A 57,671-nucleotide genomic window follows, 5' to 3' on the forward strand; every position below is an offset into this window, starting at 1 on the left:
AAGACTATATAAATCCATAAAATATTCATAGTTAATGTAAGTGTTTCGTATATACAGGAGAGCATTAAACGTGATTTCTTTTCGTGAACGGCAGTCGAGCAGCCGCTTTTTGAACCTCACCTTTTCGCTTATTTCTGATCATGAGATTCACTTATGCCAATGTCCGCAATACGTACTCAGCAGATCCTGATTTTCATCAGGATGACAGGCTGACAAAAGTACACAGCAGATCCTGATTTCTATCAGGATGACGGACTGAAGGACGTAAATAGAAGACCAAATGTTTGGTCGGGCTCTCTTATTATTTTGTCAGAAGCCACTCCAAGCGAGAAACTATTGGAGTGGCTATAACGTTCTTATTCTTGACGCCTTATTTATCTGCGCGACTCTGGAATTTGCGCTCTTCGGTATTAATTTTCACCTTCTCACCGGTCGAGATATATTCAGGCACTTGCACTACTAATCCAGTAGATAGGGTCGCAGGTTTTGTACGAGATGTGGCAGAAGCACCTTTTATCGAAGGGTCAGTTTCAACTACTTCCAGCTCTACACTCATGGGTAAATCCAAAGCGACGGGCTGATCAGAAACTACTAACACCTGCATTCCCTCAGTGCCCTCATTAAAGAACAACGCTTCATCAGCGAGAGTGTCTTTGTGCAAATGATATGGCGTATAGTCTTCGTTATCTAAGAACACATACTCATCACCATCCATGTAAGAGAACATAACCGGGCGACGGGTTAAATCGGCCATCTCTAACATATCGGAGTCTTTAAACGTCTCGTCAAACTTAGCGCCGCTCACCACATCATACATACGCATACGATAGATGCTGCCCCCAGCTCTGCCCTGCGGCACGGAGCGTTCGATGTCTCTAACGATACAAGTCTTACCGTTAAATACTATGGTGTTGTTCTTTTTAATCTCACTTGCCTTAGGCATTTTTCGTTCCTGTTGTTCTGGCTCTGATGCCATTTCAAAAGGAGCTATTTTGTCTCAGATGCACGGATAATAAAAGAGCAACCTATTGACTGCCCGCTCAACTAAGATCTTACGTTTTCTGCGAAACGGCATACACATGTTTTGGTTCTGCATGCTCAATAGATAGGCTAATAATTCCTCATACGGGCAATCTTTCAGTAAAACAGTGTTGAAATTCAACTAAAAACAGAATCGCTTTTAGTTGGACGGTTTATTGATCAGCGCCCAAACTCAAACAAATGTCTTTTATGTTCCTTTTGTTATGTTGCCGAGCACGCGATTTTTATTAGCTGTTGGTATTGAATACAAATACTCGTTTTAGTTAAACGGGTCACTCCATTTCTCTTCTTCTGCAATACTGTCGTCGGTCAGTGTTTTAAGAAAAGCCACTAATGCAGATTTTTCCTCTGCAGTAAAATTGAGACGCACTGGATCGCCGTTGGCGTCGGTCAAGGCGGGTGAAAGTGTTGGATGTGACTGAATGCCGCTGTTGTAGTGCTCTACCACCTCTTCGAGAGTGCCAAACCGACCATCATGCATGTAGGGGGCGGTGAGCTCGATATTTCTTAGCGTTGTGGTTTTAAAGCGTCCCTCAAAAATTGGGTTGTTGAACACCGCACCGGCACCTTCATCAGTGGTTGCAATATCGAGCCCATTGTTTTGTGGCCCAGGGTTTGCGCTAACGAATGCCTCGGTGGTATGACACCCAAAGCATGCGCCTCCGCCATTTGGAATCGTTCTAAAGAACAAATTTTTGCCTAAGTTTTCTTCAGCTGTGAAATTGACGAAGTTGTCGCCTGGCGCATTGGCCAAAGCTCTGCCCTCATCATACCTGCTCGAGTAACTCACAATGCTGCGCACGAATTGTGCTAGCGCTTGCGATATTCTCGTGCTGCTTACATCGCTTGAGCCAAAGGCATTGGTAAAGAGTTCGGGATAGTATTCCTGCGCTTCTACGACTGCGACCAGTTGGTCTAGAGTCATGCCCATTTCGGTAGGATCTTGAAAGGGCATGAGTACCTGCTCTTCTAAGGTTGCGGCGCGTTCGTCCCAGAAGAATCGGCCACGTTGATAATAGCGCGCATTAATTAACGTCATTGAGTGACGTGCAGTGGTGCCCCCTTCGAACCCAAGACTAAACGTCGCATCATCTGAAAACCCTAACTCCTGAATGTGGCAGGATGCACAAGCGACAGAGCCGTTCGCACTGAGTTTTTTATCGTAAAACAGTACGCGCCCAAGTGTAGCTCCATCGTTGGTAACGGGATTGTTTGCAGGAGTATTGTCTAAACCATTAACGGCGGTGGGTAACGGTTGACCCGGCACGTTCATCGTAAAGTGAGCAGGCAAATTTAGCGAGGAGTAATCGAATGGGTTGCTTGGTAAATTTAATTCACTGACCGGCTCTGGAGTGACTTGAACAGGTTCACTTTGCGGCGCAGTGACTAACGCGCTCTCGCTCTCGCTGCCGCTACCATCACAAGCAACCAAACTTATGGTTGCCACTATCGCTAAAAAATAATTCTGCCCGTATTGCATGCGTTTATACCACCACTGCTTGTGTTCAATTCTGGCTGCACATCGTGCCGTTCACTGAATGTGCCTTATGGGGATGAAGTGTAACCACTGGGATGTAAAGTAACGTCGGGCTAGTGTAAAGATTGTGTAAAGTCAGTCATTTACTATTGCTGCTCAGGGACTATCTGCGGCGCTACAAACAAAGCCTTTAGTGGCCACAATATATTTACAAATCGCGATTTCGGCGTATGGTATTTGCGCATAATAATCTCGTTAAAGGATTAACCCTTGAAACACCTAACCTCGTTGTCTTTATTTTCGGTTGTATTACTCGCACTTGCTGCTTGTAGTAAAGCCCCTGAGCCTGTGACTCAAACTGAGAGTGCAGATGCGTCTGCGCAGCCAAGTTTTGAAATTCCCTATGAAAAGTTTGTGTTAGAGAACGGGCTCGAAGTAGTCATGCACCGCGATACTTCAGACCCCGTAGTTGCGGTTTCGTTGACGGTGCATGTGGGTAGTTCACGGGAGGTTGAAAATCGTACGGGATTTGCCCATCTGTTTGAGCATCTGTTGTTTCTTGAGTCCGAAAACTTAGGTAAAGGCGGGCTAGACCAAATGAGTGCGAGAATTGGAGGTTCGGGTGCCAATGGTTCAACAAGTCGAGATTGGACTAACTATTTTCAAACCGTGCCCAAAGATGCTTTAGAGAAAATGATATGGGCAGAAGCGGATAAGCTCGGATGGTTCATCAATACTGTAACTGAGCCGGTGTTGGCCAAAGAAAAGCAAGTAGTTAAAAACGAGAAGCGCTTGCGTGTTGATAACCAGCCCTACGGGCATACTTCTTATGTTATCGATAAACTCTTGTATCCTAGCGAACACCCCTACAGTTGGCAGGTGATCGGCTCACTTGAAGACCTACAGGCAGCAACGTTGGATGACGTTAAAGCCTTCTTCAATCAATGGTACGTGCCCAACAATTCAACGCTAGTCATTGCCGGTGACTTTGAGTTTGACCAAGCCAAAGCATGGGTACACAAGTATTTTGACGAAATCCCACGCGGTCAAACCATTGAGCAGCGCGATGCAATTCCGGTTACGTTAACTGAATCCAAGCGTGCTTATCATGAAGATAATTTTGCTAACTTACCGGTCTTAACCAAAGTGTGGCCGACGGTTGAGGCGTATCACCCCGACGAGTACGCACTAACGATGCTTGCCACATACTTAGCCGACGGGAAGCAAGCGCCGCTCTACCAGCTATTGGTTGATGAACTCAAGTTAACGGCGAATGTGCAAATGCGCCAGCGCGGCTCTGAGTTAGCGGGGCAAATGTACCTCACCGTGCGCGCATTCGAGAATACGCCATTAGATAAAGTTGACGCCGCGCTCACTGAAGCCTTCAAACGGTTTGAAGAAAACGGCATCTCAGAAGCCGATTTAGCGCGCATTAAAGCGGGGCAGGAAACGCGTTTTTATCAACAGTTAAGCAGTGTTTTAGGTAAAAGCATTAGTTTGGCGCAATACAATATTTTAGCTGATGATCCGAGTTATGCCGAGCAAGTGATCGCGCAAATTATGGGAGTTACAACAGCAGATATTGAGCGCGTGTACCAAACATACATTAAAGATAAGTCGTTTGTAGCGACCAGTTTCGTTCCGAAAGGGCAGCGAGAGCTCGCCCTAACTGGCTCCAGTCAAGCCGATGTGGTAGAGGAGCAAATTATCGCTGGCGCAGAAGAAACTTTTGATGCCAGTGTGCAGGCCGAGTATGAGCCAACGCCGTCAAGCTTTGATCGCAGTCAAGAGCCCGCTTATGGTGAAAGTTATGTGATTGAGCCGCCGCAAATTTGGCAGAGCCAATTGTCCAATCAGTTAGCTGTTATCGGTATTGACAACGCAGAAGTTCCGTTAGTAAATGCTCACTTAACTATGACTGGCGGTAAGTTGCTAGATCCTGACACAAAGCCGGGGGTTGCTAGTCTGCTTGCAGGCATGCTTACGCGTGGCACAAAAACACTCACAGCCGCCGAGTTTGAAGCGCAAGTGGAGCAACTTGGCTCAACGGTAACAGCAACTGTTAACGGCAGTAAAACTGATATTTATGTTAGTGCTTTAGCGCGCAACTTTGCTCCCACGCTTGAGTTAGTCAGTGATATGCTACTCAATCCGCGTTGGGATGCTGCTGAGTTTGCTCTGCTTAAGCAGCGCACACTGGATAGCTTGCAACAGCAAGAAGCCAACCCGAATGCGATTGCAGCTAACCAGTTTAACCAGTTGCTGTATCCAGACGATAAACGCGGGATTAACTCGCAGGGTACAATGGCCGCGGTAACAGATATAACAATTGCAGACTTGCAAGCCTACTACGAAGCCTACTATTCACCCTCTGTAGCGACATTAATGATCGTCGGAGATGTTGCGCAATCAACAGCGGTTGAAACCGCTCAGAAGACTTTGCAACGTTGGGAGCATAAGCCAGTCACGTTACCAACCTATGAATTACCTGCGTCTCCGCAAACGGCACGCGCTTACTTTTATGACGTGCCGGATGCTAAGCAGTCAGTCTTAATCATTGGCAGTCCAGCGCTCAAAGCCACAGACGATGACTATTATCTGGCGAGTATCATGAACTATAAATTAGGTGGCGGCAGCTTTGCGTCACGTTTAACCCAAGAGCTGCGAGAAGGCAAAGGCTACACGTACGGGATATTTTCTCAGTTCGATGGTGATCAGTTTAGCGGTGAGTTTTCTATCAATAGCAGTGTGCGCACTAACGCAACGCTCGAGTCGATGGCGTTAATTCGGCAAATCATGGCTGATTATCCAACAACATTTACTGCAGAAGACTTAGCAACCACGCAAAGTTTTATGTTACGCAGTCAATCAAGAGCATTTGAAACTGCGCGGTCTAAATTGAGCATGCTACTGAACATCAGCCAGTACAATTACCCGCTTGATTATGTGCAAAAGCGCCAAGCAGCGATAGAAAATACTACTGTTGAGGATATCAGCGCACTGGCGAATCAATATGCCGATCCGAACCGAATGTTCTGGTTAGTGGTTGGTGATGCGAAAACCCAATTACCAAGGCTGACCGATTTTGTGCAAAGCGCGCCAGTATTGCTTAATAATCAAGGGCAAACAGTAATCGATTAGGGTGATTGAATAAAACTAGCACTTTTAACTTAACTTTGGTGTAATTGAATCAACTAACGCAACAATAACCACAATAATGCGAATTGGTTGGCGACAATATATTCGATCTAAACTGCAGCGAAAGTCCGCTTTTGCTGCCGTCGGAATTTCGTTGTCCGAAGACACCGCATGTTTTTCAGCATTAAAAGCCACTGCTGATGGTTTTGAAGTCAAGCTCTACCATGAAACGCCGATAGGTAAGTGGCAAGAAGCACTTAATCGCTGGGCGACTGAGAACAGTGTTGGCGCTGCTCGGTGCGCGGTTTCAGTGTCTGCCCACCTTTATGAAATTTTTCAATTAGAAAAGCCCAACGTGCCTGAAGACGAATTACGCCAGGCGTTAACCTGGTCAGTCAAAGAACTGACGAAAGACAGTTTTAAAGCGCCGGTATTTGATTACTTTGATTCACCTGCAAAATCGGCAGGAAATCAACAGGTTAATGTGGCTGTGATTGAGCATCAGCATGTTGAATCGATCATCGGTGCAACGGTAAATGCAGGTTTAACATTAGAGTCGATATCGGTTGAAGAGTTATCAATTTGTAACCTGGTTACTGTTAGTGATGAACCTGTGTTGACTTTGTTGCAAAAAGCCGGCGAGGAAATTCATCTTTCGATTGTTAAGCAAGGCCAATTGTTCTTCTCTCGTAGCCTCAAAGGGTTTGAAAACCTAGGTAGCTTTTCGGTTGATGAGCTGCAAATGGGCGTAATGGATTCACTTACAGTCCAAATTCAGCGTTCAATGGATTACTTTGAAAGCCAGCTGAGACAAGCACCGGTACGCAAGGTGTTATTCAATATCGAAGCCGCTAACAGTCAGGCTATTGGCGCTCAAATTGCAGAGATATTGCGCGTCGATGCGCAGCCATTTGATATGCCTGCAGGCCTCGCTAATGCAACTGAGCAAACGCTGACTTACCAGTGTGTAGGCTGCGCATTAGCATTGCTGCATTTGCCACGCGCACAGAGTGAGCGAGCCGCATGAAGAATCGCGTAAATCTGTACCTTGATGAATATCGGCCAACTCTCGACCTGCTGAGTTTAGGTACGTTGATCACTGTATTTACTTGTTTATTCTTACTCGTGATTGCCGCCCGTATTGGATTATCATTCGCTGGTAGTAAAGAAGCTAACAAGCTTGAGCGTTTGTCGGCAGAAGTCACGCGCAGTAATAGCTTGGCGAAAGAGCTGACTAACGCGTTACAGGAACGCAAAGAAGATCCTCAGTTGTTGGCGATTTTCGCAGGATTGCAAACGTCTTTAGATTCCAAAGAGCGCCTCAAACAAGCGCTTAGTGAACGGGAAGTGATGAAATCAGCCGGGTTTTCTGCACTATTACACGAGCTTTCTCAGTATCATCATCAAGAACTTTGGCTTACTCGGATCAATGTATCAGGCAACAATATGGTGCTTGATGGGCAGGCGCTGACGCCAACTGCTTTGCCGCAATGGCTAGGTAAGCTCGGGCAAGGTGATTATTTTTCTGGTAAAGAGTTTGACCAAGCACAACTCTTGCGCGAAGAGCGTGGTTTGCTATTTAGTCTTTCTGCCGAGCGTGAAGCATTGCAACTGCATGGCGGTGCCGGAGGGCAGCAATAATGTTTGAGCAGCTCGAAACGCGCTATAACGAATTATCCAGTCGTGAAAAGAATTTAGTTTTGTTGACCGGTATTGTGCTGATCTTGTTTGTTGGTTTTACTTTCGTAGTCGAGCCGCAATACATCAAAAATCAGCAGGTTAAAAAGCAGATAGCCACTTCACAAATCGAGCTGTCCAGTGCACAACAGCAAATCTCATTGCTGCAAGAAGCGTTAACCGAAGATCCAAACACAGAATTACAGCAGCGAATAAGCAGTCTAGAGCAGCGGATTGGCGCACTTGATAACGCGTTTGCTACACAAATGCGGGAGTTGGTGCAACCACAGCAAATGCCGATGGTCATCGAACAGATGTTGACCGAAGCCAGACAATTGCAGCTGTTGGAACTAACTTCCATTAAACCGATAAACGTATTTGCGGATAGCGTTGAAAATGCTGACCTGCGCTTGTATCAGCATGGCGTGAAGTTTGTGTTCGCTGGGCAATATCAAGAGGTGGTGGCGTACTTAGAAGCGGTAGAGACAATGCCCTGGAAAGTATATTGGCATGAATTGGACTATCAAGTTGGGGATTATCCTAATGCGCAAGTAACGCTGGAAATATTCACTTTGAGTACCAGCTCAGCCTTCATTGGAGTGCAGTAACATGCGCGCATTGCTTGGCTTCTATTTTTTCAGTGCGCTGCTCGTTGCGCAGACGGCACCAACAGCGGATCCAACCAAACCCGCTAATTTGATGTTGCCTACCGCAGAACTCGGCGCGCCGACTGACGAGAGTGGTTTGCGGGTAACGGCTATAATGCAAAAAGCTGAAACCTTTTTTGCGATTGTTAATGGTAAAGTGATGCGGGTCGGTGACGAAGGCTTTGGGGCAACGGTAAAGTCGATTGATAAAGATAGTGTTGTATTAGAAATTGTAACCAATGGCATAATGGAAGAGCGCCGTTTACGAGTGGTCTCAGCGGAAAATTTAAAGAAAAATGCGACAGAGAACTTCTAAAATCATGCAAATTATTATTCGAAAGACGCGCGGTGATTTTGCCTTGCTAATGGTGCTCCCAATGTTCCTATTTGGGTGTCAAAGTGCACCACCTAGTCATGTGGAGACTTCTCTCCAGCAGCAGTTGGAGCAACAAGTAGCGAACGAGCGTTTAGCTGAAACCGAGCGGCGCAAACAGCTGAACACTCTGCCTCCAGCAGTTAGTGCTGCGTTACAAACTGTGCCAGGACAAGAGCAATCCGGTTTATTTAGCAGTGAAAAATACGATATCAATGCACAGGGCGTAGAGGCGGCAGCATTTTTTTCCGGGCTGGTCACAGATACTCCGTTCAGTGTCGCGATTCATCCAGAGGTTAGCGGGAGCATTTCACTGAATTTGAAGCAGGTCTCGTTGGAGCAAGTATTCGATTTAGTCGGTGAGCTGTATGGTTTTGACATTAACCGACAAGGATCCATTTACCGTGTCCGCCCGGCAGGCATGCGTACTGAAACGTTTAGTATCAACTATTTGTTAATGCAGCGTGATGGGGCGACACAAACCAGCATTATTTCTGGTGGAGTTTCACAGGCGCAAGGCAACAATAGCAGTAACGGCAACAGCAACTTTAATAACTTTAGTGGTAATTCGCAGAACAGTAATAACTTGGGCTCGGGATTAAACAACAATACCAACGGCACGGTTATCAGCACCCGCACTGAAACTAATTTCTGGGAAGATCTGGCTACCAGTCTGCAGACTATGATTGGCAATGAAGGCGGGCGCACAGTATTTGTTACCCCACAAGCCGGATTAGTGACAGTTCGCGCTATGCCTGATGAACTTAAAGCTGTGCGCGAGTACCTGCAAGTGTCAGAAACCAATTTACAACGCCAGGTTGTGCTAGAAGCTCGGATCTTGGAAGTGTCGCTAAATGACGAGTATCAACAGGGAATTAACTGGAATCAGGTGTTGGCGCATGCCGGCAGTACCGATTTTCAGTTTTCGACATCAGCGGGCACGATTGGCAATGAAATATCAGCAGCCTTGGGCGGCATCACCAGTTTATCGTTCCTGAATCAGGATTTTTCCGGTGTACTTAACCTGTTATCTACACAAGGTAATGTGCAGGTACTTTCGAGCCCACGTGTAACCGCAACGAATAATCAAAAGGCAGTCATTAAAGTCGGAGATGATGAATATTTCGTGACGGATGTGTCGAGCCAAAACACGATTACTTCAACCACTACATCAGTGGTTCCCGACATTGAGCTAACTCCTTTCTTCTCAGGCATTGCGTTGGATGTAACGCCGCAGATCGATGATAAAGGCAGTGTTTTATTGCACATCCATCCGTCAGTGATTGAAACTCAAGAGCAAGAAAAAGTAGTCACCTTGAATCAAGAGCAAATCGTGTTGCCGTTAGCACAGAGCACGATCCGTGAGTCTGATACCATTATTCGGGCAAATTCTGGCGAAATTGTCGTGATTGGTGGTTTGATGCAATCGAGTATTACTGAAGTGAACTCGAAAACACCCTTGTTAGGCGATATTCCGTTGCTAGGTAATTTGTTCAAGAACCGTCAGGATAAAGAAGTTAAGAGTGAGCTGATCATTCTACTTAAACCCACAGTGGTTGGCGTTGGCACTTGGTCCGAACAACTGCAAATGAGCCAAGAACAAATGGCTGATTGGTTGTACGTGGATTAAACATGTATTTGTATCACTTTGGGATAAAAGAACTGCCGTTTACGCTAACGCCGAATACGCAGTACTTTTTTGGATTACCTAGCCATCAAGAGGCGCTTCAGGTGTTAACCACTGCGCTAAAAACGGGTGAGGGTTTCATCAAAGTGACCGGCGAGGTGGGTACTGGGAAAACCTTAATTTGCCGCAAATTGCTCAATGAAATGCCCGATCATTTCGTCTCTGCTTATATTCCTAATCCCATGTTATCGCCAGCCGAGTTGCGCAGAGCGGTAGCCGCTGAGCTTGGCGTTACCTTGGCGGACAACTCTGATCAACAAGACTTTACCCAACGGATCCAAGAGCGACTGATAGAGATCCATCAGCAAAATCGCAGTGCCGTGTTGATTATCGATGAAGCACAAGCGTTACCCATGGAGTCTATTGAAGCACTGCGTTTGATGACTAACCTTGAAACTGAGTCGCGCAAATTGCTGCAGGTTATTTTGTTTGGCCAACCTGAATTAGATGAAAAGCTATCATTGCCTGAGTTACGCCAGTTAAAACAGCGTATCACCTTTGCTTACACCCTACGTTTAATGGATGCTGATCAGGTTTATCAGTATGTAAAGCATCGGATGCGGGTAGCTGGGCATTCCGGCGCTGAGGTCTTTGACCGTCGCTGTGCCGAGTGGTTGTTTAAAACCAGTAAGGGCACGCCGCGTATTGTCAATGTTGTGTGTCATAAAGCGTTGATGTTGGCCTATGGGCAAGGTCGCCATAAAATCGAAATTGCTGACCTAAAAGCTGCAATTAAAGACACCGAGGCCGCGCATCCGGTGTCGCAGTCCTATTGGCTGATCTGGACGTTAGCGTTATTGGCGTGTTTTGCTTTTACTTTGTTGGTGTATTTCGCGCCATGGAGTAGGCAATGAGTGTTGTGAATCAAATGCTGAAAGACTTAGAGCAGCGCAATGCAGACGAGCAGTCTCAATCTGCTGTATATCAGGCGCCAGAAAAAAAGGGGGCGAATGGTAAGTTGCTCATTCTGATAGCGGCCTTGTTATGCGTGGTTATTCTGCTTATGGCGGCAATGTGGTTAGGTAAAACGTCAGATACGCCTGCAACTGTAGTGGACGCGTCAGAAACAATCGAGCCAAGGAATGTACAGAATAATGCTGCTGATAGCGTTTCTGGGGTATCCAAAGCAGTAATGGAGCAGCCAACTGCACTAGCGGCTAAGGAGCAATCGCTTACGTTGCAGGAGGAAAGTGCCACGGCAAATACTCAGGCTCAAAACGCGGCTATGCGCACTGAGAATCAGCCAGAAAGGGAGCTTCAAACAGCTAACGCTACAGTCTCACCAGTACCAACTACCAGAGCTTCAGCAGCTAGTACTACTGAGCAAACCCTCAGGTTGCCGCAAGAAGAAGATGATATCGCCGCGGCAGAAGCGCTAGTTGATAAGAGCAGTAGCACTAGTCAGATGCTGGATGCTGCACAGAGTGCACCAGTATTTAAAAAGTCCTCTAACTCCCAATCATCAGACTTAAGCCTGCGTGACAGAGCGCTGGCTGCGGTGCGCGCGGGGCAAGACGAGCAAGCAATAACGCTGCTACAACAGTTAATTGCGGTTGAGCCAGAAAACATTGCTGCACGCAAAAAATTGGCGGCGATTCATTATGCGCGTAACGAATTAGTCAATGCCCAAGTGGTGCTTGAGCGGGGCATTCAAGGGTTTCCCGAGGATGCAGGTATGCGCCTCATGTTAGCCCGTTTGCTGGAACAGCAACAGCAAATTGAACTGGCATTTAGCGTCGTCAACCCAGAGCAGCCGTTAAATGAGCTAAGCACTGAATTTCTCGGTTATCGTGCTGCTTTAGCAGATCAACTGCAAAACGTAACAACAGCATACAATGATTACCAACTACTCACTCAACGCGAACCTACACAAGCGCGTTGGTGGTTGGGGCTGGCTATCGCGAGCGAACGTCAAGGTGGTGTAGAACAGGCGCTTGTTGCTTATCGACAAGCTTTGGCTTTGCGGCAACTAGGGCCGGATGTGGTGCGCTTTGTGCAGCAACGTATGGCAATTCTGGTGGAGCCATCATGAATCAACCAAAGCGTATTCGTCTCGGTGACTTGCTGGTTCAAAATGAGCTTATCAGTGAAGAGCAGCTGATGCAGGCGCTGGCAGAACAGCGCAAAACTGGGCGTAAGCTCGGGGCAACACTGATCGAAATGCAGTTGGTTAGCGAACTGCAACTATTACAATTGCTGTCTGAGCACTTAAAAGTGCCGTTAATCGACATTGACCAATTTAAAGTGTCACCAGAGGCGGTGCGCTTACTACCTGAGATGCAAGCACGTCGGTATCGGGCTTTAGTGCTAGAAGATAGTGGCGATAGCTTATTGGTAGCGATGAGCGATCCCGCTGATTTGGCGGCTATCGATAGTCTATCTGACCTGTTGCCAAAGCCGATAAAGGTCGCAGTGGTTAGTGAAGGGCAATTGTTCGGCGCATACGATAACTTTTATCGCAAAACCGAAGAAATTGCCTCCTTTGCGCAAGAGTTAGCCGAAGAATATCAAACTGAAGATGAGTTTGATTTGGCGGCTGATTTGGATGACGGTAGCGATACAGCAGTTGCCAAATTACTTCAGTCAATTTTTGAAGATGCGGTGCAAGCTAAAGCATCCGATATCCATATCGAACCTGATGAACAGCAATTACGTATCCGTCAACGGATTGATGGCGTATTGCAAGAAACCGTTATTAAAGAGCGTAACATTGCAGCCGCATTGGTTCTACGTTTGAAGCTGATGGCCGGTTTGGATATTTCTGAAAAACGACTACCTCAAGACGGCCGCACGCAAGTGCGAGTCAAAGGGCACCGCGTCGATGTGCGTTTATCTACCATGCCGATCCAAGCTGGAGAATCGGTGGTAATGCGTCTACTCGATCAGTCTGCGGGTGTGCTAACCCTAGACCAAACCGGGATGCCGAATAATTTACTTGCGCGTTTCAGAACCTTGCTCAAACGGCCACATGGAATGGTGTTGGTTACCGGACCAACCGGATCAGGTAAAACCACCACGTTATATGGTGCCTTGAGTGAACTCAACCAGGCAGCCAAGAAGATTATTACCGTAGAAGACCCGGTGGAATATCGCCTGCCGCGGATCAATCAGGTACAAGTTAACAATAAGATTGACCTGACTTTCAGCAGCATTCTTAGAACGACCTTGCGGCAAGACCCTGACATTATCATGGTGGGCGAGATGCGTGACCATGAAACCGTCGAGATTGGTTTGCGTGGTGCACTAACAGGTCACCTTGTATTATCTACCCTGCACACCAATGACGCGATCAGTAGCGCGATTCGTTTGATTGATATGGGGGCGCCTGGCTATTTGGTTGCTACTTCTTTGCGGGCGATTATTGCGCAGCGCTTGGTGCGTCGGATATGTGATAATTGCGCGGTGGATTACACTCCGAATGACGACGAAGTCTTTTGGCTAAGCCACATCGATGAAACCGCGAGCAGCGTAACTTTCAAGCGTGGTATGGGTTGTCAAAAGTGTAATCAAACCGGCTATCGCGGCCGGGTGGGCGTGTTCGAACTGTTGGAAATGAACGAACAGATGATGACTGCACTTAAAGTGAACGACACTGAAGCCTTTAGCCAAGCTGCACTAGAAAGCAAGGGGTATCGACCGTTATCGCATACAGCATTGACGTACGCGAAAATGGGTGTAACCACTGTCGAAGAAGTCTTGAAGTTAGTTGAAATGGTCGCCGAACGAGAGGTTGATTATAGCGGTGATGATACCGAGCATTTACAACAGCTGGAAACACCCGATGAGGTTAAACCTTCTACATTAGCTCAGAAAACTGAAAATAAGTCAGCCGGTTCAGGCGGCTTGAGTCTGGAGGATCTGCCAGATGGCTAAGTTCAGTTATACCGGTCGACAAAGTGATGGAGAGCTAACCCGCGGAGTGATTGATGCTGTCGATGAAGCGACGGCAGCTAAAATGCTGAGTTCGCGTGCCATTATTCCTATCGAGATCAGCGCAGGAGCCAACGCATCGAGCCAGCAACCTGAAAAAGTGTCGATTTTGACCCCGCCGGTACGGTTGGATGATTTGGTTATTTTTGCCCGCCAAATGTATTCATTAACCCGCGCGGGGATACCCATTCTGCGTTCAGTGGCAGGTTTGGCGGATACCACTACGTCATTACGCATGCGCATTGCGCTAACCGACGTCATCGAACAACTGGAGCGCGGGCGTAATTTATCCTCTGCGCTCAACCAGCATAGCAGCGTTTTTCCACAGTTATTTGTCAGCGTTGTTCACGTGGGTGAAAACACTGGTCAATTGGATTTAGCGTTTATGCAATTGGCTGAATATCTTGAGCGCGAACAAGAGACTCGAAAGCAGATTAAATCGGCTACACGCTACCCCATGTTTGTAGTAATTGCCTTAGTTATCGCTTTAGTGATCATGAATATTTGGGTGATCCCGATATTCGCTGGAATGTTCAGTAAGTTTAATGCCGAATTGCCATTAATGACGCGCTTTTTGATGGGCATGTCTGACTTTTTCCTCACCCAATGGCATTACATGTTGCTGAGTATTTGCGCGTTGGTATTCAGTGTACACCAGTATGTCAAAACAGCAGTGGGTCGTTTGAAATGGGACAGTCTTAAATTAAAGCTACCGATTGTGGGCAGTATTATTGAGCGTTCATTATTAGGCCGCTTCGCGAGGAGCTTTGCAATGATGCTAAAAGCCGGTGTACCGTTAACCAGCGCGCTCAATCTAGTCGCCGATGCAGTGAGTAATGCATACATGGCCAACAAGATAATCGAAATGCGAAGAGCCATTGAGCGCGGTGAGAACCTTACCCGGGTAGCCAATGCTAGCGGTTTATTCACGCCTCTGGTGATGCAAATGATCAGTGTGGGCGAAGAGACGGGCCGAGTGGATGAGCTATTGGGTGAGACGGCGAGTTATTATGAGCGAGAAGTGGATTACGACTTAAAAAGCCTAACGTCGAAAATTGAACCTATTTTGATCGTTATCGTGGCAGGTATGGTGCTAGTGCTGGCATTGGGTATTTTTACCCCAATGTGGGACATGATGGGTGCTATCAAAGGAGGCGGCTGATGAAAAATCGTGACGCGGCTAATGAAGATACCCAAGGTTTATACCGTAACATTGTCATAGCAATGGGTTTCTTAGCCATGATGGCTGGCACGATTGTTTATTTGAATGAAAGCGAGCCAGACATGCATGCCGAAATGATGGATACGCTTTCGCGCCAATTTAGTAGCAGTGTCATAAACTCGCACTGGCAGTGGCAGGCGGAAGGGAGACCGCGCATGATCATGCTGGTCCATTATGATCGCAGCGGCAAGGAAACCGGGCGCCGCCCATTGCGCATGTCGACTAAGGGGTGGCCTTATGTTGACGGTACAGGTGAAAGCTGCGAACGGGTTTGGGAAGGTGTATTGGATATGCCAACGCGAGTGGATAGCTTTCGTGTGATACCTGAATACTTTGATGATGGCGTCTCTGATACAGGTGAGCCTTTGCAGTGGTGTCGCTTCAGGCTATCCACAGGGCCTTATTTTGACTATTATGTGAATAACGGTAGAGTGATAACAGATGATTAACAGGGTTATAGAACGGAATATGCAACATCCGCAGAAGGGCTTTACCTTAATAGAACTAGTGATTGTTGTGGTAATGCTTGGACTCTTAGCTGCAGTGGCAATACCGCGTTTTCTAGACGTGACTAAAGAAGCGGAAGATGCAACGGTAGAAGGCGTTGCCGGTGGTTTTGCGACCGCTGTTGGTCTGGTGCGCGCGCAATGGGAACTTGAGGCGCGCCCACAAGATAATGATGGGGTGAACCAAACGTTCGTCACTATTGATGGGATCCGCGTAGGTATTGATAAAGATACTGGCTATCCTACCGGGCAATTGAACAACGATAGTAGTTCAGAGGATGATGCATTATCGACTCTCGATTGCGAGAGTGTTTTTAATCTGATCATGCAAAGTGCGCCGACTATATCGTCAAATTGGGCGCAGCGGCCGTTTGATGATTTTCGCTACTTTACAAATTTAAGCGAGGGTACGGGTTCAGGTAACAATGATGTGTGTTACTACTATCTTACGCAGACGATTAAGAACCGTACACAAGAGCCAACTGACAATACCGTTGGTAATGGTTTTATCTACGACCCGCGCATCGGGCAGGTTATCGTGTTTAGCAATAACAATACGAATCAAGGTACTAACTAGGACGTTGGTACCCCACTTTACGGATAATAATAATTTTAAAACAAGCTTTTACCTTTGAGGAAAGAAACATGCAACAACGTGGTTTTACATTAATAGAGTTGATCATTGTCATTGTTATTTTGGGTATCTTAGCCGTTACCGCTGCACCGCGTTTTATCGATTTGCAAGGTGATGCGCGTGCATCTACGTTGCAAGGCGTTAAAGCTGCCTTACAAGGTGGTTCACAGCTGGTTTATGCTAAAGCCGCAATTGCCGGTTTGCAGTCAAATGCGTCCGCGGGTGATGCCACCAGCCAAGTTAGTATTAACGGAGCGACGATTGAGACTGATTTTGGTTATCCCGCCGCTGATGCAGCGTTAACGATTGCCAATGTGGGTGCTTGGGCGACTTTGGACGATAACGAGTGGACGTTAACTAACAGTGGTGATGCAAACGTAAATGTTGGTACCTTTGTGATCACCCCAGAAGGTACGGCTGCATCACTCAATGCAGCGGATCAGTGTCAAGTGGTCTACACTGAAGCTGCTAATGCAAATGCGGCTCCTTCGGTTACCGTGCAGGATGGTGGCTGCTAATTAAGCGTAATTTGCGAAATAGGCTATGCCGCGCACAGCGTTAATCAGACGGCCGGACCCCCGGCCGTTTTTGATCCGACAGAAGGGATTCAGCTTTGTTGAGCTGATCACAGTCGTGCTATTGATCGGCATTTTAAGTGTCGTCGCAGTTGCACGCTTCACCGGCTCTGACGGCTTCGCTGAGTACACCTTTCAGAATCGTTTTATCAGCGCTTTGCGGAATATGCAGCAGCGAGCCATGCAGGATAACCGCAGTGGTTATTGCTACCAAATAAACCTTATAACCGGTGCAGTTAATCCAGCGTTTGGCCCACCTACCACCGACTATGCCCCAGGTAATCAAGGGGCCTCATGTGCGACGAGCATTGAACACAGTGCGCTTGCGCTGGCTACAGCGAGCGATGAAATTGCCGCTGAAAATGTACTTATCAACGCCTTTGACAGTGCCGTTGCAGCACCTGGATTTATTGGATTTGACGGTCTGGGCCGCCCATTAACTGACCTGAGTAACTGTTCGGCGGGTTGCCAGATTCAATTTGTGGGCAGTAATACGGCAAGTGTGTGCGTAGAATCTGAGGGCTATATTCATGCATGTTAGTCCCAAGACATTCGGATTCACTCTAGTGGAACTGATCGCCGGAATTGTGGTGTTTGCTATTGCATTGACGTTAGTCACGGCATTAGTTGCGTCGCAGTCGCGGCAAAGTATTGATCCGATTTGGCAAGTGCGAGCGACTGAATTAGGGCAAAGCTTACTCAACGAAATCAGCGCGAAAGCGTTTGATGAGAACTCCGATTTTGTGGGCGGCTCAACGCGCTGTAATGAGTCGACGGCCTGTACTTCGAGCAGTGCCCTAGGGCCTGATGCTGGCGAGTCAAGAGAGGATTTTGATGATGTTGACGATTTTAATGGGCTGGATGCAACAGGCGGTGCCATCACTAACTCATTGAATGAGACCCTGCAAGGGCCTGGTGGCAATCTTTATGAAGGCTTTCGGCTCCAAGTCGCGGTGTTTTACGATGATAACTTAGATGGTATCAACGATGATGATGTTAACCAGGACGGTAGCCTTGATTCTGGAACCTATGTGGGGAATCGCAAGTTAATTCAAATTCGCGTGACCACGCCCGGTGGGGATAGCATTCAATTTTCACTGTATAAGGTGAACTACTGATGACGCGGCAGCAGGGATTCACACTTATTGAGCTGATCATGACGCTGGTTGTGCTAACCATCGTTTCCATTGGTATTGCCGGCTTTGTGCGCAGCAGTGTTGGTATATTCAATGACGTAACCGAACGTGAACAACTATTGGGAGACAGTCGTTTTTTGCTTGAGCGTATGACCCGTGAATTGCGTGCGTCAGTGCCTAATAGCCTCAGAGTGCGGGGTAATAACTCTGTGCACTGCTTGCAGTTTGTACCCATTGATTACAGTACTTTTTATTTAGATGCGCCTTTATTTCCGGGCTCTGATGATGAATTAACGGTCGTTGAAATGGGGGATTTTTCTGGCAACGCATTTGTACCCGCAGTGAATAGCAGTGTCATCATTTACCCTACTCGCCCGAATCATGTTTACACCACAAGTCAGCGTCGCAGGCGCTCGGTGACCGCTTGCGAGGACGGTGGGGCTAACACTTCGTGTGCTACGTTAGATGATCCAAATAACCTTGCTGTGATCACGGTAGATAATGCTTTTCAAACCAACTCTCCCGCGGATCGTGTCTATTTTGCTAGTCGCGCGCACAACTACTGTGTACGCAGCGGCAATATGTATTTCCATCAGTCAGCAATTACTGCTAACCAGACCGTATTTAGTTCAGGTGGTGTCTTGATGGCAGAAAACATTGTTAATGTACTCTCGGCAAATCCAGCGCAGCAAAACAGTAATAGTGATGACCCCTTCCGTTTATTTGAGAGCACATTACTGGATAACGCTTATGTGCAGTTGCGTTTGCGTTTTGAGCGTAATGATGAGGTGCTAAACTATAATCATGAAATCCATGTCCTTAACGTCCCTTGATCACACAATCGCGCGACAGCGCGGCAGTATGTTGATCGTGTCATTGTTTGTGATCATCGTGCTCGCACTATTAGGTATCAGCATGACGCGCATATTAGCGGCGGCGTCGCAAACCACCATTGTCGAAATTTACGGCGTAAGGGCGCTTACCGCGGCCCAGTCAGGCGTACAATCACTATTACAACAATCGTTTCCCCTGAATGCCGCCGCGAACACATGTAATGCGACGGTTACCAGTCCGCCATCTTTCGGTGCCATAGATGGCTTTAAGGGATGTAGCTATACTGCATCTTGCGCGACAGAAACGGTGACTTTTGCTGGGCAAAATCACAACTATTATCGTTTTACCGCTAGCGGTGAGTGCAGCATTGGCAATACGATAGTCAATCGGCAAGTCGCGTTAGATGCCATGCAGGAGTTACCATGATTAGGTTGTTTCAATTGTGTTGCGCATTAACTCTAGGGTTTTTTCATAGCTATGTGATTGCTGCTGAATGCCGTGATGTGTTTCCCGATCCAGCTGCGTCATATGCTGCAAATGGCAGCATTGAGTTTTTGTATCAGGCAAAGCTTGTCGGTAGCGACGGCGTCTTAACATTCAATAACGTTACGGATTTATCGAATGGAAATGTCTCATGTGATACCCAATCATGTGTTGCCGGCCCAACCAATAGTGCCAACTTATCATTGCCAACATTTCGACCTAGCAACACCAATCTGGATGTACAGGTCAATTCCTACAGTACCGTCAATTTAGCTCAAGGTGAATACGACGATATTAACGTGGAACAAGGTGGTCAACTGAATCTTACTAGCTTGGGTGGCACCTATATCGTTGAGCACTTGCATGTTAAATATGGCAGCCAAGTCGTTCTTTCCGGTGGTACCTATTGGATCACCACATTAACGCTTGAGCAAGATGCCCGAATTATTGTCAGCGGCTCCGAGCCGGTAACACTGTTTGTACAAACTGCGCATGCCAAATATAACTCTGCGATTAATACCCAAGGCACAGCTGATCAACTAACGTTAATTAGCTATAACACCGTCACGCTGGAACAAGGCGTCCAGTTGAATGGGTTTGTATATGCTTTAAATAATATGCATATGAAGTATCAAAGCCGGGTGCTGGGTGCCGTTAATACCGCGTATTTACGCATGGAGTCTGAATCCAGAATTACCTATGCGCCCGATGATATTGAGACTGCAGACTTTGCGAATACGTGCTCGGTTTCGGTCAACCTTCCCTCGCCCATTGGCCATTGGCCGTTCGATGTTTGTTCCTTATCAGGGAATGGCAATGAATTGTTAGATGTGGTGGGTGGCAACCATGGTCAAGCATACAATGGGTCTAGCGTTGATTATGACGGTAAATACTGCCAATCAGGTGAAGTGAATGGCTTGGGTAATGTTTTTTACATCCCGCATCGTGACACTTACCATCTTGCCAATGGCAGTATATCGCTGTGGGTCAATACGCCAGATTTGTCATTCCGCAACCAGGCAAGTGCTGGTGGCATGGGGATTTTCTCCAAAGACTCCAACGGACTCGATAATGGCGGCCATTTGACCCTATGGCTCACTAGTTCTGGCGCCTTGCGTGCACGCTTACAAAACACCCAAAACAGTGTAACGCTGCAGACCGGCAATTTTATCACTGAGAATAGCTGGCATCATCTTGTGGTTACTTGGGGGGCAAATGGTTTCAGATTGTATATCGATGGTGTTCAGCGCGCGGCGCAGTCCAACTTTACTACGGGCTTAGGTTTTAACCGCGAACCGATAGTACTAGGTGCAAACGCGTGGCAAACCAGCGATCAATCTTCACCAATAAACCAATTGCGAGATTTCTACCGTGGTAGCTTGGATGACCTCAAAATATTTGATCAGCAACTGTCGGCTCAGCAGGTAACCGCGTTAACTAATCAAACCGCAGACACTTGTGTGACCTGTAGCAGTAACCCTGAATTAATGGCGCATTGGCCCATGGACCTCTGTGCGGTGGATGGCAGTGCGGGTGAAATTGTTGATTTACTGGCGACATCGCCGGGTTACACCGTTGGCAACGCAAGCCACATAAACGATGGTAAATTTTGTCAAGCGGGGCGGTTAAATGGCTCAGGTGGACATATTCACATCCCTAACACAGTAGCTATGGCGCTATCCAGTGGCAGTATATCGATGTGGATCAATACCCCTGACCTGAGTTATTCAGAGAATAATCATACTGGTGGGATGGGATTGTTTTCGCGTGACTCTACCGGTTATGACAATGGCGGACACGTCACCGGTTGGCTGACCAGCAATGGGCAAATTAATGTGCGTCATCAAAACACCAACCAAAGTTATTTTGTCTCAACCCCGCAGGGCGCAATTACTGAAAATACCTGGCACCATGTTGTCTATAGTTTCGGACCAGGTGGAATGCGCCTCTATGTTGACGGCGATCTGGTGGCGACAAATAGTCAGTTCACAGGGGGAATTACCGGGAATTCGGAGCCATTGATCATCGGCGCGACCGCCACGATTTCAGGCGATAACCAAGCCTTGCCCAATGAGCTACGCGATTTTTATAAAGGCGGTTTCGATGATGTGCGAATTTATCGCAACGCACTGTCCGCAAGCGATGTGGATAGTTTATATCGCTCCAGTGGCTATGCGTGCACCAACTGTACCGGCGACTTGCCGGTCGCATTTTATCGTTTTGAAGAACAAGAATATACTGGCCCCGGTCAGATCATTGATTCAAGTGCAAATGGTTTCGATGGCGACCCTATGGGTGGTGTTGAGCCTTTGATCCCAGACGTTCCTATTTCTTGCAGAGCATTAGAAGTCCCGCAGAATTTTAGCGTTGAGGCAGTCGATTCATTACATACCGGTATTGATATGAATCAAGTGGGCGGCCGTGGCACCATTTCATTTTGGTATCGCAGTGAGCTACCCTGGATCAATGGCAACGCACGACAATTATTTGATGCATCACGTATTGCAAATCCGCCAAATCGCGACCTACTGACTGATAAGTTCTTTTTCTTCGTATTGAAAAATGACGGGTCCATGCGCCTGGCCATGGAAGACAATACGGATCTGGACTTAATCGTTGATACCTATCGTTATGATGTGGCACCGAATCAATGGGTACATTTTGCGGTTTCTTGGGATTTGGTTAACCGTACAGCGTCTCTTCACCTCAATGGTTATGAGCAACCGGTGTTTATTACCGCGCAGGTTGTAACCAGCCAATTGGGCGATGTGGGGAATCTACATGTCGGCGACAATGGCACTGCGTATGTCATCATCCAAGGAACTGACAACTCCGCACATGGTCAATTTGATGATGTCAGGATCTACAATTTCATCCAAACTCGCGCTCAAATCTTAGCCGATATTCAAGACCGTACCGAATGTACTAGCATCGACCATTACCGTATTATTCATCCTCAGCAGGCTCTGACCTGTGATGGGGCCGATGTCACCATCCAAGCCTGTGCAAACGCAGATTGCTCACAGTTAGCCACTGAACCTAGCAATATTTCTTTGTCTCCGAATGGGTGGCAAAGCGGTAGTAACGTAACCTTTACTGGTAGTACTACCCAACGTCTTCTAAGTCCCACGGCAGGTAACGTTACGGTTGGTATCCAAAGTGCTGACCCCAGTGCTGCGGTTGAATGCGATCCTGACTGTACGATTGACTTTGTTGATGCCGGATTTGAATTTTTTAATGTTAATCAGCCAGCAAGCACTGTGTTACCAGCCGTGATCGCTGAGTCTGATCTGGGCGTTGTTGGCATCCGCGCTATCGAAAATCAAGATGGGGTCTGCTCACCACTGTTAAGTGGTACGCACAATGTGCAGTTGTCATTTGACTGTTTGTCTGCTGTAGACGCTCCCTATTCCAGCAATCAGTGTCGAGTGCCCTTCGCTGGTGTTGGGGTAGTGGGTACTGGCGCAGGGGTTAACAGTGGTACTGTACCGCTCACTTTTGACAGCAATGGTGAAGCAACACTCACCGGCTATCAGTACGCAGACGCCGGTCGTGTGGCTTTGACTGCCGCTGCCACTATTGATGGTGTCAATATTAGGTCTGGTAGTACACAGCTTGATAGCGTGCCGGCACGAATTGTTACCAGTCACTCAGCAGGTGATCCCCATGTTGCCGGCGAGAGCTTTACTTTGTCGCTAAGTGCGCTTGGGGCTAACAATGGCGTGTTGCCTAGTTATCAACCGGGCCAGTTGCAGTTTGATTTAGAGCGTTTATCACCATTAGGTTCAGCGGTAGATGGCGCTCTACGTTATGCTGATGGTGCAGAAATTAATAGCTCAACCGGGGCCGGAAACTTTGTAGATACCGCATCAATCGCGTTTACGAACGGTCAATATCAATATGCAGGAGCATACTTTGAGGAAGTGGGCACGATAGCTTTAGACGTAAGGGATTTCGCCTACTTAGGCGAGACTGTGAGTGCCGATGCTGTGCTTTTAGGCCGCTTTATTCCGGCTTATTTTGACGTTACAACCGCTAATGTGGGTCAGTTTGCAGACAGTTGCTCAGCCAATTTTACCTATGTTGGACAACCTTTTGACTTTGCATTGGGGAATGAGCCGCGCGTAGAAGTGACGGCAAAGAATGCGCTGGGGGATACCACTTCAAATTATGCGGATACCCTCTGGCGGCTTGCTCCAACGGTTAGCGCTATATCCTTTAGCGATAATACAGGCTATGCCAGCGGTCTCACCGTGGAGGACGCTGGCAATATTAATATAGCTGGAGTGAATGTTTTTGACGGTGCGGGTGCAGTAGACGTTCTCGCCAGTCGTTTCAGCTATGTTAAGACGGCACAAGTGACTGAGCCATTTGAGACAACAATCGATCTATTGTTTACCACAGAATTTCTCACTGATGCAGATGGCGTGTGTTATCAATCTAATTATCCGAATGGTTGCGAGAGCTATTCAATAAGCAGTATACAAGGGACACAACAACGCTATGGACGCTTTAGTGTAACCAATACCCATGGACCAGAAAGTGAGCAATTGATTGTTCCCGCGGCGACAGAATACTATATCTCAGGTGCGTGGCGCCTTAATATTGAGGATAGCTGTACGCCGATTAATCTCTCTCAAGCGTCTGGTGATATTACGATTACCAATGCCTCTGAAGGTGACATGGAGCATAATATTGCATCCTTGCTAAATTCAATTGTTGCGACTGGGTCCTTGTTGCAAGGCGAGTCAGGGAGCGATGACTTTGTCTTTCAGCCCGTGGTAGATAGTAATAATAATCCGTTACGGGGAAGCGTTTTGATGTCGCTTGAGCCAATTTCTGGTGCACATTGGACAGATTTCTTAAATGTCGATTGGGATCAGGATGGTGATATTGATAGCGATGATAAACCCGCGGCATTCGTAACCTTTGGGATCCCTCGCGATAATGATCGCACGATCCACTGGCGAGAACAGTTTGACTAAGTTTTTATTACCGTGAATAGCGCCTACTGCTTGCTGTTAAAGGCCTTGATTGGTAAAGTGTCAGGATTATTTTTAGCAGTATTTGAGTGGCGATCGCAGCGTCACCATTTTCAACAGGATAACGCAATTCATGTTTAAAAAGCTCCGCGGCATGTTTTCCAACGATTTGTCGATCGATCTTGGTACAGCCAATACTCTGATTTATGTCAAAGATCAGGGCATCGTTCTTAATGAGCCATCAGTAGTAGCAATTCGACAGGAACGTGCAGGTGGGCCTAAAAGCGTTGCAGCAGTAGGTGCCGAAGCGAAACAAATGTTAGGCCGCACGCCGGGTAACATTCGAGCCATACGTCCCATGAAAGACGGCGTAATCGCCGATTTTTATGTTACCGAAAAAATGTTGCAGCACTTTATCAAGCAAGTGCATGACAATAATTTTCTGCGTCCAAGTCCACGCGTATTAGTTTGTGTTCCCTGTGGCTCAACCCAAGTTGAACGTCGCGCAATTCGTGAATCAGCGCTAGGTGCAGGGGCGCGTGAAGTCTTCTTGATTGATGAACCCATGGCCGCCGCTATCGGTTCAGGTTTGCCAGTGAGTGAGGCGACCGGCTCTATGGTGGTTGACATTGGTGGGGGGACGACAGAAGTCGCCATTATTTCATTAAACGGTGTGGTGTATTCGTCATCAGTGCGAATCGGTGGTGATAAATTCGATGAAGCGATTATTAATTACATCCGTCGTAATTTTGGTTCACTCATTGGTGAGGCAACTGCAGAACGCATCAAGCACGAAATAGGCGCTGCCTATCCGGGTGAAGAGGTGCGCGAAATTGAAGTCCGCGGTCGCAATCTAGCCGAGGGTGTACCGCGCGGTTTCACCTTAAACAGCAATGAAATTCTAGAAGCGTTGCAAGAGCCATTAACCGGAATCGTTTCAGCTGTTATGGTTGCATTAGAACAATCGCCGCCGGAGTTGGCATCTGACATTTCTGAGCGCGGTATGGTGTTAACCGGTGGTGGAGCGTTACTGAAAGATCTTGATCGTTTGTTAATGGAAGAAACTGGTATTCCTGTGGTCATCGCGGACGATCCGTTAACTTGTGTTGCACGCGGTGGCGGTAAAGCGTTTGATATGATTGATCTACACGGTGGCGACCTGTTCAGTTACGAACAGTGATCGTTGCTGCGGCAGATTAACCTGCCGCTTGCGAGTGTGTAATGGAAACGATTTTTACGCGAGGCCCATCTTTAAACAATCGTCTGGCGATTGCTTTGGTGATGTCACTCGCGTTAATTGTGGCTGACCACAAATTCGATAGTTTCAATTCCGCTCGCGGGTATCTTAATTCTCTACTTAGTCCACTTCAGTACATTGCTAACTTACCCGGCGCCATGCTCAATTGGAGCGCAGAGCGAGTCACATCGCAACAGCAACTCATAGCAGAGAACGAATTCTTGACCAATCAATTGTTGTTAATGAGTGAGCAGCTGCAACGCTTTCAATTAATTAAAAGTGAGAATGATAAACTGCGCGCTTTGCTTGATGCTCCGCTGCGCCAAGATATGCGTAAAACCGTTGCGGAATTAATGGCAGTTGATAATAACCCTTTCAGCCATCAAGTGGTTATCAATAAAGGTGCGACAGATGGTGTTTATATTTCACAATCTGTGCTGGATGATAGGGGTATTGTTGGCCAAGTTATAGAGGTTGGATCAACTACCAGCCGAGTACTATTGATCACCGATGTTACTCACGCCATTCCCGTGCGCTCACAGCGCAACAGCATTCAATTTATTGTAGTTGGCAGTGGCGCTCTAGACGAAGTGTATTTAGAGCACGTAGCCCACAGTGTGGATGTAAAAGTCGGTGATGTTTTGATGTCATCGGGCCTCGGCGATGTCTTTCCTGAGGGTTACCCCGTCGCGCGCGTGACCAATGTACTGCGTGATGAAACGCGCCCATTTGCTAGTATCAGTGCGCAACCTTTGGCACAGTTAGACCGCTTAAAACACTTGATGCTGTTGTGGCCAGAAGCCGAAGTACCTGACAGTGAGACTAATTCAGACACCAATGCAATCCAAGTGAGTCGGGCCTATGACTAGTCGTCGTTACAGCGTTATCGTAACGAGTTTATTGATTGCCTTGGTGTTACAAATCATGCCAATGCCGATCCAGGCCGACTTGTATCGACCTGATTGGGTATTGTTAGTATTGGCGTATTGGACCATGGCATTACCGAGTCGGGTTAATGTTGGCGTCGCGTTTATTTGTGGACTCGCGATGGACATTTTGTTGGGTACTGCACTTGGCACTCATAGTTTTGCTTTAAGTCTGGCCATCTACGTGCTCGCAGCGAATTATCAGCGGCTACGCAACTATTCGGTCTGGCAACAAGCCATTGTGGTTGGCTTACTAGGCGCTCTTTATCATCTGGTCTTATTTTGGTTGCAACACCTACTCACTAGCATCTATTTCCAATTTGATTACTTATGGCCAGTATTATCGTCGATGTTAATTTGGCCTTGGGTATTTTGGTTGTTGCGCCGCACACGCCGTAACTTTAAGGTATCTTAAGATGCCAAAGTTAATCCTCGCATCTCAATCGCCGCGTAGAAAAGCGTTATTGAGCCAAATGGGCTATCGTTTTGATGTGGAGATAGCAGACATCGATGAAACCCCAAAGACGCAAGAAACTCCCATACAGTTGGTTACCCGCTTAGCTATGGAGAAGGCACTAGCTGTGCGCGCAAAGTGTCCGCAAGATATTATTGGCGATACTGTAGTGTTGGCGGCTGATACGATAGTTGTTAGTCAACTGTGTATACTGGGTAAACCCAGTGGTTTCGACGATTTTCAGGCAATGATGCGAATGCTAAGTGGAACTACACATCAGGTTATGACAGCAATTGCCGTGGCTTCTCAGCAGCAACAAGAAGTACAGCAGGTGACTACAGAGGTGACATTTTGCGATCTGAACGAAGAGGATATCAACGCTTATTGGGCGACCCAGGAACCTATTGATAAGGCAGGTGGGTATGGTATTCAAGGTATTGGTGGGCAGTTTGTGAGCAAGATTAATGGTAGTTATAGCGCAGTGGTTGGATTGCCAATGGTAGAAACTCGTGAGCTACTGTCACGATTTGGAGTGGAGCGATGAGCGCTGAATTATTGATCAATGTTACGCCGTCAGAGTCTCGTGTAGCCCTCATTGAGAATGGAATTCTCCAAGAGATCCATGTTGAGCGTCATACTAAGCGCGGCATCGTCGGTAATATCTATCGTGGGAAAGTTAGTCGGGTTTTACCTGGCATGCAAGCGGCCTTTGTTGATATTGGATTTGAAAAAGCGGCCTTTTTACACGCCTCGGATATTGTTATTCACAATGAAATTGTGGGTGAGGTGTCGACCAGTGAAATCACCAAAAAAGATATCCGCGAATTAGTTCGCGACGGTCAAGATATTGTGGTTCAGGTGGTTAAAGATCCCATCGGAACTAAAGGTGCGCGACTAACCACAGATATTACAATCCCCTCACGTTATCTGGTATTCATGCCAAGCGTCACGCACGTTGGAGTTTCCCAGCGGATCGAAGATGAGCAAGAGCGTGAGCGTCTTAAGCAACTGGTCGAGGGCTTCTGTGACGAAGACGGTGGATTTATTTTGCGCACCGCGGCTGAGGGGGTGGGCGAGAGAGAGTTAGTGCAGGATGCCGAATTCCTGCGCCGGTTATGGTCGAAAATCCAACAACGCATGAAGCGCAAAAAGTCTCATGTGTTATACGAAGACTTACCTTTGGCGCGACGCGTGTTGCGTGATTTTGTGGGCACTGAAATTGATCGTATTCGAATTGATTCAAACTTGAGTTTTCAAGAGTTAAACAGTTTTACTCGCGAATACGTCCCAGAGCTCAACAAGAAATTAGAATACTATCAAGGTGAGCGCCCAATATTTGATTTGTATGACGTAGAGAATGAAACGCAGCGTGCCCTTGAGCGGCGAGTAGATCTGAAAAGTGGCGGTTACCTGATCATTGATCAAACCGAGGCGATGACTACCATCGATATTAATACTGGGGCTTTTGTTGGCCATCGTAATCTTGAAGAGACCATCTTTAATACAAATATAGAAGCAACTCAGGCCATTGCGCGACAGCTCCGTTTACGTAATTTGGGCGGCATGATCCTTATTGACTTTATCGATATGGTTGAACCTGATCACAAACGCAGGGTCTTACACAGTCTAGAGGTCGCAACAAGTAAGGACCGCGCAAAAAGCAATATTCATGGGTTTACTGCGCTTGGACTTATTGAAATGACGCGTAAGCGCACTCGCGAAAGCTTAGAGCATGTATTGTGTGGTGAATGTCCGGTTTGTAAAGGGCGTGGTTCAATCAAGACTGTTGAGACTACCTGTTTTGAAATTATGCGTGAAATAGTGCGGGTCAATCGCGCTTACGATGCTGATAAATTTGTGGTCTATGCCGCGCCAGCCGTTGCCGATGCACTAATGGGAGAAGAGTCTCACATGTTAGCTGAGTTGGAAGTGTTTGTGTCGCGTCAGATCACTGTGCAGGCTGAACCACTGTATAACCAAGACAATTTTGATGTGGTCATGATGTGAGCAACGTTCGTCAATACCTCGCTTACGGAATACGCAAATTATGGACGTTACTGGCATTTGTTTTGGTACTCTCGGCAGTTATCATATCACTGTTGCGTTTTTCTTTACCTTACCTAGACAAGAATAAACATCTGGTTGAAGACTACATTAGTCAAACCTACAAGGCCGATCTAAGCATCGGTTCAATCTCTGCAGTATGGGCGAATCATGGGCCCAGTTTAGTCCTTAATGATGTGATTCTACTCGATGCCGATACCAACGCATTGGAACTATCCATCGGTCGAATTTATGTTGAAGTTAATTTTTGGCAATCCTTAACCGAGTTGAGTATCAAATCAAACCAGTTTGAGCTTAATCAAGCATCATTGATATTCAATACCCATTTGCTCACCCAAATACAGACCAATGAAGACAACATTGTTGATGTTGTTAGCAATTTATTTTTAGAGCGGTTGCAGCGCTTTTCAATAACAGATTCGTGGCTAACCATTAACACCGAAGCGAACAGCCAAAGCTATTCGTTAAGTTCGGTTAACTGGACAAACAGTGGCGATAGACACCAAGCAGTCGGGCAGATGAGTGTGGCCGAGTTGGCTAAAAACTCGGCCAGTTTTATTCTTGATTTAAGCGGCGACTCGCGCAATCTTGCTGGAACGCTCTACGCCAGGGGCATCGACCTGGATTTGTCCCCCTGGTTTAATGAATTCACCAACGAACAACAAACGTTGTTACAAAGCCGAGGTAATTTCGCGCTATGGGTAGGCATCGAAGACGCGCGCGTGCGGGATGTTCAAGTTGAATTACAACCGAGTCAATTTGAATGGCGCTCGCAGGCCGACGCAGCATTAATTACTCGCATAGAAAGCGGTAGCATATTTGCTGTGCCTGAGAATCAGGGGTGGAATTTTACCGTTTCAGATCTGATTTTGGCGGCGAATGATAAAGCCATGAACACGAGCTTTGCTGGCCGATTCTTACCTGCTGGCATGTTACACGTCGCGGCACTGAACGATATTCAACTTGCGCCATTAGTCGAATTAGTACCGTTATTTACCAACAGTGATGCGAGTGAACAATGGCAGGCAATTGCTCCGACTGGGTTGTTAACCGACTTTCAATTATTGCAGCGCCCTCAAGGTACGTCGGTATTGGCATCAGCGACACAACTTTCATGGCAGGCTAACGGTGTATTGCCCGGTCTTGACAACTTAAATGCCGATTTTCATTGGTACAAAGATCAGGGGCGCATTCGACTCAATACAGCGAACGCCAATTTGGATTCGGGTGAACTGCTGGATGAAGCGGTTGCGATTGCCGCGCTAAACGCTAGTGTTTATGTCTATCAACAGCCAGATTTAACATCAGCTACTGAAAGCTGGTATGTCACCTCTAACGATATTTCTTTCGCCAGTAATCGCGTTGAGTTTACCCAACAATTTAGTTATCGCGCGGCAGATGAACATTTATTGTTGTCCATGCAAGTCGCCGAATTGCCGGTTACCCAAGTTCCGGCGTTGTTTCCAGAATATTACATGGGGTCAGACACTAAAAACTATTTAACCCGCGCGCTAAAAAATCAGCCGGTAGATAGCAATGCAACGGTCAATAACGCGACAATTTTATGGCAAGGACGGGCAGCGCATTTTCCGTTCGACGGCACTAATGGCGTATTTCAAGCTGGGGTTGCGATTTCCAATGCAGAATTTGTGTTTTCGGAACAATGGCCTGCACTCACTGAGCTCGACATTGATTTACTGTTTGAGAATGATACGTTAACGATGCGAGCGCAAAAAACGCGTTTGCAGGACATTGAATTAACTGATTTGGTTGCGACTATTCCCAGTTTATCAGCAGCCACTCAACTGCAAATTAGTGCAGCGGCCTCTGGGTCAGGAAAACAACTTGCTAGTTTAATGCAAGCCAGCCAACTCGCTGATAGCTTAGGTAGCTTATTCTCTTCTGAACTGCTTATCCGCGGCGATTTAGCCACGGAACTTGCATTGTCTATCCCACTTGGCGATGGCACGGTCCGAGCATCTGGGCTGGTTAAGCTTAGTGATAATCAAGTGCGCTTTCCTAGTGTAAACCTCGCGTTAGAGGATGTGAGCGGAGAAGTCACCTTCATCAATGATAAGGTCAGTATTGATGATTTGTCGGCGCGTTTGTTTGCCCAACCCATTGCAGTCGCCCTGCGCGGGCAAGAAGAATCCGCTGGCTATCGCGCCAATGTGAGTTTGCAAGGGCAATGGTCTTTGGATGAGCTTATCGATAGATATGCCAGCTCATTGCAGCCCTATGCGCAAGGCACATCCCAAGTTGGCGCACAATTAGAGCTCATTACCCAAGCAGATGATTTTAGTTACGACTTACGAATTGAAAGCCAATTTAGTGCCGACGCGATCCGTTTGCCGGCACCGTTGGCAGACCAACCTACAGAAAGCCTGATTGTCACTGCCAGTGGAAATAGCCAAGCTTCAGTTATTGCGGCCAAAACCAATAATGCGGTGTATTTTGATGGAGTGCTACCGCACCGAGAGAAAACCTTTTCCCGCGCGCACATCAGCGTTGGCGATGAAGTGGCATTGAGTCGTGGTGTTGGTTTTAGTATAGCCGCAGATGTAGACCGCTTCGATGTGCTGGGCTGGGTTGGATTCGTACAATCGCTCAAGAATAATGCTGGAATTGGAGATGCTACCTTACTCGGTGTGCCAGAGCGTGTCTTTATTGATACGCAGCAGTTGTTAGTCGGTGAAACCACCATTGATGCAGCTTCGGTGAAAGTGAAGCAGCGTGATGATGATTGGACACTGGATATTACCGGCAAGCAAATCGAAGCAAACGTCTATATTGATGATGATTGGTGGCAAAATGGAGTGCAAATAGACGCGAATTATTTACGCATGGAAAGTATTCGCCTCGCTGATTCCCAAGGACCAGAATGGTTGCCGAACCAAATCCCTCCGTTCAAGCTGCGTTGTGCTGCTTGTCAGATAGGCCGTTTCGACTTAGGTAAGGTAGCTATTGATGGACGCCAGGTGGATGATCGTTATGTCTTTGAAAATATTAGCTTCATTAGTCAATCTGGCCAGCTTGATGCAACTGCGGAATGGTCGCTAGATGCGCAACAGCAGTCACAAAGTGTTCTTAATGGTGTATTGACCAGTAGTGATTTTGGTGAGCTCTTAAGCCAAACTGGATTTGATAGCGGTATCAATGATTCAGAGGCTGAATTTGATGTCAATTTGCAATGGCAAGGAACGCCTTGGAATGTTGATCGTGCCACGCTAGGCGGTGAAGTTAATTGGGAATTAACAGATGGCTATATCACTGAAATTAGTGACCAAGGCTCGCGTATTTTCACCCTGTTTAGTTTGAATTCGTTGGTTCGCAAACTTAGTCTCGATTTTCGTGACGTCTTTTCCCAAGGCTTTTTCTATGATGACATAAAAGGCACGATGCAGATTGCCAATGGAAGAGCTTCAACAGAAGACACCGTTGTGGATGGTGGTGCTGGTGAAATTACTATCAATGGGTATTCAGACCTGGTCGAAAATCGTCTGAACTATCGTGTCTCGTTTACCCCGAATGTGACGGGTAACCTACCCATTTTGATGTATTTTATGGTCAATCCACCAACTGCTCTTGCGGCGCTTGCTCTCGATCAGATGCTCACTTCTGCTAAGGTAATATCAAACGTGAACTACTCAGTAACAGGTACCTTTGATGAACCTAAAGTGCAGGAAATTGGACGCGACAGCACAGAGGTAGAGTTGCCCGCACGTAATCCATCCACGCCCGCTAAACCAAACAATGATGAACTCAGCGTCCCCGAGCCAGTGTCAATCCAAACTGGAGAATTAGATGGCTAAAATCGCGGCTATTCAACTCGTTTCAACACCGAGCATCGAGGATAATTTTTCACGCGTCGATGGCCTGCTGTCTGAGCACGATTGTGATGAACCACGGTTGGTAATACTGCCGGAATGTTTTGCCAGTTTTGGTGGGCGCGACAGTGACCTTTTCGCATTAGCAAAAACGCAAGGTGATGTAATTATTGAACGATTACAAGCATTAGCCCAGCAGCACAAATGCTGGCTAGTTGCTGGTACAATTCCACTACTCAGCCAAGACCAACAAAGGTTCCGTGCAGCTTGTTTGTGTATTGATGCCGATGGTGTGGTGCAAGCACGCTATGACAAGATCCACCTGTTCGATGTACAAGTCGATGATTCTACCGGTAGTTATTTAGAGTCACGTTACACTGAGCCGGGGGATACGGTCGTTACTCTTCCGACGCCTTTTGGCACGGTGGGCCTTGCGGTCTGTTATGATGTTCGCTTCGCCGGGCTGTTTCAGGCCATGCAAGGTGTCGACATTATTACTTTGCCAAGCGCATTTACTCAGAAAACCGGTGCAGCGCACTGGCATGCGCTATTGCAAGCGCGCAGTATAGAAATGCAGTGTTATTTAGTTGGAGCTAATCAAGGTGGTATTCATGCCAACGGTCGAGAGACGTTTGGCAATAGTGTTATTTACTCGCCGTGGGGCGACAACCTTGCAATGCTGGAGAAGGGTGAGGGCTATATTTCTGCATCGCCAGATCTAGCGAAACTCGCGTCTATTCGTCAATCAATGCCAGTCCAAGCGCACACAAAATTTAGGAGTACCTTCGTTGAATCACGTTGAAGAAAGCTTGTTGCATCAATCCGGTCTTACATCCACTGATCTTGATCGTGCACTCGGCACAATATTGACGCACCAGAATGATTTTGCTGACCTGTATTTTCAATCTAGCCAACATGAGAGTTGGGTTCTTGAAGATGGCATTATTAAAGATGGCAGCTATAACATTGAACGAGGTGTTGGGGTTCGCGCGGTTAGTGGAGAAAAAACTGGCTTTGCATATAGTGATGCGTTATCTACTGAGGCACTGATGACGGCAAGTAAAGCTGCTAGAAGTATTGCCGCAGCCGGAGGCAGCACAAAAAGCTGTATATCGACACCACAAGTCCATACACCACTGTATAGTTCAGACAATCCTTTAACTGGTTTAGCCGAGCAAGAAAAGATCGCGCTGCTGCGCGCTGTTGATCATTACGTACGTCAACAGCAACCCGATGTGGCCCAAGTGATTGTGAGCTTAACCGGTGTCTATGAAGAAGTATTAGTTGTGGCCAGTGATGGAACCTATAGTACCGACCAACGCCCGCTGATTAGATTGAACTGCTCAGTGCTACTCGAGCAGGATGGTCGGCGTGAGCGCGGTGCCGCAGGAATGGGCGGCAGGTATTCATATGCACTGCTTTCAGAGTTAGTGGATGGCAAGCCGAAATATCAGAAATTAGCTGACGATGCCTTACACATGGCGCGGGTGAATTTGCGCGCGGTTGCCGCCCCTGCGGGTACTATGCCGGTCGTTCTCGGCAGTGGTTGGCCTGGTGTACTCTTGCATGAAGCGGTGGGTCATGGACTAGAGGGTGATTTTAACCGCAAGGGTGCATCTACCTTCAGTGGGCGCATCGGTGAGCGCGTAGCAGCGCCAGGTGTTACCGTGATTGACAATGGCACATTGGAGAATCGACGCGGTTCATTATCTATTGATGATGAAGGCACTCAGTCACAAGAAAACGTGTTAATTGAAGACGGTATTCTTAAAGGGTACATGCAAGACAAACTTAATGCACGTTTGATGGGGGTTAGCCCAACGGGTAATGGACGCAGAGAATCATACGCACATCTACCCATGCCGCGCATGACCAATACCTATATGCTTGGCGGTGAATACCAACCAGAAGAAATTATTGCTTCTATCGAGAAAGGCATTTACGCGCCTAATTTTGGTGGTGGGCAAGTAGACATTACTTCAGGTAAATTTGTTTTCTCAACATCTGAGGCTTACCTTATCGAGAACGGCAAATTAACCCAACCAATTAAAGGCGCAACGTTAATTGGCAACGGCCCAGAAGTTATGCAAAAGATTTCCATGATCGGAAATGATTCGCGGCTTGACGATGGTGTTGGTGTTTGTGGTAAAGATGGGCAGAGCGTGCCAGTTGGCGTCGGTCAGCCGACTTTGAAAATAGATGAGTTAACGGTGGGTGGCACGGCCTAACGACTATTTTAAATAGTCAGTAGCTCGCGACCAGGCGAGCTACTGTAACGTGAGCCTAAAGTAGTCTCACAATAATTGAAAGTGCCGACTCCACTCCACTGGGTGATGTAACAGTTGTGCTAACTACGGCATCAATTGGGTCATCTGTACTAGCCAGATCATTGGTCAGAACAAAATTCATCGTTGCACCACCGGCGCGATTGTTTTTGTTTATCTGGCGCGTAATCTGGCCTGCCAGTGAGCCTGCTGAGGTTGTAATGTCTATATTCGTATCTGAAGGCATGGTTTGACCTGCCGTATCTTGGATCAACAAATCTAACGCAACACTCTCACCGCGGTTTAATGTCCAAACCGGTCCACTACTAGGGTTGTTACTATTATTCGCTAGCTCTACGCCATCTTGTAGAATGCTCAGCTCTGCGCGAGATGAAGCCATAATCATGACCAATGCACGGCGCACATGTAATCCGCTGGCGCCACAGGTACTCCCTTGACATTGCGGTCCGTCGAACAAGTTGTTGGCTGCGCTGAATGCGCCCGAGCTATCGTAATCCAAAAAAGTCTCAACAGGATCATGGATATTATTCTCATTGTCGTCACGCCACGCTTCAGACATATCAGCAAAGCCGGTAACGGTTGATGAGGTTACTTGTAGACCACTATCACCACCAAGATCAAGCGCTCCACCGTCAGCATCGTCGTACACATTATTACCATTACTGTCATAAAGGGTTTCATGACCGATTGCCGTGGCCAAAACAGTGATGCGGTGATCGTCAACACGTGGTTCAGCACTAGTCCAATCAACTTCACAACGGCCATTGAGCGTGGTACAGCTTGGCTGGATCTGTCCGCCTTCGGTAGTAAATGACACTACCGTGCCATCAGGCACGGGGTTATTGAAGGCATCAGCTAGAAACGCAGTTATACTTACTGTTTGACCATCAATACTTGCGGCCTCTGGATTCGGGTTGCTGCTAGACAGTGAGAAACTATTTTGGTCAGGAAGCCCCGTATTTACTGACAGCAAATCAGATTGGGTGGTTATCTCAGTATCGTTGACGCCGGTTATACTGGCAAGCACTCGCACCGCTGTGGGTACACTGCCTGCGGTAACACGAGTACTGACTTGTCCTTGTGAGTTGGTAATCCCCGTCGCTGGCGCGATCGTTAGACCACCAACATTAGTGCTGAGTTCGAAAGAAACCAGTTGCTGGGCCAGTGGATTGCCTAACTCACCATTTACTTGAAAGGTGACTGTTGAGACCGATTCACTGCCCAGGCCCCCGGTACCTTGAAGAACTATGGAGCTCGGTTCAGCACTAACAAAAAGAATAGAGCCAACATTTTCAGCCAACAACTCGATAGAACGTGAAACCGTTAAAGGGGTATTGTTCACTTGGACTGTCGCAGTAATAATGTCATCGTTGCCGGTGCCGCCGGCGCAGTTAATATCTTCATAGGTAGAACTTGCTCGTCCATTGACGGTAGCAACGTTTTCATCGAGCGATGCGCGTCCCTCTAGGGTGCAGCTGGAAGCAAAGGTAATAGGGGTGCTGCCCACAATTGGATTGCCTTCGCTGTCGGCCAATCCAACCAAAAGACCAAGTGTAGCGCCGGCACCAATCACCACATCTTGTTCACTGCCAACGCCATTGACGCCTAAGACACCCTCTATAAAGGTATCACCATCAAAGTAACCGATGCGTACCACTTCTTCTTCCACTGCATCGACTGATTGTACTTCGTAGTTTAGGGTGTCTACCAACGGTGTGTTGCTATCATCAAGGGCGCTAACAGACGCGATCCCTGCACCAATAGAGGTCTCTTCGCCACGCACTATGACTTCAGCTATACCTTGTTGATTGGTAAGCGCGTCGGTTACCGGCAAATCTCCACGCGTGACGCTAAAAGAAACAATTTCATCGGCTATCGGATTATTATTTCCATCCATTAATGTAGCGATTAAACGCACTTGCTGATTAGCTTTGAACCGCAGCGTATTTTCACCGCTCTGATTAAGCATATTCAAGGTAATACTTGGCTCAGCAGGAGCTGGCACAGCATCAGCAAGAGTAAACTCAATGCTCGCTTCGGCTTGCAGATTGTTGTAGTTGGCGGTCACCGTAGATGCGCCAATCACGCCATTTTCTGCACTAATTGCAACCCGCGCTATACCATTACTATCAGTGAGTTTTGACGCTACATCTAAGATGCCAATACCGCTACTGAAGGCGACAATCGCATTACTTGTTGGCGAACCATCGGTCGTTAGTGTGGCTTCAATGCAGGCATTCTCGTTACTTTTAAAACTATTTTCTGTAACTGGCTGACAGTCTGCATCGAGCACACTCAGTGCCAAAACAACCACGGGATCGGGTGTAGGCGATGGTTCTTCGTTTTCACCAGAGGAGCCGTTGCAGGCGATGATGAAAAGACTTAATAAGCTGATTAAAAAGTAACGGTAAGGGTTCATATTATTGCTCTTGTATTGACTCTTTAAGATACTTAAATATTTCGCGCGCTGCTGCGGGGGGCTTTTGCTGCGCGATTTCTTTACTAGCCTTGCGTTGTAATTGACGTAATTTTTGACGCTCTAACTCAGGATGCTTATCAACCGCAGCGTTAATGGCATCATCGCCCTGACAGACAATACTATCGCGCAAGGTTTCAAGATAGTGAAAATGCGCGTTTGCCAACTGATGTTTACTGGTCAGTAAAGCGACGGCTTTTTCAATCGGAGTGGTATCGCGAGCGCGCATTAGCTTGCCTAAAAACTGGATTTGGCGACGAAACCCATCTTTCTTCCGATTAATCTTGCGAGCGAGTTGTATACTCTCAGCCAGTTCATCATCCAGCGGCATTTTGGCTAAATGAGCATCACTCATATCCACAAGCGTTAACGCAAGCTTTTGTTTTTCTTCGGCTTCACGTTTTAATTGAGACTTACTTTTCTCTTCTGTCTCTTGCCATCCATCTTCGGCAAACCAGTCATCATTGGGATCAAAGTTTGAAGCAGTCATTTGCTACTCTTTAATGCTACACTTGGTTCGATTGTAACGTGGTGAAACGCCAGTGGGTAGTGAAACTTGAATATGCAAATACAGCAACAAATTGATGAAGTAAAAGAAAAGGTTGCCGATGCGCTGAAGCTCGCATTGCAATGGGGTGCCAGTCATGCGGAAGCAAGCATGTCTAGAGTCGAGGGTATCGCCGTTTCTGCGCGCTTGGGCGAAGTTGAAAATGTTGAGTTCAATAACGACGGTGGCTTAGGCATTACCGTCTATGTGGGCCAGTGCAAAGGCAGCGCATCTACTGCTGATCTCAGCCCACAGGCTTTACGACAAACCGTTGAAAAGGCCGTTGATATTGCGAAGTATACGAGTGAAGATCCTTGTTCTGGTTTGGCCGACAAAGACTTGATTGCAACGGAGATTCCAGATTGTGACTTATACCATCCGCAACCACTAGACACTGACAAAGCGTTGCAATTTGCATTAGAAGCAGAGCAAACCGCCCTGCAGCACGACGCTAAAATTGTAAATTCGGATGGTGCATCCTATAACGCGAATTTAGGTTTACGTGTGTATGGTAATACCCATGGAATTTTGGCGGGATACCCTAGCAGTCGGTATAGTTTAAGCTGCGTGGTTATTGGCGAGCAAGATGGTGATATGCAACGTGACTACAGTTATACCGTAAGTCGCAAAGCAGGAGAGTTGGATAGCCCAACTGTAGTTGGTCGCGATGCTGCTCAACATACCATCAGCCGTCTCGGAGCGCGGAAAATTGGTACCGCGAAAGTACCGGTATTGTTTCACCGTGATATTGCCAGTGGCCTGTTTAGTCATTTTGTTAGCGCTATTAGTGGAGGGAGTTTATATCGTAAATCCTCGTTCTTGTTAGATAGTAAAGGGCAACAGATATTTCCTAGTTGGTTAAATATTCAAGAGCGGCCACATATTCTAGCTGGATTAGCCAGTTCACCCTTTGACCACGAAGGTGTGGCAACACGCGATGCTGATATTGTCAATCAGGGCGTGCTGCAAGACTACTTATTAACCTCCTACTCTGCGCGTAAATTAGGACTGCAAAGTAACGGACATGCCGGCGGGATCCACAATTGGCAAATATCTCACACCGGTCAATCAGACAGCGAACTATTACAGCAAATGGGCCGAGGCCTATTAGTGACTGAGTTGATGGGTCAAGGGGTTAACATTGTAACTGGAGACTACTCGCGTGGCGCGGCGGGCTTCTGGGTAGAGAATGGCGAAATTCAATTCCCTGTGCACGAAGTCACGATTGCAGGCTCGCTCGCTGACATGTTTAATAATATTGTGGCTATTGGTGCACAGCAAGAACAGCGCGGTGCAGTTGCAACAGGTTCGGTGCTGATCAGTGAGATGAATGTGGCTGGCAATTAGCCAGCCAACAAATATGACTGTTGTAACTTAGGCGTCAACACTGCCGCAAAAGCGATAGCCTTCACCGTGTATTGTCACAATTAGCTCAACTTCACCCGGGTCAGACTCAAAGTGCTTACGGATTCGACGGATAGTAACATCTACAGTGCGGTCATTAGGGCGCAATTCGCGGCCAGTCATTTCCATGATGAGTTGCTCGCGGGTAAGAATTTTGCCCGGATTGCTGAGGAATAAATGTAACGCGCGGAATTCACTGCGCGGTAAACGGAATTCTTTGCCACTTGGCGAAACTAAAGAGCGACTGTCGCCATCGAGGGTCCAGCCATTGAAATTCACACGGCTAGGTAAATCATCATCATCAGAAGCACTGGTTGTGCGCGACAACAAATTGCGGGCTCTGATGGTTAGCTCTCGCGGGTTGAATGGCTTAGTGAGATAGTCATCGGCGCCAATTTCAAGCCCAAGAATCCGGTCTACATCGTTATCACGGCCAGTAAGGAAAATGAGTCCGACATTTTTTCTGTCACGAACCTCACGCGCCAATATCAAACCGTTTTTGCCGGGTAGATTGATATCCATGATCACCAAATTGATGGCGTGGTTGGTGAAGTAATCATGCATCTGATCGCCGTTTTCGGCCTCAAATACATTGTAACCTTCAGCTTCGAACAGACTTTTTAGTGTAGTTCGGGTTACCACTTCATCTTCAACAATCAGTATGTTTGGCGTTTGCATTTTATTTCTACCGTTTAACCAAGTATTCGTTTCCAACTCACAGAGTAAGGATTAATTTGTGAAATTCAAGTTATTCATAGCGCCCAGTCAATACCTTATTTGCTTGGGTAACTTTAACTGGGAAAATAATATCGAACTTAACGCCTTCACCGGCTTTGCTTTCAACGGTAATCGAACCGTTCAGCGCTTGGGTGACTAGGTTGTAAACCAAATGCATGCCAAGACCTGAGCCGCCTTGCCCGCGTTTTGTGGTGACGAATGGATCAAAAATGCGTTTGCGTAGGTCATCGGGGATCCCTTTACCATTATCGGTGTACAGTAAATGTAGATTTCGCTTACCGGAGATACTCGCGGTTAGCGTGATGGTTCCTTCCTCAATGTCTTCAAACCCATGGATGATCGAATTCATGATCAAATTAATAATAATTTGGTTAATTGGGCCCGCTTTTGACTCAACACATAATTCTGGATCACATTCGATTTTAATCTCATGCTTGAGTTTTTTAAGGCGTGGGCGCAAAGACAATAAGATTTCATCAATCAACTGTGCCAGCACAAATACTCGACTGTTTTCGCTGGATTGGTCTACAGCAACTTGCTTAAAGCTAGAAATAAGCTCCGCCGCGCGATTCAAATTACGGTAAATGATATTGAGATTTTCTTCGCCTTCATTAATAAATTTTTGCATTACGCTGGCTTTGAGGTTTTTATTTTCAAAGTCAGTTTTTAAGCTTTTTAGCCGGTCCAGCATCATGGTTGACGCAGTAACCCCTAAACCAATAGGCGTGTTAACCTCGTGAGCGACGCCGGCGACCATATCTCCCAACGAAGCCATTTTTTCATTTTGTACAATTTGGCGTTGGAATTGATGTAATTTTTCGAGCGTCTGGATTAGCTCCTGATTAGCTTCTTTAAGCGCAGTGGTGCGTTGGCTAACCATCTCCTCTAGCCCAGCATTCAAGGATTGGTATTCCTGCTCCATTGATTGATTGCGTTCAATGTAACCTTGCATGCGTTTAAGCAAATTGTTGATGGCCTCACTCAATTCAGCCGTATCTTCTGTGGCGTTGGCATGAACTTGTTGCTCATACTCCCCTGAGCGAGCGACGCGCCGTAAGAATTGGATCAGCTCACCAACGGGCTGGCTAATGAAACGCTCAAAGCGCCAGGCAAGAAATACGGCAAATACGAGTGCGCACGTCGCTAAAATAAGTGATCGGGTTAGACTCTGAGTGAGGAAGTTATTGTAAATGTCATCACTAATACGAATATACAGCAATCCAATTTCACCAGTCTCATTAGTAATTGAATGCATATATTCCGTTCCCATTTCGAACGGTCTTGGCTCAATTAAGCGCGCTAAATCATTAGTGGTACGTTTTGGAATTTGTGGTTGGCCAATGCGATCATAAGTTGCCTGAATACTGTCGTTATCCAAAGGCCCTTCATTCACGGCGATGGGGTTTAAATATACATGGACGGTTAGAATAGAAGATACGCTTTCAAGATGAGATAACGCGTCATTTGGCCAGCCACGGATATCGTTGCGGTACATTTTTTCCAGCAATACCACTTCACGTGCAACGAGGTTGGCAATCGTTTTTATCTTTTGATTACGTTCAATTTGATGGAATTTATCACTAGAGTAGATTTTCTCGGCTATCGTTCCGCCAGCCACTATTGTTGTAACGAACAGCACCATCGCAATGAATAGAAATTTGATAGAAAGTCGATTGGAATGGTCAGCCATTCAGAGTAATGCCTTTAACTTACGCTGCCGATTATTTGTTCACTTTAGCAAGCACGACGGAATTCGCCAATATTTACTTACGTTCAATTCTCTTTTTACTGCATTTCTAGTAGCGCATTAGTCGAATAAATTGCGTTTCAGATAACTGCCAGGGTGCTAACCATGCTCGACTCTGTTCTTGCAGTTCGGTGTTATCATTTGCCTCTAATAACGGCGCGAAATCACTTACGCAAATACATACGGTTGACGTTTGGATGTTTGCTTGTTGCTGAACAATAGGATCAGTTTTTTTTATCAGTACATGTGGGCACGGCAACTCTCGTGCTGGGTTTTGAATGCACTGTTGCGGCTCTTGGGTGAAGCCTGCAGTACTGAGTAAGCATCCCAAACCACATAACACTAGCGACATCAAACGCATGCTAGTTTCTCGTATAGCGCGGCATATTGTTGGGCTGAGGCTTCCCAGGTGAAGCGAGTCTGCATCGCCCGTTGTTGCAGTTCAGTAAAGCTATCGGGATCTTCGTGATAGTGCAAAAGCGCACGTCGAATGCAATCCAACAACGCCTGAGGCTGTGGTGCCAGAAACATAAACCCAGTGGCATGCGCAGGGTTGGCTTCGTGATCAACCACGGTATCTTTCAATCCGCCGACGCCGCGCACAATTGGCAATGTACCATAGGCTAAGCTGTACATTTGATTGAGTCCGCAGGGTTCAAATTCTGAGGGCATTAAAAAGAAATCACTACCCGCTTCAATCCAATGCGCGTACTGGTTGCTAAAACCATGAATAAAAGCAAATTTATCACTGTATTTTTGGCTTAAATGTTGAAGCTGCTCAACCACGGTCGGATCACCGGTGCCAACAATCACCAATTGCACGTTGTGAGCTAACAAGCGCTCGAGTATAGGCATGATGTAACCGAATCCCTTTTGCGTTGTAAGACGGCAAACCATGCCGACAACTGGCACACGAGCTTTGCGCGGGAGCTTTGCAAACTTTTGCAGTTTCGACTTACATTTGCGTTTACCGCTCATATCATCGAGGGAGAAATGGTCCTCGATGTACTCGTCTGACGCAGGGTCCCATTGGCTATAATCGCAACCGTTTAGGATCCCAACTAACCGACTGGCACGCGGTTGCAAAACGCCAGATAAGCCGTGACTGCCTAAATCAGTCAGTAGCTCTTTAGCGTACGTTGGACTCACCGACGTGATCGCATCGCAGTGTGATAATCCACTTTGCAAAAAGTTAACGTAACCGCCCGAATCTACAGGTATTACCTGCTCTAACCCGGCTACTAGCGGAACGGTTTGGGCACTAAAAACGCCCTGAAATGCTGCGTTATGGATTGTCAGTATGGAGCGCGTTTGGGTAAATTCCTCAGCAATTGTTGGGTTATGATTTAAGCGCATTAACGAGGGAATAATTCCCGTGTGCCAATCATTGCAATGCAGGATATCGGGAATAAAACTTAGATGACTCAGCGTGACTAATACGGCCTGAGCAAAAAATGCAAAGCGCTGCCCATTGTCTGCGTAGGGCTCGTATCCGTCAGTGTATAAGCCTTCTCGCATAAAGTATTGCGGCGCATCAATGAGGTAAACTGTAACCCCATGCAAGGATAACTGTTTTACCGAAAAACCTTCGGTCCCACCCGGGTACTGGAGGGTTAATGGTGAGCATGCATCACTGAGATTGGCGTGTTGCGCAATACTCTTGTACAGAGGCATAACAATCCTGACATCATGCCCTAAATGTGAAAGAGCAACAGGAAGGGCCTTACCTACATCGGCTAGGCCGCCAGTTTTAACTAGGTCTTCAACTTCAGACACAGCGAACGCGATTTGCATGCTCTTTCTCAATGGCTATTTATGCAAATATGTTAAGCCAACCGCAACGGAATGAAAACTTACTTTTTGCTCGCTTTATAGACCGTGAACTTGCCCGACTTAGCAACATCAGCCTGACGGCGTAAATGCTGGTCGATTAAATCAGGGTAAGGTAAAAATCGATTCGCGACTAAATACAACTGCCCGCCTACCTGCAGATGCGAATTGGCTGTCGCAATAAAACGTTCAGTTATGCCGTAATTGGTTTGTTTACCGCTATGGAATGGAGGGTTTGTGATTATATTGTCGAAGCGTTCCTGCCACTCATTTAAGCCATTTGACGCTATAACCTCGCCGTGCAGGTCATTTAATTCGAGACTTTTTTTACAGCAATACAAGGATAGTGCATTAATATCGGAATACTTTACCGTCAAATGAGGTTGACGTAGATTGAGGTAACATCCGATAACGCCAGCGCCACAGGCAAAGTCTAGGCAGCTGGAGCCTTTCAATTCGGGAATTGAACTTAATAGTAACTCTGTACCGGGATCCAGTCCGTCAGCACTAAATACACCTGGCAGACTCGCAACTTTCCATTGAATAGCGTTACTGGAGTAAGTACTCACTTTTATATAGTCATTAAGATTAAATTCAATCTGTGCGGGATTGGTCACCAACCAAATAGCACAGTGGCGAGCAGCATCATATTTCTGAACTTCACCAAAAGATTGCTTCAGTCGCTTACCGATACTTTTTATACCGCTATCATTACTGCCCACAATGGCAATGGTGCCGCCGGCTTTGACCACACTGCGCGCGTTTTCAATCAACATACTTGCGTGCGCTTTGGCGGTGGGTAAGTATATCACTGCGCCGTCATAAGCAGGACTGGACTCAAGAGTGAATTGCGCAGCAAAAGTCTGTTTACCTCCCTTTTCCAGTGCAGCTTGATAACTATCAAAATATTGATGAAAACCGTCAACGCGAGCTGGCAGCGCAGCGAAGATTTCGCTTTCGTCGGGATTAAACAGGACCCATTGCCCATCAGAAAACAATTGGTCGTTGCGCAGCAGAAGCTGACCGGTGCCATTTTCCATTAAGCCACACGCTCAAAAATAAGATCCCAAACGCCATGCCCTAAGCGCTGTCCGCGCGTCTCAAATTTAGTAATTGGGCGATAGTCAGGGCGAGGCACATAATCGTCAGTCGTTGCAGTATTGCTGTAACCCTCAGCATGGGTCATAACCTCTAGCATGTGCTCTGCATATGGCTCCCAGTCTGTAGCCATATGAAAAACACCGCCGATGGCTAATTTTTTGCGTAACTTTTGCACAAATTCAGGCTGCACGATGCGGCGCTTGTGGTGGCGCTTCTTATGCCAAGGATCGGGGAAATACAGTTGGACGCGCTGTAATGCTTGATCAGCAATGCATTTATCTAGTACTTCAATGGCGTCATGCTCGAAAACTCGCAAATTGTCGACACCCGCTTCATCCGCACTGCTTAAACAGGCGCCCACACCTGGGCGATGCACTTCAATGCCAATAAAGTTAAGCTCAGGAGCAGCTTTTGCCATTTCGACGAGAGAACCACCCATGCCAAATCCAATTTCTAGGACCACTGGGTTGTCGTTGCCAAATACCACCGCGAGATCCAATAAGCCTCCATCGACACTCAATCCCATGGTTGGCCAGCATTTTTCTAATGCTTTGGCTTGGCCTTTGGTTAAGCGCCCTTCACGCTTTACATAGCTCTTTACTTTGCTGATGTATACGCCGGCGGCTTCGGCTTCAGCTTGATTCTTAAATTGACCCATTATCTCGACCTTAAAATCATTTGCGCGGCATTATCCTAAGTTAACCGCTGATTGCAAACTTCGTGCAATATTTGCAGTAATCAACTGTGCACAGCGCTGTGGCTGTGTCAGCGACATCATATGAGCAGTAGATTCAATAACATGACATTCAACACTACTTTTATGCTGGCAAAAATCCTCAACGCTTTGAGCTGAAGCAATCTGATCATGTTCCGCGGCGATGCAGTATATCGGGACTTTTAGCGATTGTAGTTTGCTTCGTAGATCTTGGCGCGGGGTTGTCGCTGAAAAATGGTGTTTTAATGTATTAATGCCGAGGTCCGTAGCCATAGATAAAATCGTATTGCATATCTGTTCGTCGCCTAATTCGACGGCAGTCAGGTATTGACTGAGATGAGCTTGTGTCATGCCAGTAAACTGACGTTTTTCAATCGCGCTAATCGTGTGTTTGCGTGCGCTGGTTTCTTGCGCACTTAATCCTTGCGGGCTATAGCCCATTAGAGTTAAAGAGGCTACGTTGTTGGATTCTAGTGCAGCTAGCGAAGCTATATATCCGCCCATAGAAAAGCCAATCAGATGCACTTTTTTCGAGTTAGCATTGAGTCTGTCGTGTGTTAACGCGAGCATTTGTTGCAAATCGTTTGCCCATTGCAGCGGTACGTATTGTCGCGCGCCTGTAGCGAATGACATATGACGCCAAACAGGCAGCCAAATACGCTCATCACATAAGGTGCCAGGCAGGAAAAGCGCGGGTTCGGAAATTGTTTGCATTGCTACTGATCGTCTGTGCTTTCTTGCTAGTATAAGCGCATCTTGTATAAGAGTTTAGTGAAAGCAGTAAATATGACGTTCTCCCAACGGGTATTGGCGTGGTTTGACCGGCACGGGCGCAAGCACTTACCTTGGCAACAATCGATTTCAGCCTATCGGGTTTGGATTTCAGAGATTATGTTGCAGCAAACCCAAGTAGCCACCGTAATCCCGTATTTCGAACGCTTTATGCAACGTTTTCCAACGATCACGGATCTAGCATCGGCGCCACAAGACGACGTCCTGCATTTGTGGACCGGGCTCGGATATTATGCGCGAGCGCGCAATTTACACACAGCGGCTAAGCTGATTACAGAGCAACACGGTGGTCAATTTCCGACTGAAATTGAAAAGGTTTTGGCACTGCCAGGGATAGGGCGTTCAACAGCAGGGGCCATTCTGTCAATAGCAGAACAACAAGCGCACCCTATATTGGATGGTAATGTAAAGCGCGTGTTAGCGCGCTACTTCGCCGTAGATGGATGGCCGGGAAAACAGGCTATCGCCAATACCCTTTGGCAATATGCTGAAGAAGTTTTACCCAACGAGCGTAATCATCATTATACCCAAGCTATGATGGATTTGGGTGCGACGGTGTGTACACGAAGTAGCCCGAAGTGTGATGAGTGTCCGCTGCAAAGTGATTGTCTTGGCTTCATTCAGGGTCGGCAGCATGAGTTGCCGGGTAAAAAGCCTAAAAAAATACTTCCGATAAAATCAACCGCATTACTTATTCCGTTCGTAAAGGGTAGTGTGCTTCTGCATAAGCGCTCCCCGTTGGGGATTTGGGGAGGGTTGTGGGCATTTGAAGAGTTCGATGATATCGCTACATTAAAGCAACAAGTTGAATCTCGCATAAGGGACAAGAATACAGAAATTAGCTTTGAAGCTCTTGAGCCATTTAGACATACTTTTAGCCATTTTCATCTGGATTTGCAGCCAGTTCTAATGTTTACCCCTGAGCTAGCTGAACTATATGTTCGAGAACAGGAAGCACGCTGGTTTAGCCTGCATGAGCCGATAGGTGTGGGGTTGTCTGCACCGACAGAACGGATCCTCAAAGCGATTAAAACAAACTTACTATAATTAATCTGAAGAAACCTCAGAGCGCTAGATTTGCTGGCTCATTGGCAACGCGACTACTGTTTGATCAGCAAAATACTGTAGAATACCCAAACATATCCGTGAAGACATTTAACGGCCCTTGGCCGAACAATTAGGGCAAACATGAGTAGACAGGTTTATTGCCAGCATCTAAAGCAAGATGCTGACGGCTTAGATTTCCAACTTTATCCAGGTGAGCTTGGCAAACGTATATTTGACAATATCTCAAAGCAGGCATGGGTTGAGTGGCAAAAGAAGCAAACCATGCTGATCAACGAACACAAGCTGAATATGATGCAACCAGAATCACGGAAATTTCTTGAAGAGAAGATGGTTGCGTATCTGTTCGAGGGGGTTGAGCCAACGATTGAAGGCTACGTTCCACCGAAAAAGTGAGTCAGATTGGAGTCGCTTGCTTAAAATTGTTGAATGTTTAAGCAAATGCGCATTTTGCTGCAAAAAGCAGTTGACTTGTCGGTCTGAAATCCGTTTAATACGCGTCCACAGCGAAATGCTGTTGCCCAGATAGCTCAGTTGGTAGAGCAGCGGATTGAAAATCCGCGTGTCGGTGGTTCGATCCCGCCTCTGGGCACCATATTTTAAGCCAAGACAGTCCAAAGACGTCTTGGCTTTTTTATTTTCTTGATAAATATCACCGGGTTACAATCCTAAAAAGTCCATTCTGGGTTGATTCCTTCTTGGTAGTAAAGTAACACTATAAGTAACACATTTATTTAACCAACCTTTTGGTGTTACAAAATGGGTCGTACAACCAAGCCGCTGTCTGCTACACAAGTAGAAAATGCCAAACCTAAAGAGAAAGAATACAACCTCTCAGATGGGCAAGGCCTGCATTTGAGGGTAAGGCCAAATGGGTCAAAATCTTGGTTATTTAATTATTCTTGCCCATCATCCAAAAAGCGAACCAATATTGGTTTAGGCAAATATCCTGTTGTTTCATTATCTGAAGCAAGAATATTACGAAATGAAAATCTGCGATTGTTAGCTGGCGGAACAGATCCGAAAGAGCATAGGCTATTGGTCAAAGAGGAGGCAAGGCTGGGTGGAGAGTTGACTTTTAGAGTAGTAGCTTACGAATGGCTAGCATTACAAAAAACTAGAGTTAAAAGTAATACCCGAGAAGACATTGAGAAGTCACTCATAAAAAATGTGTTCCCGTTTATAGGTGAAATGCCAATAGCTAAAATAGGCTTCCGCCACATAAAGCATGATGTAGTAGAAAGAATAATTGGTCGAAATTCACTAGAGATTGCGAGGAAAGTCGCTCGCAGAATTAATCAAGTAATGACATTTGCGTTACTAAATGAATATATCGATTACAACCCAGCGCGAGAGTTAAGTAAGCTTATTCCTTCATCTCAGCAAAAAAATCTTCCAGCATTGAGCCCTGAACAACTTCCCGAATTAATGCGTGCGGCCCATTTTTCTACCATGACTCTTCAGACAAGATGTTTATTTGAGTGGCAGCTACATACAATGACTCGACCTGGTGAGGCTGCATCAGCCGAATGGTTTGAGATTAGTCTAAAGGAGCGAATGTGGATTATTCCTGCGGATAAAATGAAGGCAGGTCGTGAACATAAGATACCGCTAACTGAATCTACTATTAAGATACTGAAATTAATGAAGCCTATCAGTGGGCATAGAAAGTTTGTTTTCCCATCTATGACCAACCCGAATTCTCATATGAGCAATGAGACTATCAATAGAGCGTTGAAGCGCATGGGGTTTGAAGGTAGGACTGTTGCACATGGTCTTCGATCGTTGGCAAGTACCACATTAAATGAACAAGGGTTCGATCCTAACGTCATTGAAATGGCGCTTGCTCACAAAGACCCAGATAGGGTTAGGGCCGCATATAATCGTGCAGAATACCTAAAGCATAGATGCGAAATGATGATGTGGTGGTCGCAACATATCATCGACGCCTCAAACAAGAATTTAAACAGTGTTATCTGTTGAGGATATTAGTACTGGGCTATTTGCATATGAGTGTAGTGATTAGTAAAGATTTACGCAGTGAGTTATCCAAACAAGCAAAAATAGGAGGGGTAGAAAAGGTAGAAGATTTGTTAGAGGAAACCATTGAGTTAATTGAAATACATACAGAGCCGACCAGAACCCCAGAAGATGGTTTATCAATGTCTAAGAAGCCGTCATCACATAATCGGACTTTAAATGCGTTAGCTAACGGTATGCATAGAGCTAAAGATAGTTTTGTTGAATTGGATGAGTCGTTTAAAGAAAAATTTGAACAAGCACTAGTTATGCAGCTTTATAAAAAAGCAGCGCATAAACTTAAAGACACAGACGAAAGTCGAAAATTAATAACGACTCTGATGGATATTGTTTCCACCCCAGAGTTATTTTTAATACTTCGCGATAGTGCGAAATACTCAATCATAAAGTCAATCAAAATCAAACGCGAGCCACTGGTTTATCAGTTTGTTCATGAGTTATTGATACTTTGGTTTAAATACGGCGGTAAAGTCACAAGATCCAGAAGTGCATGGTATAGATACTTGAATTTAGCATCTAACGCTATTCCACAGTTTTATGTAGATGGTCACGCGGACCGTTTACAAAAGTATTTATCTATTTGTGAGAATATTCAAAGTAGTGAGTAAAAGGAGCAATTCTTGCGCGCTAGCTAATTAATCTGGTCTTTTTAGATCTGGAAAATCGCCTTTAGTGCAAATTCGCACTTTATTTAAAAAGGTGATTTATGAATAGAATGGTACTGCGTCTTCCACACGTTTTAGAATTAACAGGCTTATCTAAGTCTACGATTTACGCACGCATTAAAATCGGAGTTTTTCCAAAACCTATCAATTTAGGTGGTAACTCTAGAGGGTGGCTTGACCAGGAAGTCCGGCAAACAATAGGTTTTATGGCTTGTGGAGATGACATACAGACATTAAAAAGTAATGTTGCAAAACTCGTTGCTCAGAGACGCAATACGTTGATTATGGATGAGGTGGCGTAGTTATGATTAAAAAAATACGTGACTTCTTTAGATCTGAGAAAGAAATAACTCAGCATGAGGCTGCCTTTATCCTTGCTAAGAAAACCAATAACATTAGTCGGGGTTGGTTATTCGAACTGGCTGATAATAGGCGGGCGAAGGCTCTCAAAGATGTAGGAACAATACCTTTTGAAAAGAAAGGGATCTATGTTTTCTACCGGAAAGGAGATATTGAGGCTGTTGCCTATGCACTCAAATGTGCAGAGGATGCTAAAACAAAGCCAGTGAAGCTATTCCCTTAAAATGACAAAAAGGGAAAAAAGAGCAGTCGTTGGCGGACGCCAGCGACTGTTTGGTATCACACGAATTGCAAGAGTGTTGGCAAAATCATCACGATGTATTGCCGATAGTTATCGAGTACCTGAAATAAGCCCATACCTAAAGAGCTATCGCGTAAGTGATTTGCCAACTATTAGGCGTTTTAGAGAGATCCATAAAATTCATATATTGAATAAGTCGCAAAACGTTTGCTTTGCACTTAGGTTGGCTATGACGTCTCTACTTTCAACCCCTGCTTCTATTGGAAAAGATGCATCAAAAAAGCCTGTGATAATGTGTACGATCCGTTTCAATAATGATTTTTCAGCGAATCTTTCCTCACGCCCCGATCCGGTTAATTATTATGGGCGTTTAGTAAAATCTAGGCTTAGCAAGCTAGGGATTAAAAACTTTTTTTTAGTGTTGGAGAGCAATGGTAGTAACGACACAAAAAGCTCACCAGAGGGGCTTCACGCGCATATCGTATTAAATACTAATGGAATATGCTTGAAGTTGATATCTCGCAATTTAAAGCGCTTTAAAGAGCTTCTAAAAGACAAAAATGACAATGTGGCTAAGTCGGCACTGGCTATTACTTCTGGCTACAAAAAAAAGCTATTCTTCCAGTCATCATTAGAAGCGAGTATTTTTGAAAACTTTATTGCAGGTGATCTTTCGGAGTGGTCAAAAGATACACGATCAAATGGAGCCAGAATATCCTTTGTATATGAAGAAAAATGCGTGACTGACTTGGATGTTGGGCTTGCAGACTATTTATCAAAATCATTGCACCAGCAAATATTTAAAGGACATAGAAACTATTATATTTGTCGAGCTCTTATACAAAAGATGAAACTGAATTTTGAAAAGCTATTACAGTGAGATTATAAAAAGTCCTAGAGCCAAGTGATTCCCGGTGTATCTATCGAGATTCAAAAACTTGTGGCTCATAGAACGAACCTTATAGAAGAGTTTTGATTCATTTCTAAGTGGTTTTTATTTGAAGTTCAGCGAAGGGTTTTAAAGTTGTTACCTTTTTTTACCTCGCCCGTACCCCTATATATTTGAATTCGCAACCCTTACACAAGGTAGCTACTGTAGTATTTTTGTGTAAATATGTTCCGAAAAGCAAAGTTGCTTAGTTATCCACTGCGGCAGGGAATACGCATGAGTGAAAATAAGACGAGTAGCATGCCAAGTACATTGAAACTGGTTCTAATAAGTTGTTTCGCTACTTTGATAATTGCCATTCTACTTCTATCTATCGGGATTTATGTTCTCGAACCAGTGAGTGAAATTGCAAATCGGCTTATAGCAGCCGGCATTAGCCAATCAGAAGTCCAACAGGTAGTCGAATTAGCGCAGAGTAATATCTATGAAGCAGTAATTTCGTTTTTAGTATTTGCTAACGGCGTAATTGTCGCTCTTTCCGTTTGGTACATCAAAACTAACTCTCATGAAAGAGCTGAGGCGTTGATTGATGAAAGAGCGAAAAAGTATTTTGAAGGTCTAGAGTTCAAAAAGCTCGTGCAAGAAGAAGTAGAGCAAAGGGGAAGAGAGTATTTGGAGTTAGCTCAAGGAGATATGCAAGAAACTTCTACTCTGTTTGAAAAAGCGTATAGTGATTTCACTTCGAAAAGTAACCAAATAGATTCGAATTATCATAGAATTCAAGAGCTTGAGCGAAATGTTAGGATTATTGCTGCGACAGTGGCTGATTTGGACTCTATTGAAACTGAAGGCTCTGAACTAAGACTGGAAAAGGAAAACTAGATGGCATATGTGAAAAAAGGATTGATTGAAAGAAAGCAAGGTCAAGTAGATGCGTCCTTGCGAGATCCCGAGCATTTAATTCAACTAGCAGAAGAAAAGGGAATATGCACAAGTCCGTTAAATATTGCTGCTTTAGTTGCGGAGTTAGGAATTGCAGTTAGATATGAGCCAATGCCTGAAGATGATTCTGGCAGCCTCATGCTTGATAAAGCTACGGGTAAATGGGTAATGACGATTAACTCTCTTCACCACCCGCATCGACAGCGTTTTACGATGGCTCATGAATTAGGTCATCATGCTAGACATGCGCCCCTGTCTGATGAATTCAGAGATAAAAATTTCTTTAGAAACGCTGAGTCGAATGCAATGGAGCGAGAAGCAAACGCGTTTGCTGCTGAACTATTAATGCCTAAAGATAAATTTGAGAATTTTATTGCTAACACTTCAGATGAAATTGAGCAAATAGCTAAGCACTTTCAAGTATCGTCTTTGGCGGTGAGGGTAAGAGCTAAAGAGTTGGGATATTCGGGGCATAATTTATGAACCCGTTGTACTTTCCTATAATCAAGACGAGAGATGCTGAGCTTCGTGCGATGGAGAAGTTGAGTGCAGATACAAAGAGATTAATCTGTCCTATTTATGAGTTAACAAAATCAAGAAAAACCTCAAAAGTGCCGGATGGGGACATTCATCGCAGAATGTCACAGTTGGCAGAAATTCAAGGTGAAGACGAATTCATTTTAGATTTATCAACAGACAAAAATTATATAAATCCTCAAATCGAGCAACTATTGTTGCCAGATCATGGCTTTAATGAATGGTATCTGTTTATAGCTGAAAACCATAGAGAACTGAATATCATTCCTATGGTGCACGTATACGAAGATGAAGATGGCGTAGCTGATGAAGTAAAGAGTTTCGTATCGAAAATTTCTGCAATCAAAAGAAAAATAGCAGTTCGATTGCCACATAACCTAACAATGCCCCAGATTAATCAGTGTCTAGACGCGATAACACAAAGCATGGATGGGTCATGTAAGCTAATAGTTATTTTCGACGCTAATTTTGTTGATAGGAATAATGAGTCGATAAATAGAGTGATAGGATCATTCATAGAGTGCTGTGTTGCTACAGAAATGTTTAATCAGTATCTCAGTGACGTAGTTGTAGTTTCGTCAACATTCCCATCAGACGTTAAGTCTGCGGGAAACCATGATTCAACTGGAGAGTTTTATGTTTACGAAGAAGATATCTATCAGGCGGTAAAAGCTGATCAAAATACTCCGAACGTATCTTATGGTGATTACGCTTCCATTAACACTGAACAAATTGAAATGAGAGGTGGGACATTTGTTCCTCGAATTGATATTGCTTACGTTGAAAATGAACGGGATAAGTTTTTCTACAAAAGGTATCGCCGTGACGATGGGAGTTACCCTCGATGTGCAAGAGAGGTGCTAGCTGATCGTCGATATATAAATGGACAAAACTGGTCAAACGAAGAGATTAGAAACGCAAGTGTAGATAAGCCAAGCGGCATTAGTCCTGCATATTGGATCTCAGTGAGAATGGAGTACTACATCAATTTGAAAGTAGACCGTAGGAAGGTTGACCTAAATTCTCCTGAGCGGTAAAGAGGGCGGTTTTGAAAGTGTAACCAAATCGTCCTTTGTTAGAGTCCCAGACGTGTCATTTAGTATTTGATTTAACACTTTTGAGTACTTCTCAAAGATATATTTTCTTGATATGGCTTTGGCGTCTTTTTGAGTTAAGTCAATTGAAAGTTGTTTACACATATCGAAGGTCGCTATGTACTTTCGTTGTTGCTTTCCATTAATAAGATTAGTTAACGCATCTGAAGGTACTGAGCTTAATAGCGATAATTTATTTTGCTTTTTAAATATTTGTCCTTTTCTCAACGTTTTGGCGCTACCGTCATCTATAAGAACTATCCCAGACCATTTAGGAGCCACAGACCTTATTTTTTTTAAATTTTCTGGTTCGCATACAGTGTAAACTACATCGAAATACTTTCGATAATCTTCTAGTTGTTTAGGTAACACATCAACTTTGTCATTAGCACTTTTAATTTCGAAACCAATAGTCAGATTTTTTCTAATACAAATTACATCAGCCCGCCGTCTTCCAAACAAAAAAGGAGCTTCGGTACCCAAACCGCTAATTTCTTTATCTTTCAAAAGCTCTTCAATAAGCCTTAATTTTAGAAAAGTCTCTGACATTTTATTATGTATATATATACAGATATCCAGATTATAGTAACGTCAGTTGATATTTGAAAGAGTCAATCTACATGAGTTTTTTGTAACACTAATTGTAACACATTTTGTTTTGCGTGATTATTATTGCAGCTAAAACAATTGCTTAATTCGTTTTGTCGATGCTGCCTCTGGGCACCATTATTCCCAAAGCCCTGCTTATCAAGCAGGGCTTTTTCGTTTTAGGCCGACACGCAAGGCTTATCGGTGCCGGTTCAGCAATAGATCTTGCGTGAGCAAAAGCTTAATTTAACTTTGCAGCTTGGATGGCAAGCCCTTCACAGACGGAATTAAAAGCATCATTTTCCAACAGCGGCAGTCCGTGTAAAAGTCCGCTACAAAGGGCGTCTCGCACTATTGGAGATAAGCTCATACCGCCGGTTATCATAACTACTTCAGGCGGGATCTTACTTTGTGCCAAACAATCTGCAATCAGCTGATTAACTTTACTTAACCAGGTTTGCATTGATTTTTCGAGCAACTGCTTATCGATTTCAACATTAAAATCCGGTTCGATATAGTGCAATGGAAGAGTTATTTTCGCCTTACTTGATAGCAATTCTTTAGCCATTCGGGCTGAGTTTACTACGCGCGCGGATAACTTTTCTTCCTGAACCACAAGCAGGCGGTCTAATGCTGCTGGGTTTTTGGTAATCGATTGGGTTTGCGCAATTTCTAAGCCGTAATCATCAGAAAAAAAGCGCGTTAGTTTAGGAATATCATCGACCGCGCACATATCAGAAAAATAGGTGGGTGGCACGGGTAAGCCATTTTGCATGGTTAAGCCCAGACCCATTTGCGGGGCGAGTGCTCTTAACACCAAACTTTTGTCGCATTCCATGCCGCCCAAGCGTCGTCCAGTAACGGCCAATACGTCTTCTTTGCGAGATAATTGATTGTATTTTTCTGGCGCGAGGTTAATACAGCAGATGTCGGTTGTGCCACCCCCAATATCAACAACTAAAGCTGTCGTTTGTTGCTGCAAAGAGCGTTCAATTTTATACGCGGCAGCGATTGGTTCTTCGAGAAAACTCACTTGCTCAAAACCAGCCTGATGAGCCGCTTCAGTCATGATTTTAATTGCTTGAATATTGCCTTCTTCACCTCGTGTACCGTGAAATTTTACCGGTCGACCGATGACGGCCTGAGTCACGGGTTGCTTTAATTGTTGCTCGGCACAGGCTCTGAAGTAGGCGAGTTGTTTAGCTATCATGCCGACAAACGCAGCTTTTTGACTGCCCTCTAAAGAGGCTCCAAGAAAGTTTTTTGGAGAATAAATCAAACGACCTTTGTCTGGCATTGCTAGAAAACGACGAAAGCCTTCTTCACCAAAGGCAAATTTGCCGGTTTCAACCAGCTGTTGTAACGACAGCTGCTGTACGGTCATATCTTTCAATAACAATTGAATGGCGCGGCGCTGTAAAGCTGGGCGGTCATGGTATTGCCCGCGTAGATCGTCAATGCGGTCACTATATATTTGCTGCTCTTGCGGATCTTGGGCGTCGTAAAACCCTTGTTTAGCTTTATCGATTTGTTCAGTTAGGACGCGTTGTAGCTGCTTGACTTTGGCTTCTACAACTTCGTGGGGCGGAATTGGCAACTCATCTTCGTAATAGATAAATATTGAAGATCGGATCTTATTACTATCATCGACAGCAGGGTCTAGCTTGATGTGTTGATGCGTTTGACCGTCAAAGTACACGACTTCGGAATTTGATGTGCCATAGTCGATTCCAATTGCAGGCATAGAGTAATACTTCAAAAAAACGAAGGGCGCAGTGTAATTGATTTGAAGCACTTATTCATGGGGTATTTCGTCACAAATGTTTGTGCCAACGCGTTGTTCATATTCATCACAAAGACGTTTCGCACTCGCGCCTTCTCCGTGCTGATTTAATAACGTAACCAAGCCCTTGGTCGCGTCTGTATTTAGCGGAGCAAATGATAATACATGGCGATACCAGCGTTCTGCCTTTTGAGATTCCTGCAGTGCGGCATACTTTGTTCCTATCATTGCGCCTATATCAGCATACCAAGGCGCGATTTGCGCAGACTTCTCGTTATAGACCCTTGTCATTGCTGCAAAGGCTTGCTCAAAGTAGGGCAATGCTTCTTCTTGTTTACCCTGAATTTCGAGCACGTCACCGATGTTGAGTAATGCATCCCATGCATTTTCATCGAGCTGCACCGCTTGCTGATAATGCTGAATGGCTAGGGGGAATTCTTGCTGTGCGGCATTTACAAAGCCCAGCGCTTTATAGGCTCGAGCCGAACGCCGGTCCGCTTGAATGGCTGCAGAGGCCAATGCATGGGCACGAGAGAGTTTTTGCTGAGCATCGAATGTAGTCGTCAGCCCTAGGTCGATCGCTTGCCCAAGATCTTCAATCGGACGGCCTTTATTCGCATCTTCATTCGACCAACGAATAACCTGTTGCACTATCGCATTGGCTAAACCCGCTTGAGCATGCGCAGAGTCGGGCCTTAGTCCCATTGCCTGTTGATAAAGCTCAATGGCCATTTCGTTATCTTGTCTGCGCATTTGCATGTAGTAATCATCAGCCTGACTCAAGATAAATTGAGCATCGTTGCGGGGTTGTTGCTCAGGTTGTGGATTTACCAAAAATAATCCAAGGGCGAAAACAGCTGATATTAACAGACTGGTTATAACCCACTGGCCAAAGTTATGCTGCTTTTCCAGGCTTCCATCTTTGCGCTTCGCTGACACTTCAGGCACATCGGGAGTTATGTTACTTGATTGGTGCCAGGTA

Annotated in this window: 51 protein-coding genes and 1 tRNA gene (1 of these 52 cut by a window edge); 38 read left to right on the forward strand and 14 right to left on the reverse strand. The window is 45.9% G+C overall.

The genetic code is table 11. The features are described 5' to 3' along the window. Positions 1-370 precede the first annotated feature (370 nt). Positions 371-943, reverse strand: a complete 573-nt coding sequence (gene efpL, locus CSH92_RS11125; protein ID WP_100657871.1) for an elongation factor P-like protein EfpL — start codon at positions 941-943, stop codon at positions 371-373. A gap of 357 nt (positions 944-1,300) precedes the next feature. Continuing rightward, a complete protein-coding gene (locus tag CSH92_RS11130) occupies positions 1,301-2,521 on the reverse strand; it encodes a cytochrome-c peroxidase (RefSeq protein ID WP_100657710.1) in 1,221 nt (406 codons plus the stop codon). Between the two features lie 267 nt (positions 2,522-2,788). On the opposite strand from CSH92_RS11130, the gene CSH92_RS11135 reads away from it, so the two are divergent. The 26 genes from CSH92_RS11135 (at position 2,789) to tldD (ending at position 35,078) form a co-directional block, all read left to right on the forward strand. Beyond that, positions 2,789-5,659: a M16 family metallopeptidase gene (locus CSH92_RS11135; protein ID WP_205662166.1), complete on the forward strand. Its 2,871-nt coding sequence runs from the start codon at positions 2,789-2,791 to the stop codon at positions 5,657-5,659. Positions 5,660-5,810: 151 nt separating this feature from the next. Next, positions 5,811-6,683 (forward strand): MSHA biogenesis protein MshI, encoded by an 873-nt coding sequence (locus CSH92_RS11140; RefSeq protein ID WP_124916948.1) that lies wholly within the window; start codon positions 5,811-5,813, stop codon positions 6,681-6,683. Continuing rightward, positions 6,680-7,297 carry a PilN domain-containing protein gene (locus CSH92_RS11145; RefSeq protein ID WP_100657712.1) on the forward strand — a complete coding sequence of 206 codons (618 nt, stop codon included), beginning with the start codon at positions 6,680-6,682 and terminating at the stop codon, positions 7,295-7,297. The genes CSH92_RS11140 and CSH92_RS11145 overlap by 4 nt, the downstream gene beginning before the upstream one ends. Continuing rightward, positions 7,297-7,941, forward strand: a complete 645-nt coding sequence (gene gspM / locus CSH92_RS11150) for a type II secretion system protein GspM (RefSeq protein WP_100657713.1) — start codon at positions 7,297-7,299, stop codon at positions 7,939-7,941. The genes CSH92_RS11145 and gspM overlap by 1 nt, the downstream gene beginning before the upstream one ends. 1 nt (position 7,942) lies before the next feature. Beyond that, complete coding sequence (locus tag CSH92_RS11155) at positions 7,943-8,296, forward strand: hypothetical protein (protein WP_100657714.1); 354 nt, start codon at positions 7,943-7,945, stop codon at positions 8,294-8,296. Between the two features lie 4 nt (positions 8,297-8,300). Continuing rightward, a complete protein-coding gene (gene mshL, locus CSH92_RS11160; RefSeq protein ID WP_240612794.1) occupies positions 8,301-9,983 on the forward strand; it encodes a pilus (MSHA type) biogenesis protein MshL in 1,683 nt (560 codons plus the stop codon). 2 nt (positions 9,984-9,985) lie between these two features. Beyond that, on the forward strand, positions 9,986-10,894 hold the full coding sequence (locus CSH92_RS11165) for an ExeA family protein (RefSeq protein WP_100657715.1): 909 nt from the start codon (positions 9,986-9,988) through the stop codon (positions 10,892-10,894). Continuing rightward, positions 10,891-12,072 (forward strand): hypothetical protein, encoded by a 1,182-nt coding sequence (locus tag CSH92_RS11170; RefSeq protein ID WP_100657716.1) that lies wholly within the window; start codon positions 10,891-10,893, stop codon positions 12,070-12,072. The genes CSH92_RS11165 and CSH92_RS11170 overlap by 4 nt, the downstream gene beginning before the upstream one ends. Continuing rightward, on the forward strand, positions 12,069-13,913 hold the full coding sequence (locus tag CSH92_RS11175) for a GspE/PulE family protein (RefSeq protein ID WP_100657717.1): 1,845 nt from the start codon (positions 12,069-12,071) through the stop codon (positions 13,911-13,913). Before CSH92_RS11170 ends, CSH92_RS11175 begins: the two co-directional genes overlap by 4 nt. Further along, positions 13,906-15,132, forward strand: coding sequence for a type II secretion system F family protein (locus CSH92_RS11180; RefSeq protein ID WP_100657718.1), 1,227 nt, complete (start codon positions 13,906-13,908; stop codon positions 15,130-15,132). Before CSH92_RS11175 ends, CSH92_RS11180 begins: the two co-directional genes overlap by 8 nt. Continuing rightward, positions 15,132-15,641 (forward strand): hypothetical protein, encoded by a 510-nt coding sequence (locus CSH92_RS11185; RefSeq protein ID WP_100657719.1) that lies wholly within the window; start codon positions 15,132-15,134, stop codon positions 15,639-15,641. Before CSH92_RS11180 ends, CSH92_RS11185 begins: the two co-directional genes overlap by 1 nt. A 19-nt stretch (positions 15,642-15,660) precedes the next feature. Further along, positions 15,661-16,275 (forward strand): pilin, encoded by a 615-nt coding sequence (locus CSH92_RS11190; protein WP_240612795.1) that lies wholly within the window; start codon positions 15,661-15,663, stop codon positions 16,273-16,275. 68 nt (positions 16,276-16,343) lie between these two features. After that, positions 16,344-16,850 carry a prepilin-type N-terminal cleavage/methylation domain-containing protein gene (locus tag CSH92_RS11195; protein WP_100657721.1) on the forward strand — a complete coding sequence of 169 codons (507 nt, stop codon included), beginning with the start codon at positions 16,344-16,346 and terminating at the stop codon, positions 16,848-16,850. A gap of 70 nt (positions 16,851-16,920) precedes the next feature. Next, positions 16,921-17,448 carry a pilus assembly FimT family protein gene (locus CSH92_RS11200; RefSeq protein WP_240612796.1) on the forward strand — a complete coding sequence of 176 codons (528 nt, stop codon included), beginning with the start codon at positions 16,921-16,923 and terminating at the stop codon, positions 17,446-17,448. Next, positions 17,438-18,025 carry a type IV pilus modification PilV family protein gene (locus tag CSH92_RS11205; RefSeq protein ID WP_100657723.1) on the forward strand — a complete coding sequence of 196 codons (588 nt, stop codon included), beginning with the start codon at positions 17,438-17,440 and terminating at the stop codon, positions 18,023-18,025. The genes CSH92_RS11200 and CSH92_RS11205 overlap by 11 nt, the downstream gene beginning before the upstream one ends. Continuing rightward, positions 18,025-18,876 (forward strand): type II secretion system protein, encoded by an 852-nt coding sequence (locus CSH92_RS11210; RefSeq protein WP_100657724.1) that lies wholly within the window; start codon positions 18,025-18,027, stop codon positions 18,874-18,876. The genes CSH92_RS11205 and CSH92_RS11210 overlap by 1 nt, the downstream gene beginning before the upstream one ends. Further along, positions 18,857-19,303, forward strand: coding sequence for a type II secretory pathway protein (locus CSH92_RS11215; RefSeq protein WP_100657725.1), 447 nt, complete (start codon positions 18,857-18,859; stop codon positions 19,301-19,303). Before CSH92_RS11210 ends, CSH92_RS11215 begins: the two co-directional genes overlap by 20 nt. Continuing rightward, positions 19,300-24,345, forward strand: a complete 5,046-nt coding sequence (locus tag CSH92_RS11220) for a laminin G domain-containing protein (RefSeq protein WP_100657726.1) — start codon at positions 19,300-19,302, stop codon at positions 24,343-24,345. Before CSH92_RS11215 ends, CSH92_RS11220 begins: the two co-directional genes overlap by 4 nt. Positions 24,346-24,475: 130 nt before the next feature. Next, positions 24,476-25,522 (forward strand): rod shape-determining protein, encoded by a 1,047-nt coding sequence (locus CSH92_RS11225; protein WP_100643543.1) that lies wholly within the window; start codon positions 24,476-24,478, stop codon positions 25,520-25,522. Between the two features lie 41 nt (positions 25,523-25,563). Further along, the gene (gene mreC / locus CSH92_RS11230) at positions 25,564-26,448 is read left to right on the forward strand and encodes a rod shape-determining protein MreC (RefSeq protein ID WP_100657727.1); all 885 of its coding nucleotides are present in this window, start codon (positions 25,564-25,566) and stop codon (positions 26,446-26,448) included. Then, positions 26,441-26,920, forward strand: coding sequence for a rod shape-determining protein MreD (mreD, locus tag CSH92_RS11235; RefSeq protein WP_100657728.1), 480 nt, complete (start codon positions 26,441-26,443; stop codon positions 26,918-26,920). Before mreC ends, mreD begins: the two co-directional genes overlap by 8 nt. A gap of 1 nt (position 26,921) precedes the next feature. Further along, positions 26,922-27,503 (forward strand): Maf family protein, encoded by a 582-nt coding sequence (locus CSH92_RS11240; protein WP_100657729.1) that lies wholly within the window; start codon positions 26,922-26,924, stop codon positions 27,501-27,503. Next, positions 27,500-28,966, forward strand: coding sequence for a ribonuclease G (gene rng / locus CSH92_RS11245; protein ID WP_100657730.1), 1,467 nt, complete (start codon positions 27,500-27,502; stop codon positions 28,964-28,966). The genes CSH92_RS11240 and rng overlap by 4 nt, the downstream gene beginning before the upstream one ends. After that, a complete protein-coding gene (locus CSH92_RS11250) occupies positions 28,963-32,835 on the forward strand; it encodes a YhdP family protein (RefSeq protein WP_100657731.1) in 3,873 nt (1,290 codons plus the stop codon). The genes rng and CSH92_RS11250 overlap by 4 nt, the downstream gene beginning before the upstream one ends. Continuing rightward, a complete protein-coding gene (locus tag CSH92_RS11255; RefSeq protein WP_100657732.1) occupies positions 32,828-33,652 on the forward strand; it encodes a carbon-nitrogen hydrolase family protein in 825 nt (274 codons plus the stop codon). The genes CSH92_RS11250 and CSH92_RS11255 overlap by 8 nt, the downstream gene beginning before the upstream one ends. Then, the gene (tldD, locus tag CSH92_RS11260; RefSeq protein ID WP_100657733.1) at positions 33,639-35,078 is read left to right on the forward strand and encodes a metalloprotease TldD; all 1,440 of its coding nucleotides are present in this window, start codon (positions 33,639-33,641) and stop codon (positions 35,076-35,078) included. Before CSH92_RS11255 ends, tldD begins: the two co-directional genes overlap by 14 nt. Positions 35,079-35,133: 55 nt before the next feature. Here the strand turns inward: tldD and CSH92_RS11265 are convergent, their stop codons facing one another. Together CSH92_RS11265 and yjgA are read right to left on the reverse strand one after the other, a co-directional pair. Continuing rightward, positions 35,134-37,554 carry an Ig-like domain-containing protein gene (locus tag CSH92_RS11265; RefSeq protein ID WP_100657734.1) on the reverse strand — a complete coding sequence of 807 codons (2,421 nt, stop codon included), beginning with the start codon at positions 37,552-37,554 and terminating at the stop codon, positions 35,134-35,136. Position 37,555: 1 nt separating this feature from the next. Continuing rightward, a complete protein-coding gene (gene yjgA, locus CSH92_RS11270) occupies positions 37,556-38,101 on the reverse strand; it encodes a ribosome biogenesis factor YjgA (protein ID WP_100657735.1) in 546 nt (181 codons plus the stop codon). A 72-nt stretch (positions 38,102-38,173) separates the two neighbouring features. Here yjgA and pmbA point away from each other — a divergent pair, with 72 nt between their 5' ends. Further along, a complete protein-coding gene (gene pmbA, locus CSH92_RS11275; protein ID WP_100657736.1) occupies positions 38,174-39,505 on the forward strand; it encodes a metalloprotease PmbA in 1,332 nt (443 codons plus the stop codon). 27 nt (positions 39,506-39,532) lie between these two features. Here the strand turns inward: pmbA and arcA are convergent, their stop codons facing one another. From arcA to CSH92_RS11310, 7 genes are all read right to left on the reverse strand, one after another. Continuing rightward, positions 39,533-40,240, reverse strand: coding sequence for a two-component system response regulator ArcA (gene arcA, locus CSH92_RS11280; RefSeq protein WP_100657737.1), 708 nt, complete (start codon positions 40,238-40,240; stop codon positions 39,533-39,535). Positions 40,241-40,310: 70 nt separating this feature from the next. Next, a complete protein-coding gene (locus tag CSH92_RS11285; RefSeq protein ID WP_100657738.1) occupies positions 40,311-41,990 on the reverse strand; it encodes a sensor histidine kinase in 1,680 nt (559 codons plus the stop codon). 106 nt (positions 41,991-42,096) lie between these two features. Continuing rightward, entirely contained in the window at positions 42,097-42,408 is a 312-nt protein-coding gene (locus CSH92_RS11290) for a hypothetical protein (RefSeq protein ID WP_124916949.1), read from the reverse strand. Continuing rightward, positions 42,399-43,841 carry a glycogen synthase GlgA gene (gene glgA / locus CSH92_RS11295; protein WP_100657740.1) on the reverse strand — a complete coding sequence of 481 codons (1,443 nt, stop codon included), beginning with the start codon at positions 43,839-43,841 and terminating at the stop codon, positions 42,399-42,401. The genes CSH92_RS11290 and glgA overlap by 10 nt, the downstream gene beginning before the upstream one ends. A gap of 59 nt (positions 43,842-43,900) precedes the next feature. Further along, the gene (locus CSH92_RS11300) at positions 43,901-44,917 is read right to left on the reverse strand and encodes a class I SAM-dependent methyltransferase (RefSeq protein WP_100657741.1); all 1,017 of its coding nucleotides are present in this window, start codon (positions 44,915-44,917) and stop codon (positions 43,901-43,903) included. Further along, positions 44,917-45,636: a tRNA (guanosine(46)-N7)-methyltransferase TrmB gene (trmB, locus tag CSH92_RS11305; protein ID WP_100657742.1), complete on the reverse strand. Its 720-nt coding sequence runs from the start codon at positions 45,634-45,636 to the stop codon at positions 44,917-44,919. The genes CSH92_RS11300 and trmB overlap by 1 nt, the downstream gene beginning before the upstream one ends. 30 nt (positions 45,637-45,666) lie before the next feature. Continuing rightward, positions 45,667-46,407 (reverse strand): alpha/beta fold hydrolase, encoded by a 741-nt coding sequence (locus CSH92_RS11310; protein WP_100657743.1) that lies wholly within the window; start codon positions 46,405-46,407, stop codon positions 45,667-45,669. A 72-nt stretch (positions 46,408-46,479) separates the two neighbouring features. Between CSH92_RS11310 and mutY the strand changes: the two genes are divergently transcribed. From mutY to CSH92_RS11365, 11 genes are all read left to right on the forward strand, one after another. Then, positions 46,480-47,532 (forward strand): A/G-specific adenine glycosylase, encoded by a 1,053-nt coding sequence (mutY, locus tag CSH92_RS11315; RefSeq protein ID WP_100657744.1) that lies wholly within the window; start codon positions 46,480-46,482, stop codon positions 47,530-47,532. A gap of 141 nt (positions 47,533-47,673) precedes the next feature. Next, complete coding sequence (locus tag CSH92_RS11320; protein ID WP_100657745.1) at positions 47,674-47,946, forward strand: oxidative damage protection protein; 273 nt, start codon at positions 47,674-47,676, stop codon at positions 47,944-47,946. 123 nt (positions 47,947-48,069) lie between these two features. After that, positions 48,070-48,145: transfer RNA gene (locus tag CSH92_RS11325), tRNA-Phe, on the forward strand. A gap of 164 nt (positions 48,146-48,309) precedes the next feature. Beyond that, positions 48,310-49,533: a tyrosine-type recombinase/integrase gene (locus CSH92_RS11330; RefSeq protein WP_100657746.1), complete on the forward strand. Its 1,224-nt coding sequence runs from the start codon at positions 48,310-48,312 to the stop codon at positions 49,531-49,533. A gap of 26 nt (positions 49,534-49,559) precedes the next feature. Beyond that, positions 49,560-50,198, forward strand: coding sequence for a hypothetical protein (locus CSH92_RS11335; protein WP_100657747.1), 639 nt, complete (start codon positions 49,560-49,562; stop codon positions 50,196-50,198). Between the two features lie 98 nt (positions 50,199-50,296). Beyond that, entirely contained in the window at positions 50,297-50,557 is a 261-nt protein-coding gene (locus tag CSH92_RS11340; RefSeq protein WP_100657748.1) for a helix-turn-helix transcriptional regulator, read from the forward strand. A 2-nt stretch (positions 50,558-50,559) separates the two neighbouring features. Next, positions 50,560-50,838 carry a hypothetical protein gene (locus CSH92_RS11345; RefSeq protein ID WP_100657749.1) on the forward strand — a complete coding sequence of 93 codons (279 nt, stop codon included), beginning with the start codon at positions 50,560-50,562 and terminating at the stop codon, positions 50,836-50,838. Between the two features lies 1 nt (position 50,839). Beyond that, positions 50,840-51,736: a hypothetical protein gene (locus tag CSH92_RS11350; RefSeq protein WP_100657750.1), complete on the forward strand. Its 897-nt coding sequence runs from the start codon at positions 50,840-50,842 to the stop codon at positions 51,734-51,736. A gap of 285 nt (positions 51,737-52,021) precedes the next feature. Then, complete coding sequence (locus tag CSH92_RS11355; RefSeq protein ID WP_124916950.1) at positions 52,022-52,627, forward strand: hypothetical protein; 606 nt, start codon at positions 52,022-52,024, stop codon at positions 52,625-52,627. Then, complete coding sequence (locus CSH92_RS11360; RefSeq protein WP_100657752.1) at positions 52,628-53,170, forward strand: ImmA/IrrE family metallo-endopeptidase; 543 nt, start codon at positions 52,628-52,630, stop codon at positions 53,168-53,170. After that, positions 53,167-54,261, forward strand: coding sequence for a beta family protein (locus tag CSH92_RS11365; RefSeq protein ID WP_100657753.1), 1,095 nt, complete (start codon positions 53,167-53,169; stop codon positions 54,259-54,261). The genes CSH92_RS11360 and CSH92_RS11365 overlap by 4 nt, the downstream gene beginning before the upstream one ends. On the opposite strand, the gene CSH92_RS11370 is transcribed toward CSH92_RS11365, so the two are convergent. From CSH92_RS11370 to CSH92_RS11380, 3 genes are all read right to left on the reverse strand, one after another. Beyond that, positions 54,241-54,867 (reverse strand): sce7726 family protein, encoded by a 627-nt coding sequence (locus CSH92_RS11370; protein WP_100657754.1) that lies wholly within the window; start codon positions 54,865-54,867, stop codon positions 54,241-54,243. The two genes, CSH92_RS11365 and CSH92_RS11370, sit on opposite strands and share 21 nt — an antisense overlap. A gap of 280 nt (positions 54,868-55,147) precedes the next feature. Next, positions 55,148-56,650 (reverse strand): Hsp70 family protein, encoded by a 1,503-nt coding sequence (locus CSH92_RS11375; protein ID WP_100657874.1) that lies wholly within the window; start codon positions 56,648-56,650, stop codon positions 55,148-55,150. A gap of 51 nt (positions 56,651-56,701) precedes the next feature. Beyond that, on the reverse strand, positions 56,702-57,671 hold the 3' portion of the coding sequence (locus tag CSH92_RS11380; RefSeq protein ID WP_100657755.1) for a winged helix-turn-helix domain-containing protein. It continues 341 nt past the right edge of the window; the window shows 970 of its 1,311 coding nt (coding positions 342-1,311); its start codon lies beyond the right edge, outside the window; its stop codon occupies positions 56,702-56,704.

This window comes from Neoalteromonas flava (assembly GCF_002807685.1).
Taxonomy (GTDB): domain Bacteria; phylum Pseudomonadota; class Gammaproteobacteria; order Enterobacterales; family Alteromonadaceae; genus Alteromonas_E; species Alteromonas_E flava.

What these genes read in the sequence shown, in the direction of transcription:
- CSH92_RS11155 (WP_100657714.1), top strand. Translation starts at nt 7,943, where the DNA reads ATGCGCGCATTGCTTGGCTTCTATTTTTTCAGTGCGCTGCTCGTTGCG.
- CSH92_RS11310 (WP_100657743.1), bottom strand. Translation starts at nt 46,407, where the DNA reads ATGCAAACAATTTCCGAACCCGCGCTTTTCCTGCCTGGCACCTTATGT.
- CSH92_RS11375 (WP_100657874.1), bottom strand. Translation starts at nt 56,650, where the DNA reads ATGCCTGCAATTGGAATCGACTATGGCACATCAAATTCCGAAGTCGTG.
- CSH92_RS11205 (WP_100657723.1), top strand. Translation starts at nt 17,438, where the DNA reads ATGCATGTTAGTCCCAAGACATTCGGATTCACTCTAGTGGAACTGATC.
- mshL (WP_240612794.1), top strand. Translation starts at nt 8,301, where the DNA reads ATGCAAATTATTATTCGAAAGACGCGCGGTGATTTTGCCTTGCTAATG.
- CSH92_RS11145 (WP_100657712.1), top strand. Translation starts at nt 6,680, where the DNA reads ATGAAGAATCGCGTAAATCTGTACCTTGATGAATATCGGCCAACTCTC.
- pmbA (WP_100657736.1), top strand. Translation starts at nt 38,174, where the DNA reads ATGCAAATACAGCAACAAATTGATGAAGTAAAAGAAAAGGTTGCCGAT.
- CSH92_RS11355 (WP_124916950.1), top strand. Translation starts at nt 52,022, where the DNA reads ATGAGTGAAAATAAGACGAGTAGCATGCCAAGTACATTGAAACTGGTT.
- CSH92_RS11265 (WP_100657734.1), bottom strand. Translation starts at nt 37,554, where the DNA reads ATGAACCCTTACCGTTACTTTTTAATCAGCTTATTAAGTCTTTTCATC.
- CSH92_RS11335 (WP_100657747.1), top strand. Translation starts at nt 49,560, where the DNA reads ATGAGTGTAGTGATTAGTAAAGATTTACGCAGTGAGTTATCCAAACAA.
- rng (WP_100657730.1), top strand. Translation starts at nt 27,500, where the DNA reads ATGAGCGCTGAATTATTGATCAATGTTACGCCGTCAGAGTCTCGTGTA.
- CSH92_RS11360 (WP_100657752.1), top strand. Translation starts at nt 52,628, where the DNA reads ATGGCATATGTGAAAAAAGGATTGATTGAAAGAAAGCAAGGTCAAGTA.
- CSH92_RS11170 (WP_100657716.1), top strand. Translation starts at nt 10,891, where the DNA reads ATGAGTGTTGTGAATCAAATGCTGAAAGACTTAGAGCAGCGCAATGCA.
- glgA (WP_100657740.1), bottom strand. Translation starts at nt 43,841, where the DNA reads ATGCAAATCGCGTTCGCTGTGTCTGAAGTTGAAGACCTAGTTAAAACT.
- mreC (WP_100657727.1), top strand. Translation starts at nt 25,564, where the DNA reads ATGGAAACGATTTTTACGCGAGGCCCATCTTTAAACAATCGTCTGGCG.
- CSH92_RS11240 (WP_100657729.1), top strand. Translation starts at nt 26,922, where the DNA reads ATGCCAAAGTTAATCCTCGCATCTCAATCGCCGCGTAGAAAAGCGTTA.
- CSH92_RS11175 (WP_100657717.1), top strand. Translation starts at nt 12,069, where the DNA reads ATGAATCAACCAAAGCGTATTCGTCTCGGTGACTTGCTGGTTCAAAAT.
- CSH92_RS11345 (WP_100657749.1), top strand. Translation starts at nt 50,560, where the DNA reads ATGATTAAAAAAATACGTGACTTCTTTAGATCTGAGAAAGAAATAACT.
- CSH92_RS11290 (WP_124916949.1), bottom strand. Translation starts at nt 42,408, where the DNA reads ATGCGTTTGATGTCGCTAGTGTTATGTGGTTTGGGATGCTTACTCAGT.
- CSH92_RS11220 (WP_100657726.1), top strand. Translation starts at nt 19,300, where the DNA reads ATGATTAGGTTGTTTCAATTGTGTTGCGCATTAACTCTAGGGTTTTTT.
- CSH92_RS11190 (WP_240612795.1), top strand. Translation starts at nt 15,661, where the DNA reads ATGCAACATCCGCAGAAGGGCTTTACCTTAATAGAACTAGTGATTGTT.
- efpL (WP_100657871.1), bottom strand. Translation starts at nt 943, where the DNA reads ATGCCTAAGGCAAGTGAGATTAAAAAGAACAACACCATAGTATTTAAC.
- CSH92_RS11255 (WP_100657732.1), top strand. Translation starts at nt 32,828, where the DNA reads ATGGCTAAAATCGCGGCTATTCAACTCGTTTCAACACCGAGCATCGAG.
- CSH92_RS11300 (WP_100657741.1), bottom strand. Translation starts at nt 44,917, where the DNA reads ATGGAAAATGGCACCGGTCAGCTTCTGCTGCGCAACGACCAATTGTTT.
- CSH92_RS11180 (WP_100657718.1), top strand. Translation starts at nt 13,906, where the DNA reads ATGGCTAAGTTCAGTTATACCGGTCGACAAAGTGATGGAGAGCTAACC.
- CSH92_RS11370 (WP_100657754.1), bottom strand. Translation starts at nt 54,867, where the DNA reads ATGTCAGAGACTTTTCTAAAATTAAGGCTTATTGAAGAGCTTTTGAAA.
- CSH92_RS11210 (WP_100657724.1), top strand. Translation starts at nt 18,025, where the DNA reads ATGACGCGGCAGCAGGGATTCACACTTATTGAGCTGATCATGACGCTG.
- yjgA (WP_100657735.1), bottom strand. Translation starts at nt 38,101, where the DNA reads ATGACTGCTTCAAACTTTGATCCCAATGATGACTGGTTTGCCGAAGAT.
- CSH92_RS11350 (WP_100657750.1), top strand. Translation starts at nt 50,840, where the DNA reads ATGACAAAAAGGGAAAAAAGAGCAGTCGTTGGCGGACGCCAGCGACTG.
- mutY (WP_100657744.1), top strand. Translation starts at nt 46,480, where the DNA reads ATGACGTTCTCCCAACGGGTATTGGCGTGGTTTGACCGGCACGGGCGC.
- CSH92_RS11330 (WP_100657746.1), top strand. Translation starts at nt 48,310, where the DNA reads ATGGGTCGTACAACCAAGCCGCTGTCTGCTACACAAGTAGAAAATGCC.
- CSH92_RS11215 (WP_100657725.1), top strand. Translation starts at nt 18,857, where the DNA reads ATGTCCTTAACGTCCCTTGATCACACAATCGCGCGACAGCGCGGCAGT.
- mreD (WP_100657728.1), top strand. Translation starts at nt 26,441, where the DNA reads ATGACTAGTCGTCGTTACAGCGTTATCGTAACGAGTTTATTGATTGCC.
- CSH92_RS11195 (WP_100657721.1), top strand. Translation starts at nt 16,344, where the DNA reads ATGCAACAACGTGGTTTTACATTAATAGAGTTGATCATTGTCATTGTT.
- CSH92_RS11225 (WP_100643543.1), top strand. Translation starts at nt 24,476, where the DNA reads ATGTTTAAAAAGCTCCGCGGCATGTTTTCCAACGATTTGTCGATCGAT.
- gspM (WP_100657713.1), top strand. Translation starts at nt 7,297, where the DNA reads ATGTTTGAGCAGCTCGAAACGCGCTATAACGAATTATCCAGTCGTGAA.
- CSH92_RS11185 (WP_100657719.1), top strand. Translation starts at nt 15,132, where the DNA reads ATGAAAAATCGTGACGCGGCTAATGAAGATACCCAAGGTTTATACCGT.
- trmB (WP_100657742.1), bottom strand. Translation starts at nt 45,636, where the DNA reads ATGGGTCAATTTAAGAATCAAGCTGAAGCCGAAGCCGCCGGCGTATAC.
- CSH92_RS11365 (WP_100657753.1), top strand. Translation starts at nt 53,167, where the DNA reads ATGAACCCGTTGTACTTTCCTATAATCAAGACGAGAGATGCTGAGCTT.
- CSH92_RS11340 (WP_100657748.1), top strand. Translation starts at nt 50,297, where the DNA reads ATGAATAGAATGGTACTGCGTCTTCCACACGTTTTAGAATTAACAGGC.
- CSH92_RS11320 (WP_100657745.1), top strand. Translation starts at nt 47,674, where the DNA reads ATGAGTAGACAGGTTTATTGCCAGCATCTAAAGCAAGATGCTGACGGC.
- CSH92_RS11285 (WP_100657738.1), bottom strand. Translation starts at nt 41,990, where the DNA reads ATGGCTGACCATTCCAATCGACTTTCTATCAAATTTCTATTCATTGCG.
- arcA (WP_100657737.1), bottom strand. Translation starts at nt 40,240, where the DNA reads ATGCAAACGCCAAACATACTGATTGTTGAAGATGAAGTGGTAACCCGA.
- CSH92_RS11165 (WP_100657715.1), top strand. Translation starts at nt 9,986, where the DNA reads ATGTATTTGTATCACTTTGGGATAAAAGAACTGCCGTTTACGCTAACG.
- CSH92_RS11130 (WP_100657710.1), bottom strand. Translation starts at nt 2,521, where the DNA reads ATGCAATACGGGCAGAATTATTTTTTAGCGATAGTGGCAACCATAAGT.